This window comes from Variovorax sp. GW821-FHT09B01 (genome assembly GCF_059418345.1).
This window is the reverse complement of record NZ_JBWKPQ010000022.1, coordinates 1-57,671: the sequence shown is the minus strand read 5'-3', so window position 1 is coordinate 57,671 and position 57,671 is coordinate 1. Positions and strand designations below refer to the sequence as shown.

At 71.5% G+C, this 57,671-nt stretch carries 40 protein-coding genes and 1 pseudogene (1 of these 41 running past the window's edge); 33 read left to right on the top strand and 8 right to left on the bottom strand.

The annotated features are described in order from the left end of the window. The 11 genes from AC07RV_RS36590 to AC07RV_RS36540 all read left to right on the top strand — a co-directional run. Positions 1-81: the 3' portion of a succinylglutamate desuccinylase/aspartoacylase family protein gene (locus tag AC07RV_RS36590; protein WP_296781693.1), read on the top strand. 906 nt of this gene lie to the left of the window's left edge; only the last 81 of its 987 coding nucleotides appear in the window; its start codon lies off the left edge, out of view; the stop codon is at positions 79-81. A gap of 85 nt (positions 82-166) precedes the next feature. Further along, positions 167-1,069, top strand: coding sequence for a non-homologous end-joining DNA ligase (gene ligD, locus AC07RV_RS36585; RefSeq protein ID WP_444814312.1), 903 nt, complete (start codon positions 167-169; stop codon positions 1,067-1,069). A 181-nt stretch (positions 1,070-1,250) separates the two neighbouring features. Beyond that, positions 1,251-3,413 (top strand): indolepyruvate ferredoxin oxidoreductase subunit alpha, encoded by a 2,163-nt coding sequence (locus tag AC07RV_RS36580; RefSeq protein WP_296781692.1) that lies wholly within the window; start codon positions 1,251-1,253, stop codon positions 3,411-3,413. Beyond that, positions 3,410-4,972 carry an indolepyruvate oxidoreductase subunit beta family protein gene (locus AC07RV_RS36575; protein ID WP_296781691.1) on the top strand — a complete coding sequence of 521 codons (1,563 nt, stop codon included), beginning with the start codon at positions 3,410-3,412 and terminating at the stop codon, positions 4,970-4,972. Before AC07RV_RS36580 ends, AC07RV_RS36575 begins: the two co-directional genes overlap by 4 nt. Before the next feature lie 45 nt (positions 4,973-5,017). Further along, the gene (locus AC07RV_RS36570) at positions 5,018-6,190 is read left to right on the top strand and encodes an ABC transporter substrate-binding protein (RefSeq protein WP_296781690.1); all 1,173 of its coding nucleotides are present in this window, start codon (positions 5,018-5,020) and stop codon (positions 6,188-6,190) included. A 25-nt stretch (positions 6,191-6,215) separates the two neighbouring features. Further along, positions 6,216-7,418: an alpha-hydroxy acid oxidase gene (locus AC07RV_RS36565; protein WP_209545921.1), complete on the top strand. Its 1,203-nt coding sequence runs from the start codon at positions 6,216-6,218 to the stop codon at positions 7,416-7,418. Continuing rightward, entirely contained in the window at positions 7,411-8,283 is an 873-nt protein-coding gene (locus tag AC07RV_RS36560; protein WP_093350744.1) for a branched-chain amino acid ABC transporter permease, read from the top strand. The genes AC07RV_RS36565 and AC07RV_RS36560 overlap by 8 nt, the downstream gene beginning before the upstream one ends. Beyond that, positions 8,280-9,224, top strand: coding sequence for a branched-chain amino acid ABC transporter permease (locus tag AC07RV_RS36555; RefSeq protein ID WP_057593306.1), 945 nt, complete (start codon positions 8,280-8,282; stop codon positions 9,222-9,224). Before AC07RV_RS36560 ends, AC07RV_RS36555 begins: the two co-directional genes overlap by 4 nt. A 3-nt stretch (positions 9,225-9,227) precedes the next feature. Beyond that, positions 9,228-9,989 (top strand): ABC transporter ATP-binding protein, encoded by a 762-nt coding sequence (locus tag AC07RV_RS36550; protein ID WP_296781689.1) that lies wholly within the window; start codon positions 9,228-9,230, stop codon positions 9,987-9,989. Next, entirely contained in the window at positions 9,986-10,696 is a 711-nt protein-coding gene (locus AC07RV_RS36545; RefSeq protein WP_296781688.1) for an ABC transporter ATP-binding protein, read from the top strand. The genes AC07RV_RS36550 and AC07RV_RS36545 overlap by 4 nt, the downstream gene beginning before the upstream one ends. A gap of 14 nt (positions 10,697-10,710) precedes the next feature. After that, positions 10,711-11,805 carry an enolase C-terminal domain-like protein gene (locus tag AC07RV_RS36540; protein WP_296781687.1) on the top strand — a complete coding sequence of 365 codons (1,095 nt, stop codon included), beginning with the start codon at positions 10,711-10,713 and terminating at the stop codon, positions 11,803-11,805. Here AC07RV_RS36540 and AC07RV_RS36535 read toward each other — a convergent pair. Next, positions 11,802-12,698: a LysR family transcriptional regulator gene (locus AC07RV_RS36535; RefSeq protein ID WP_296781686.1), complete on the bottom strand. Its 897-nt coding sequence runs from the start codon at positions 12,696-12,698 to the stop codon at positions 11,802-11,804. The two genes, AC07RV_RS36540 and AC07RV_RS36535, sit on opposite strands and share 4 nt — an antisense overlap. Positions 12,699-12,766: 68 nt before the next feature. After that, positions 12,767-13,597 (bottom strand): transglutaminase-like domain-containing protein, encoded by an 831-nt coding sequence (locus tag AC07RV_RS36530; protein ID WP_093350757.1) that lies wholly within the window; start codon positions 13,595-13,597, stop codon positions 12,767-12,769. Between the two features lie 296 nt (positions 13,598-13,893). Here AC07RV_RS36530 and AC07RV_RS36525 point away from each other — a divergent pair, with 296 nt between their 5' ends. Further along, positions 13,894-14,043, top strand: coding sequence for a hypothetical protein (locus AC07RV_RS36525; protein WP_177239491.1), 150 nt, complete (start codon positions 13,894-13,896; stop codon positions 14,041-14,043). Positions 14,044-14,074: 31 nt separating this feature from the next. After that, a pseudogene (katE, locus tag AC07RV_RS36520) lies at positions 14,075-16,285 on the top strand (catalase HPII); the annotation flags it as partial. 274 nt (positions 16,286-16,559) lie between these two features. Here katE and AC07RV_RS36515 read toward each other — a convergent pair. Beyond that, positions 16,560-17,450, bottom strand: a complete 891-nt coding sequence (locus AC07RV_RS36515; RefSeq protein ID WP_203204111.1) for a LysR family transcriptional regulator — start codon at positions 17,448-17,450, stop codon at positions 16,560-16,562. Between the two features lie 76 nt (positions 17,451-17,526). On the opposite strand from AC07RV_RS36515, the gene AC07RV_RS36510 reads away from it, so the two are divergent. The 9 genes from AC07RV_RS36510 to AC07RV_RS36470 all read left to right on the top strand — a co-directional run bounded on the left by AC07RV_RS36510 (position 17,527) and on the right by AC07RV_RS36470 (position 33,800). After that, the gene (locus AC07RV_RS36510) at positions 17,527-18,375 is read left to right on the top strand and encodes an HpcH/HpaI aldolase family protein (protein WP_296787484.1); all 849 of its coding nucleotides are present in this window, start codon (positions 17,527-17,529) and stop codon (positions 18,373-18,375) included. 31 nt (positions 18,376-18,406) lie between these two features. Further along, positions 18,407-19,285 carry an amidohydrolase family protein gene (locus AC07RV_RS36505; RefSeq protein WP_093350769.1) on the top strand — a complete coding sequence of 293 codons (879 nt, stop codon included), beginning with the start codon at positions 18,407-18,409 and terminating at the stop codon, positions 19,283-19,285. Positions 19,286-19,319: 34 nt separating this feature from the next. Next, positions 19,320-20,423 carry a hypothetical protein gene (locus tag AC07RV_RS36500; protein ID WP_492715617.1) on the top strand — a complete coding sequence of 368 codons (1,104 nt, stop codon included), beginning with the start codon at positions 19,320-19,322 and terminating at the stop codon, positions 20,421-20,423. A 6-nt stretch (positions 20,424-20,429) separates the two neighbouring features. Continuing rightward, positions 20,430-21,632 carry a DUF5624 domain-containing protein gene (locus AC07RV_RS36495; protein ID WP_296787482.1) on the top strand — a complete coding sequence of 401 codons (1,203 nt, stop codon included), beginning with the start codon at positions 20,430-20,432 and terminating at the stop codon, positions 21,630-21,632. Positions 21,633-21,761: 129 nt separating this feature from the next. Next, a complete protein-coding gene (locus tag AC07RV_RS36490) occupies positions 21,762-22,730 on the top strand; it encodes a Bug family tripartite tricarboxylate transporter substrate binding protein (protein ID WP_093350774.1) in 969 nt (322 codons plus the stop codon). 117 nt (positions 22,731-22,847) lie between these two features. Further along, positions 22,848-23,885 carry a porin gene (locus tag AC07RV_RS36485; protein ID WP_296787480.1) on the top strand — a complete coding sequence of 346 codons (1,038 nt, stop codon included), beginning with the start codon at positions 22,848-22,850 and terminating at the stop codon, positions 23,883-23,885. Between the two features lie 182 nt (positions 23,886-24,067). After that, positions 24,068-26,167 carry a CHAT domain-containing protein gene (locus AC07RV_RS36480; RefSeq protein ID WP_296787478.1) on the top strand — a complete coding sequence of 700 codons (2,100 nt, stop codon included), beginning with the start codon at positions 24,068-24,070 and terminating at the stop codon, positions 26,165-26,167. A 341-nt stretch (positions 26,168-26,508) separates the two neighbouring features. Beyond that, positions 26,509-28,224: a ShlB/FhaC/HecB family hemolysin secretion/activation protein gene (locus tag AC07RV_RS36475; RefSeq protein ID WP_296787476.1), complete on the top strand. Its 1,716-nt coding sequence runs from the start codon at positions 26,509-26,511 to the stop codon at positions 28,222-28,224. A gap of 2 nt (positions 28,225-28,226) precedes the next feature. Beyond that, a complete protein-coding gene (locus AC07RV_RS36470; protein ID WP_296787474.1) occupies positions 28,227-33,800 on the top strand; it encodes a two-partner secretion domain-containing protein in 5,574 nt (1,857 codons plus the stop codon). A 2-nt stretch (positions 33,801-33,802) separates the two neighbouring features. Here AC07RV_RS36470 and AC07RV_RS36465 read toward each other — a convergent pair whose 3' ends face one another. Next, a complete protein-coding gene (locus tag AC07RV_RS36465; protein WP_296787472.1) occupies positions 33,803-34,660 on the bottom strand; it encodes a glycosyltransferase family 25 protein in 858 nt (285 codons plus the stop codon). 77 nt (positions 34,661-34,737) lie between these two features. Between AC07RV_RS36465 and AC07RV_RS36460 the strand changes: the two genes are divergently transcribed. Beyond that, entirely contained in the window at positions 34,738-36,426 is a 1,689-nt protein-coding gene (locus AC07RV_RS36460) for a glycosyltransferase family 2 protein (protein WP_296787471.1), read from the top strand. Here AC07RV_RS36460 and AC07RV_RS36455 read toward each other — a convergent pair. From AC07RV_RS36455 to AC07RV_RS36440, 4 genes are all read right to left on the bottom strand, one after another. Then, the gene (locus tag AC07RV_RS36455; RefSeq protein WP_093350963.1) at positions 36,384-37,181 is read right to left on the bottom strand and encodes a hypothetical protein; all 798 of its coding nucleotides are present in this window, start codon (positions 37,179-37,181) and stop codon (positions 36,384-36,386) included. The genes AC07RV_RS36460 and AC07RV_RS36455 overlap by 43 nt on opposite strands. 22 nt (positions 37,182-37,203) lie before the next feature. Further along, positions 37,204-39,192, bottom strand: coding sequence for a hybrid sensor histidine kinase/response regulator (locus tag AC07RV_RS36450; RefSeq protein WP_093350789.1), 1,989 nt, complete (start codon positions 39,190-39,192; stop codon positions 37,204-37,206). Then, on the bottom strand, positions 39,189-40,253 hold the full coding sequence (locus tag AC07RV_RS36445) for an ABC transporter substrate binding protein (RefSeq protein WP_296787467.1): 1,065 nt from the start codon (positions 40,251-40,253) through the stop codon (positions 39,189-39,191). Before AC07RV_RS36445 ends, AC07RV_RS36450 begins: the two co-directional genes overlap by 4 nt. A 185-nt stretch (positions 40,254-40,438) precedes the next feature. After that, on the bottom strand, positions 40,439-42,328 hold the full coding sequence (locus tag AC07RV_RS36440; protein WP_296787465.1) for an ATP-binding response regulator: 1,890 nt from the start codon (positions 42,326-42,328) through the stop codon (positions 40,439-40,441). Positions 42,329-42,487: 159 nt separating this feature from the next. On the opposite strand from AC07RV_RS36440, the gene phnD reads away from it, so the two are divergent. The 10 genes from phnD to AC07RV_RS36390 form a co-directional block, all read left to right on the top strand. Continuing rightward, a complete protein-coding gene (phnD, locus tag AC07RV_RS36435) occupies positions 42,488-43,651 on the top strand; it encodes a phosphate/phosphite/phosphonate ABC transporter substrate-binding protein (RefSeq protein WP_296787463.1) in 1,164 nt (387 codons plus the stop codon). Continuing rightward, complete coding sequence (locus AC07RV_RS36430; protein ID WP_444814265.1) at positions 43,648-44,667, top strand: phosphate/phosphite/phosphonate ABC transporter substrate-binding protein; 1,020 nt, start codon at positions 43,648-43,650, stop codon at positions 44,665-44,667. Before phnD ends, AC07RV_RS36430 begins: the two co-directional genes overlap by 4 nt. Positions 44,668-44,873: 206 nt before the next feature. Beyond that, positions 44,874-46,205, top strand: coding sequence for a type VI secretion system baseplate subunit TssK (tssK, locus tag AC07RV_RS36425; RefSeq protein WP_296787461.1), 1,332 nt, complete (start codon positions 44,874-44,876; stop codon positions 46,203-46,205). 24 nt (positions 46,206-46,229) lie between these two features. Then, positions 46,230-47,600 (top strand): DotU family type VI secretion system protein, encoded by a 1,371-nt coding sequence (locus AC07RV_RS36420; protein ID WP_296787459.1) that lies wholly within the window; start codon positions 46,230-46,232, stop codon positions 47,598-47,600. Beyond that, complete coding sequence (gene tssM, locus AC07RV_RS36415; protein ID WP_296787457.1) at positions 47,597-51,199, top strand: type VI secretion system membrane subunit TssM; 3,603 nt, start codon at positions 47,597-47,599, stop codon at positions 51,197-51,199. Before AC07RV_RS36420 ends, tssM begins: the two co-directional genes overlap by 4 nt. After that, on the top strand, positions 51,196-51,828 hold the full coding sequence (gene tagF / locus AC07RV_RS36410) for a type VI secretion system-associated protein TagF (protein ID WP_444814266.1): 633 nt from the start codon (positions 51,196-51,198) through the stop codon (positions 51,826-51,828). Before tssM ends, tagF begins: the two co-directional genes overlap by 4 nt. A gap of 656 nt (positions 51,829-52,484) precedes the next feature. After that, a complete protein-coding gene (locus AC07RV_RS36405) occupies positions 52,485-54,413 on the top strand; it encodes a serine/threonine-protein kinase (RefSeq protein WP_296781262.1) in 1,929 nt (642 codons plus the stop codon). A gap of 54 nt (positions 54,414-54,467) precedes the next feature. After that, the gene (gene mltA / locus AC07RV_RS36400; RefSeq protein ID WP_093350812.1) at positions 54,468-56,075 is read left to right on the top strand and encodes a murein transglycosylase A; all 1,608 of its coding nucleotides are present in this window, start codon (positions 54,468-54,470) and stop codon (positions 56,073-56,075) included. A 52-nt stretch (positions 56,076-56,127) separates the two neighbouring features. Then, positions 56,128-56,877, top strand: coding sequence for a hypothetical protein (locus AC07RV_RS36395; protein WP_296781261.1), 750 nt, complete (start codon positions 56,128-56,130; stop codon positions 56,875-56,877). A gap of 27 nt (positions 56,878-56,904) precedes the next feature. Next, positions 56,905-57,671: hypothetical protein (locus AC07RV_RS36390; protein WP_495338103.1), on the top strand; the 767-nt coding region annotated here is incomplete at its 3' end.

The following is a 57,671-nucleotide window of genomic DNA, read 5'->3' as shown; positions in this document are numbered from 1 at the left end:
CCCAACGCGCTCGCGCTGCCGGACACCGAGTGGTTCTATTTCGCGCGGCCCAGCGAACGGCGACTCGACGGCACGGCCTGAGCGCCAGGAATACACGGCGCGCCGTCGCGTTCCTACATCCGCCGCCGCGGGCGCCGGTGACCATGGCAGGCCAAGGAAACGAACCATGGCCGCCGACCGCAAGCAATCCACGCCGCGCATCACCCATGCCGACCGCCTCGTCGAAGCGAAGAGCGGCATCACCAAGGGCGAGCTCGCCGCCTACTACGCGCGCGTCGCGCCGCTGATGCTGCAGCACCTGCGCGGCCGGCCGGTGGCGCTGGTGCGCGCGCCCGACGGCATCGCGGGCGAGCTGTTCTTCCAGAAGCATGCGCAGCACGGCGAGATGGCCGGGGTGGGCCTGCTCGACCCGGCGCTCGATCCCGGCCACGAGCCGCTGCTGCAGATCGACACGGCCGAGGGCCTGCTCGGCGCGGCGCAGTTCAACGTGGTGGAGTTCCACACCTGGAATGCGCTGTCGCGCGCCTTCGGCCAGCCCGACCGCATGACCTTCGACCTCGACCCCGGCGAGGGCGTCGAGTGGCCGCGCATGCAGGAGGCCGCGCTGCTGGTGCGCACGCTGCTCGACGAGCTCGGGCTGCCGTCCTTCCTCAAGACCAGCGGCGGCAAGGGCCTGCACGTGGTGGTGCCGATCCGGCGCGCGCATGGGTGGGACGAGGTCAAGGGCTTCTCGCAGGCCATCGTGCAGCAGCTCGCGCGCAGCGTGCCCGAGCGCATCGTCGCCAAGAGCGGGCCGCGCAACCGCGTCGGCAAGATCTTTGCCGACTACCTGCGCAACGGCTTCGGCGCCACCACCATCAGTGCCTGGTCGGCACGCGCGCGGCCGGGCCTGGGCGTGTCGGTGCCGCTGGACTGGGACGAGCTGTTCGAGGTCGACGGCTCCGACCACTGGACCGTGGCGACCATCGTCGAGCGGCTCGAGATCGGCAACGCGCCCTGGGCCGCGATGGAGCGCAGCCGCAAGGGGCTCGGCGACGCGATGCGCAGGCTCGGCTACCTGGTGAACTGAAAGCTCCCGTCCTCCGCGGACGGCTGGTCGCGATCGCGCGACATCGCATCGAATTCATCGATGTGTAACTCCCATTCCATCGATTGGGTAAATGAACGGGTACTCCTAAAGTCCCCGTCCACGAGCCAACCACGATGAAATGCGGCGCTTCCCGCGGCGCCGGCCGGAGACAAAGAACACCATGGAGCGATCCTTCGCCGAAGAAGTCAAGCGCCTCTCGCTGGGCGCGAACGAGGAATTCCACGGCGAGGGCATCCTGGCCGTCACCAAGGCCCTGCTGCAATCGGGCGTGAGCTACATCGGCGGCTACCAGGGCGCGCCGGTCTCGCACCTGATCGACGTGCTCGGCGATGCGCGCGAGCTGCTCGACGAGCTCGGCATCTATTTCGAGAACAGCGCCTCCGAGGCCGGCGCGGCCGCGATGCTCGGCGCCTCCATCAACTACCCGGTGCGCGGCGCCGTCACGTGGAAGTCCACGGTCGGCACCAACGTCGCGTCCGACGCGCTGTCCAACCTCGCCTCGGCCGGCGTGCAGGGCGGCGCGCTGGTGATCCTCGGCGAGGACTACGGCGAGGGCTCGAGCATCATCCAGGAGCGCACCCACGCCTTCGCGATGAAGTCGCAGATGTGGCTGCTCGATCCGCGGCCCAACCTGGGCTCGATCGTCGACGCGGTGGAGCACGGCTTCGAACTGTCCGAGGCGAGCCAGACGCCCGTCATGCTGCAGCTGCGCATCCGCGCCTGCCACGTGCACGGCAGCTTCGTCTGCAAGGACAACCGCGCGCCGGCCATCTCCACGCGCGAGGCCATTTCGCAGCCGCGCTTCGACTTCGCCAACATCAACCTGCCGCCCTCGATCTACGCGCAGGAGCGCATGAAGATCGAGTCGCGCTGGCCGGCCGCGCTGGCCTACATCCGCGACGCGCGGCTCAACGAGCGCTTCGACGGCGACTGCGCCGATGTCGGCCTGGTGCTGCCGGGCGGCCTCTACAACGGCACCCTGCGCGCGCTGCAGCAGCTGGGCCTGGCCGATGCCTTCGGCAACAGCCGCATTCCGCTGCAGGTGCTCAACGTGGTCTACCCGATGGTGCCCGACGAGCTCATCGATTTCTGCCGCGGCAAGCGCGCGGTGCTGATGGTGGAAGAGGGCCAGCCCAACTACATGGAGGACGCGCTGCACGCGATGCTGCGCAAGGCCGGCTGCGACACGCGGCTGCACGGCAAGGACATCTTCCCGATGGCCGGCGAATACACCGGCGAGGTGCTGGTGCGCGGCCTGGCCGAGTTCATCCGCCAGGCGCGGCCCGAAGCACTCGGCGACCAGGGCGCCGTGCGGGTGGCCGACAGCGCCGCGCCGCTGGCCGCGCTCAAGCCGCGCGCGGTCGAGGCGCTGGGCGTGCCCGTGCCGAGCCGGCCGCCGGGCTTCTGCATCGGCTGTCCCGAGCGCCCGGTGTTCGCCGCCATCAAGCTGATGCAGAAGGAACTCGGCAGCGTGCACGTCAGCGCCGACATCGGCTGCCACACCTTCGGCACCCTGCCGCCGTTCAACACCGGCAGCACGGTGCTCGGCTACGGCCTGGGCCTCGCGAGCTCCTCGGGCATCGCGCCGCTGATGGGCAACCGGGTCGTCAGCATCATGGGCGACGGCGGCTTCTGGCACAACGGCTTCACCAGCGGCGTGGTCAACGCGGTCTACAACGGCCAGGACTCGGTGCTCGTGATCCTGAAGAACGGCTACACCTCGGCCACCGGCACGCAGGCCATTCCCTCCTCGCCCACGCAGCCCGCGGCCAAGCCGCTGACCTTGGACATCGAGGCCGCGCTCAAGGGCGTGGGCGTGGGCTGGGTGCGCAAGGTGCGCAGCTACAGCGTGGCCGAGATGCGCGACACGCTGCAGGAGGCGATGACCACCGAGGAGGGCGGCCTCAAGGTCATCATCGCCGACGGCGAATGCCAGCTCGAGCGCCAGCGCCGCATCAAGCCCGTCACGGCCGCGAAGCTCAAGCGCGGCGAGCGCGCGGTGCGCACGCGCTTCGGCATCGACGACGACGTCTGCACCGGCGACCACTCGTGCATCCGGCTGTCGGGCTGCCCGTCGCTCACCATCAAGCCCAACCCGAGCGCGCTGCGCACCGATCCCGTGGCCACCGTCAACCAGGGCTGCGTGGGCTGCGGCCTGTGCGGCGAGAACGCGCACGCCGCGATCCTCTGCCCCTCGTTCTACAAGGCCGAGATCGTGCAGAACGCCGGCACCTGGGAGCGCCTGCTGCACCGGCTGCGCAGCGGCGTCATCGGCCTCATGGCCGGCAAGGCGCGCGACCGCGCGGAGGCGCTGGCGGCATGAACGACATTGCCTTCGAAGACGCACCGCGCATCGTGACCGTGCTGGTCGCCGCCATGGGCGGCGAGGGCGGCGGCGTGCTGGCCGACTGGCTGATCGCCGCGGCCACGGCCCAGGGCTTCCCGGTGCAGAGCACCTCGGTGCCCGGCGTGGCGCAGCGCACCGGCGCCACCAACTACTACATCGAGATCTACCCGGTCGAGGCCGCGCGGCTCGGCGGCGCGCGCCCAGTGTTCTCGCTCACGCCGAGCCCGGGCGACGTCGACATCGTCGCCGCTTCCGAGCTGATGGAGGCGGGGCGCGTGCTGCAGGGTGGCTTCGTGCATCCGCGGCGCACCACGCTCGTGGCCTCGACGCACCGCGAGTTCGCGGTGGCCGAGAAGTCCGCCATGGGCGATGGTCGCTACGACGGCCGGCGCGTGAGCGAGGCCGCGCGCGAACTCGCGCGGCACAGCTTCCTGTTCGACATGCGCGCGCTGGCCTGGCGCCACGGCACGGTGATCAACACCGTGATGTTCGGCGCCATGGCCGGCAGCGGCGCGCTGCCGTTCTCGCGCGAGGCCTGCGAGCAGGCGATCCGAGCTTCGGGCAAGGCGGTGGAGGCCAGCCTCAAGGGTTTCGCGGCGGGCTTCGAGCAGGTGGCGCATCCCGCGCCGGAGGCCACCGCCAGTGCCGCTGCGGCGTCGCCGCGCACGCCCATCGACCCGCGCATCGCCGCCATGCCCGAGCCGCTGCATGAACTGCTGGGCCATGGCCTGCAGCAGGTGCTCGACTACCAGGACGCGCGCTACGGCGCGCTCTACCTGCGGCGCGTCGACGCGGTGCTCGCGCTCGAGCGGCCCTTCGGCGGCGAACTGCCCGTGACGCGCGAGACCGCGCGCCATCTCGCGCTGTGGATGAGCTACGAGGACGTGATCCGCGTGGCCGACCTCAAGACGCGCGGCGAGCGGCTGCAACGCGTGCGCGAGGAAGTGGGCGCGCGCCAGGGCGAGCCGCTGCGCCTGACCGAATACCTGAAGCCCGGCCTCGACGAGGTCTGTTCGCTGCTGCCGCCGCGCGCCTCGGCATGGCTGCGCCGGCGCCTGGCCCACAAGGCGCACCGGCTCAACGTGGGCCTGCACATGCGCACCGACACCGTGCTGGGCTTCGCCATGCTGTGCGGCCTGCGCTCGCTGCGCGTGCTGCGCCGCGCCGGCGCGCGCTACGCGATCGAGCAGGCCATGATCGAGCGCTGGCTCGACACCGTGCGCGCCGCGCTCGCGCTGAGCCCGCGCCTGGCCTACGAGATCGCGCTGTGCGGCAACCTGGTCAAGGGCTACGGCGAGACCAGCGAGCGCGGCCACCGCAACCTCGGCGCGGTGCTCGACGACATGCAGGCCCAGTTCGCCGCGCCCCCCGGCGATGCTGCCGCGCTCGCGCAGGCGGCCGAGCGCGTGCGCGCCGCGCGCGAAGCCGCGCTGGCCGACCCCGAGGGCCGCACCCTGGCGCGCGCGCTGGGCCTGCCGCCACCCGCGCCGCGCGTCCACCCCATCCACATCGTGCGGCGAAAGCCGGCGCGCTGAGGGACCGCATCCCTTCCCCAGAGAACGACGACAGGAGACAAGACGATGAGAAACAGCAAGACTTCCACCTTCCTCGGCCGCCGCGCCGTCAACGCGCTGCTGGCCGGCGCCCTGCTGCTGCCGCTGGCCGCGCAGGTCCATGCGGCCGGGCCGATCAAGATCGGCGCCGTGGTCTCGGCCACCGGCCCGGCCTCCTTCCTCGGCGATCCGCAGCAGAAGACGCTCGAGATGTACGTGCGCAAGATCAACGCGGCCGGCGGCGTGCTCGGCCGCAAGCTCGAGCTGGTGCTCTACGACGACGCCAGCGACGCGAACAAGGCCAACGCCTTCACGCGCCGCCTCATCATGCAGGACGAGGTCGACGCGATCCTCGGCGCTTCGACCACCGGCTCGACCATGGCGATGGTGCCGCAGGCCGAGGCCGCGAAGATGCCGCTGATCTCGCTGGCCGCCGCCTCGGTCATCGTCGAGCCGGTCAAGCCCTACGTGTTCAAGATGCCGCACTCCGACCGCATGGCGGCCGAGAAGGTGCTCGGCGAGATGAAGAAGCGCGGCTTCACGCAGTTCGCGCTGCTGTCGGACACCGGCGGCTTCGGCAAGTCGGGCCGCACCGAGACGCTCAAGCTCGCCGAGTCGCTGGGCCTGAAGGTGGTGGAGGACCAGACCTACGGCGAGAAGGACACCGACGTCACGCCGCAGCTCACGCGCATCAAGTCCTCGGGCGCGCAGGCCGTGTTCGTGTTCGGCACCGGCCAGGCGCCGGCCATCATCGCGCGCAACCATCAGCAGCTCGCGATGAAGCAGCCGCTGTACACCTCGCATGGCCAGGCCTCGACCGAGTTCATCCGCATCGCGGGCAAGTCCTCCGAGGGCATCCGCATGCCTTCGCCCGCGCTGCTGATCGCCCAGGCGCTGCCCGATGCCGATCCGCAGAAGAAGGTCAGCGTGTCGTACGCGAAGGACTACGAATCGACCGCGAAGATGGACGTGTCGACCTTCGGCGGCTACGCGCACGACGCGCTGTACCTGCTGATCGATGCGATCCAGCGCGCTGGCGGCACCGACAAGCAGAAGCTGCGCGATGCCATCGAGGCGACCAAGGACTTCGTCGGCGTGAGCGGCATCTACCGCATGTCGGCCACCGACCACATGGGCCTGGACGTCTCCGCGTTCCGCATGGTCGAGATCAAGGACGGCAAGTTCGTGGAAGTCCGCTGAGTTCGCGCGCGTCACCGGAGAGCGCATGAAGCTCAATGCGAACGATCACCGCCGGCATGCCCGCAGGCGGCTGCCGCGCTTCGTTTTCGACTATGTCGACGGCGGCGCGGAGACCGAGGACTGCCTGCGGCGCAACGAGGCCGACCTGGCCGCGCTGCACCTGGTGCCGACCGCGCTGCGCGACACCCGCCATGCCGACCCCGGCATCACGGTGTTCGGCCGGCGCTGGGCCGCACCGCTGGGCGTGGCGCCCGTGGGCTTCTCGGGCCTGGTGCGCCCGCATGGCGACACCCTGCTGGCCTGCGCGGCCGCCGCCACCGGCGTGCCGCACGTGCTGTCGACGCCGTCGAACGACCGGCTCGAGGCGGTGCGCGAGGCCGCGCTGCGGCGCGACCCCGAGGCGCTGCAATGGATGCAGCTCTACGTGATGGGCGATCGCGCCATCGCCGAGCAGCTCGTGCGCCGCGCGCGCGCGGCCGGCTATTCGGCGCTGGTGCTGACGGTCGACGCGGCCGTGAGCGGCCTGCGCGAGCGCGATGTGCGCAACGGCTTTCGGCTGCCGTTCCGCTTCACGCCCTCGACCCTGCTCGACCTCGCGTTGCATCCGCGCTGGTCGCTCGCGATGGCGATGCAGGGCCGCTCGCCCTCGTTCGTCAACCTGGCCGAGGCCGACGACGGCGCCACCTCGGCCCAGCTGCAGGCCGCGCTGCTGTCGCGCACCATGGACCGCACGCTGGCCTGGGAGCACCTGGCCTGGCTGCGCCGGCTGTGGGACGGCCCGCTGCTGGTCAAGGGCCTGCTGCATCCGGGCGATGCCGCGCTGGCCGTGCGCCACGGCGCCGACGGCATCGTGGTGTCGAACCACGGCGGGCGCCAGCTCGACGCGGCGCCCTCGACCATCTCGGTGCTGCCGCGCATGGTCGATGCCGTGGCCGGACGCATCCCGGTGTTCGTCGACGGCGGTTTCCGCCGCGGCAGCGACGTGGTCAAGGCGCTGGCCGCCGGCGCCACCGCGGCCTTCGTCGGCCGCGCCGCGGTCTGGGGCATGGCCTGCGACGGCGAGGCGGGCGCGCGCGGCGTGCTGGCCGGCCTGGTCGACGACATCGCCCGCACCCTGGTGCTGCTGGGCGCCGACCGCGTGGACGAGGTCGCGCCCCACCACCTGCTCGCCAACCTTCCCTTCCCCGGCAGCGCCGGGCTTTCCCACGCCGGAGCACGCCATGGCTGACTTCATGCAATTCGTCTTCTCGGGACTCACCACCGGCGCGATCTACGCGCTGGCCGCGCTGGGCTTCTCGCTGATCTACAACGCCAGCGGCGTCATCAACTTCGCGCAGGGCGACTTCCTCATGCTCGGCGCCATGATCACGGCCGCGCTGCTCGGCGCCAGCCTGCCCTATGGCGTGGCGGTGGCCGGCGGCGTGCTGGCCACGGTGGTGGCGGGACTGCTGCTGTACCGGCTCGCGATCAAGCCCGCGGGCGAGGCCAGCGTGGTGTCGCTGATCATCATCACCATCGGCGCCTCGATCTTCATCCAGGGCGTGGTGCAGATCGTGCTCGGCAAGAACCAGCAGACCCTGCCGGCCTTCAGCGGCGACGCGGCGCTGTCGATCCTCGGTGCCTACGTGCTGCCGCAGAGCCTGTGGGTGCTGGGCACGGCCGCGCTGCTGGTGGCGCTGTGCTTCGCCTTCTTCCGCTTCACCATGGTAGGCAAGGCCATGCTCGCGGTGGCGGCCAACGCGCTGGCCGCGCGCGCGGTCGGCATCCCGACCTCGCGCGTGCTGCAGCTCTCGTTCGGCCTGTCGGCGCTGCTGGGCGCCGTGGCCGGCGTGGTGGCCGCGCCGATCACCACCACGGTCTACGACATCGGCCTGATGCTGGGCATGAAGGGCTTCGTCGCGGCCACGCTGGGCGGGCTCGGCAGCGCGGGCGGCGCGGTGGTCGGCGGCCTCATCGTCGGCCTGCTCGAGGCGCTGATGGCGGGCTACGTCTCCTCGGCCTACAAGGACGCCGTGCCCTTCGTGCTGATCGTGTTCATCCTGCTGGTCATGCCGCACGGCCTGTTCGGCAGCAAGGGAGCGGAGCGGGTATGAAGGCGTCCTCGCGGGCGCTGCTGCGTCCCTCCCTGCTGCTGCTGGCCCTGGTGCTGGCGCTGCTGCCGCTGGCCATGCCCAACAACTACGTGATCGACGTCGCGGTGCGCATCGCGCTGGCGGCCATCGCCGCCATCGGGCTCAACCTGCTGATGGGCTTCGCGGGCCAGATCAGCATCGGCCACGCGGCCTTCGTCGCCATCGGCGCCTACGGCAGCGGCATCGTGACGGCGCGCTTCGGCTGGCCCGCGCTGCCGGCCATCTGCGCCGCGGCCGTGGGCGCCGCGCTGGTGGCCTGGCTGATCGCCAAGCCGATCCTGCGCCTCAAGGGCCATTCGCTGACCATGGCCACGCTCGGGCTTGGCGTGATCGTCAACATCGTGCTGATCAACGAGGTCGACTGGACCGGCGGCCCCGACGGCATGCCGGTGCCGCCGCTGGCGGTGGCCGGCTTCGCCTTCGCCAAGGTGCTGCACTGGTATGCGCTGGCGGCGGTGCTGCTGTGGCTCGCGGTGCTGCTGTCGCTCAACCTCTACGAATCGCCGGCCGGGCGCGCGCTGCGCGGGCTCAATGGCTCCGAGGTGGCGGCGCGCGTGATGGGCGTGGACGTGGCGCGCTTCAAGGTGCGCGCCTTCGTGGTGTCGGCCGTGTTCGCCGCGGTCTCGGGCAGCCTCACGGCGCACTACCTGGGCTTCATCAGCCCCTCGCTGGCGGCCTTCACGCATTCGGTGGAGCTCGCGACCATGGTGGTGCTCGGCGGCATGGCCTCGACCTTCGGCGCGCTGCTCGGCGCCGCGCTGCTGACCGCGCTGCCGCAACTGCTGGGCGGTCTGCACGGCTACGAGATGGTGTTCTTCGGCCTGGTGCTGATGCTCACCATGATGTTCCTGCCCAAGGGGCTGGTGCCCACGCTCGCGCTGCGGCTGCGCAGGAAGGGCTGAGCCATGCTCGAAGTGAAGAACCTCAGCAAGTCCTTCGGCGGCGTGCACGCCATGCAGGACGTGAGCTTCAGCGTGCGCGCCGGCTCGGTGCATTCGGTGATCGGGCCCAACGGCGCGGGCAAGACCACGCTGTTCAACCTGATCAGCGGCGTCTACGAGCCCACGCGCGGCGAGATCCTGCTCGACGGCGAGAACGTGGCGGGCATGGCGCCCGACCGGCTCGCGCGGCGCGGCATGAGCCGCACCTTCCAGAACCTGCAGGTGTGCATGAACATGACGGCCTGCGAGAACGTGATGCTCGGCGCGCACCTGCACACGCGCAGCTCGCTGCTGGGCGGCATGACCGGCGCCACGCGCCGTGCCGACGCCGCGCTGCGCGAGGAGGCGCTGCGGCTGATCGACTACGTGGGCGTGGGCCGCCATGCGCATGCCCATGCCACGCAGCTCTCGTTCGGCCTGCTCAAGCGGCTCGAGATCGCGCGCGCCCTCGCGAGCCGGCCGCGCATCCTGCTGCTCGACGAGCCGGCCGCGGGCCTCAACGACACCGAGACCCACGAGATCACCGAACTGATCCGCAGCATCGCCGCCTCGGGCGTGACGGTGCTGCTGGTGGAGCACGACATGAAGCTGGTGATGAACATCTCCGACCACCTGCTGGTGCTCGACTACGGCCGCAAGCTCGCCGAGGGCACCGCCGCCGAGGTGCGTGCCAACCCGCAGGTGATCGCGGCCTACCTCGGCACCGAGGCGGAGGCGTCCGCATGAGCGGCATCGCACTGGAAGTCGGCGGCCTGCGCGCCGGCTACGGCCGCATCGAGGCGCTGCACGGCATCGACCTGCAGGTCGGCGCGGGCGAGCTGGTGGCGCTGGTCGGCGCCAACGGCGCGGGCAAGACCACCTTGCTGCGCGCGGTCTCGGGCCTGATCCGCGGTAGCGCCGGCAGCGTGCGCCTGTTCGGCCGCGAGATCGCGCGCGACAGCGCCGACGCGCGCGTGCGCGCCGGCCTGGCGCAGGTGCTCGAGGGCCGGCAGGTGTTCGGCCCGCTGTCGGTGCAGGACAACCTGCTGCTGGGCGGCTACACGCGCGCCGAGCGCCGCGCGCAGCGGCTGGACGAGATGTACGCGCTGTTCCCGGTGCTCGGCGAGAAGCGCCTGCTGGCGGCCGGCACGCTCTCGGGCGGCCAGCAGCAGATGCTGGCGATCGCGCGCGCGCTGATGTGCGAGCCGCGCATGCTGCTGCTCGACGAGCCCTCGATGGGGCTGGCGCCGCTGCTGGTGAAGGAGATCTTCGGCGTCATCGCGCGGCTGAAGTCGCGCGGCATCCCGATCCTGCTGGTGGAGCAGAACGCGCATGCCGCGCTCTCGGTGGCCGATCGCGGCTACGTGCTCGAGACCGGCGCCATCGCGCTGGGCGGACCGGCCGCGCAGCTGCTCGGCGACGAGCGCGTGAAGGCCGCCTACCTGGGCCTGTGAGGAACGACGCACGCATGAACTCCCTTCCCGACACCGGCCTGCGCGTGGCCGACGTGCAGGCGCGCTGCGTCAACGTGCCGCTCGAGCATCCGGTGCGCACCAGCGTGGGCGTGGTGGCGACCGCGCCGCTGGTGCTGGTCGACCTGCACGCCGACGACGGCACCGTCGGCCATGCCTACCTGTTCACCTACACGCCGCTCGCGCTGCGCGCCACGCGGCGCATGGTGCTGACCCTGGGCAGCGTGCTCAAGGACCAGCCGCTCGCGCCCTTCGACCTCGACCGGCTGCTGGCGCAGCGGCTGCGCCTGCTGGGCCGCACCGGCATCGCGCTGATGGCCGGCGCCGGGCTCGACATGGCGGCCTGGGACGCGCTGGCCAGGGCGCGCGGCGTGCCGCTGGTCGAACTGCTGGGCGGCACGCGCCGCGCCATCGCGGCCTACGACAGCCACAGCATGGACGGCCTCGCGCTCGGCACGAAGCGCGCCGCGCTCGCGGCGGCGCAGGGCTTTCGCGCCATCAAGACCAAGATCGGCCATGCCACGCTGGCCGAGGACCTCGAGGTGGTGCGCGCGCTGCGCGCCGTCGTCGGCGAGCGCGTCGAGCTGCTGGTGGACTACAACCAGGGCCTGAGCGTGCCGGAGGCGGTGCGCCGCATCCGCGCGCTCGAGGACGAGGGCATCGGCTGGGTCGAGGAGCCCACCTTGCAGGAGGACTACGCGGGCCATGCGCGCATCCGCGAGCGCGTGCGCCTGCCGCTGCAGATGGGCGAGAACTGGTGCGGTCCCGAGGAGATGGCCAAGGCGCTGCAGGCCGGCGCCTGCGACCTCGCGATGCCCGATGCGATGAAGATCGGCGGCGTGACCGGCTGGCTGCGCGCCGCCGCGCTGGCGCAGGCGCACGGCGTGCCGATGTCGAGCCACATCTTCCAGGAGGTCAGCGTGCACCTGATGGCGGTGACGCCGACGGCCCACCTGCTCGAGCGCATGGACCTGGCGGCGCCGGTGCTGGCGCGGCCGCTGGCCTTCGAGGACGGCATGGCGACCGCGCCGGCCGAGCCCGGCACCGGCATCGCGTGGGACGAGGAGGCCGTGCGGCGCTATCTGGTCTAGAGCTTGCCGAGCGTGCGCACGATCTCGTCGACCAGCCAGCGGTGCGCCGCGCTGTACTCGTGGCGCGCATGCCAGTGCGCCTGCACCTGGAAGTCGGGCAGCGGCACGGGCAGCGGCAGCGCCTTGAGCCCGCCCTGGCGCACGTAGAGGTCGGCCACGCGCGAGGGCAGCAGCACCAGCAGGTCGCTCTGCGACAGCAGCTGCGGCAGCACGGTGAACTGCGGCACGCGCGCCACGATGTTGCGGTTGATGCCGCGCTCGGCCAGCATGTCCTCGATCAGGAAGTGGCCCGAGCGCGGCGACGACACCATCACGTGGCGCGCCGCCGAGAAGGCTGCCAGGCTCATGCGCTCGCCGATGCTCGGATGGCTGGCCGACATGAGGCACACGTAGTGCTCGCGGAACAGCAGCGCGCCGTGCATCGGCGAACCCAGCGAGGGGATGTTGCCGACCGCCATGTCCAGGCGCCCGGTCGACAGCTCCTCGCCCAGCGTGTCGGAGATCTGCGCGATCTCGATCTCGATGCGCGGCGCCACCTCCTGGAAGCGGCGCAGCAGCGGCGGCACGAAGTACAGCACGCCGATGTCCGACATCGCGAGCCGGAAGCGCCGCGTCGAGCGCAGCGGATCGAAGCTGGCGTTCTGCTCGAGCGTGCCCTCGACCATGGTCAGCGCCTCGCGGAAGCGCTGGAACAGCTGCTCGGCCATGCCCGTGGGCACCAGGCCGTCGCTGCCGCGCGAGAACAGCCGGTCGAGGTAGACCTTGCGCAGCTTGGCCAGCGCGTAGCTCACGGTCGACTGCGTGACGTCGAGCCGCTCGGCCGCATGGGTCACGCTGCGGGTTTCGTAGATCGCGACGAACACGCGAACGAGGTTCAGGTCGAGGTGGCTCATGCGCGGCTGGCGGTTCGTGGGGCGGCGCCTGAATGTGCCACAAGGCCGGCCCCGCGGGCCGCCCGGCGCTAGCGCTCTTCTTCGGTCGTCACGTCGAAGCGCGCCAGCGTGTGCGCGCCGAACATCATCGTGATCGGCACGTCGGCCGCGTCGCGCCCGCGCGCCACCGTCACGCGGCCGATACGGCGCTGGTTGTGGCGCGCGTCGAAGGTGTGCCAGCGGTCGCCGAGGTAGACCTCGAACCAGGCGCTGAAGTCCATCGGCGAGCGCACCGGCGGCACGCCGATGTCGCCGAGGTAGCCGGTCACGTAGCGCGCCGGGATGTTCATGCAGCGGCACAGCGTGATCGCCAGGTGCGCGAAGTCGCGGCACACGCCGGTGCCCTCGCGCAGGCCCTGCGCGGCGGTGCGCGTGGAGCGCGCATTGGCGTAGTCGAAGCGCAGGTGGCCGTGCACGAAATCCGAGATCGCCTGCACGCGCGACCAGCCCGGCGCCACGGTGCCGAAGCGGTCCCAGGCGAACTGCAGCAGCTCGCTGTCGACTTCGCAGTAGCGGCTGGGCAGCAGGAAGGCCAGCGTTTCCACCGGCAGCGCGGCGGGGTCGTGCTCGACGGCGCCGCGGTCCACCGGGTCGGGCGTGCCCGGGTCTGCGATCACGGCCTGGTTGCGCAGCCGCACGTTGGTCACGCCCGCGGGGATCTGCACGCGGGCGCAGGCATTGCCGAAGGCGTCGAAGTAGTGGTCGGTGAACAGCGGCGGCTCGATCGTGAGCTGCTCGCCGCCACCGCGCAGGTCCGCCACGCGCGACGGATGGACCTGCAGCATGTAGACCAGCGCGGTGGGCGCGATGGGGGCCGTGGCGAGCGCGAGCTCGATGTCGTAGCCGATCCGGATGAGCATGGGTTCTTTCGCGGGGGAGATTCCCCAACGCCGATCTTGGGGCCTGCGACCCCCGCGCGCGCGGGGTCAACGCGCGCATCGGTCGTAGGCCGTCGCGCTGTCGGTGCCTTCCTACCGCAGGGGCGCCCGCTCTCCCACAGACGGGGGCGGGGCGCCACTACGGGTTTTGCGCGGTGCCGACCCTACGCTTCGTTTCCGCTCGTATCCGAAGCCAGGCGGGGAGATGTCGCAAGTCCTGGCCAGCGATCTTTCGACAGGTCGTACGGGCGCGTTCAACCGGTCTGCTGGAGGGAATCATGGAGTTTTCGTCGCTGTTCGACTCGTTCGCCACCAACTGGGGCGACGAGATCCTGATCTGGTCCGTTGCCGCCGTCGCCGGCTGCATCTGCCTGGTCGCCGTGGTGAATGTGCTGGACATGCTTCTCGACAACGGCGGCGCCGGATGAGCCTGAGCTCCCTTCACGACACCTTGAAAGCCCCTCGATGACGCCACAGAACAAGGCCGCCGCCCGGCGCGCCAAGCCCGCCAAGACTTCCAAAGCGGGGGACGCCAGCGATGCCAAGCAGCAGCAGCTCGAGGGCTTCACGCTCGACCACGGGGCCGAGCTGACGACCAACCAGGGCCTGCGGATCCCCGACAACCACAACTCGCTGAAGGCCGGGCGGCGCGGACCCACGCTGCTCGAGGACTTCATCCTGCGCGAGAAGATCACGCACTTCGACCACGAGCGCATCCCCGAGCGCGTGGTGCATGCGCGTGGCGAGGCGGCGCACGGCTACTTCCAGGTCTACAAGTCGATGTCGCAGTTCACCAGCGCCGACTTCCTGCAGGACCCCGAGGCGAAGACGCCGGTGTTCGTGCGCTTCTCCACCGTGGCCGGCTCGCGCGGCTCGGCCGACACCGTGCGCGACGTGCGCGGCTTCGCCGTCAAGTTCTACACCCGCGAAGGCAACTACGACCTGGTGGGCAACAACGTGCCGGTGTTCTTCATCCAGGACGCGATGAAGTTCCCCGACCTGATCCACGCCGTGAAGCCCGAGCCGCACCACGAGATGCCGCAGGCCGCGAGCGCGCACGACACCTTCTGGGACTTCGCCTCGCTGATGCCCGAGACCACCCACATGCTGATGTGGGCCATGAGCGACCGCGCGATCCCGCGCAGCCTGCGCATGATGGAAGGCTTCGGCGTCCACACCTTCCGCCTGGTCAACGCGCGCGGCGAGAGCCACTTCGTCAAGTTCCACTGGAAGCCCAAGCTAGGCATCCACGGCCTGGCCTGGGACGAGGCGCAGAAGATCGCGGGCAAGGACCCCGACTTCCATCGCCGCGACCTCTGGGAGGCGATCGAGAACGGCGACTTCCCCGAATGGGAACTCGGCGTGCAGATGATCCCCGAGGGCAAGGAAGGCACGCTGGGCTTCGACCTGCTCGACCCCACCAAGCTGATCCCCGAGGAGATGGTGCCGGTGCAGAAGATCGGCCGCATGGTGCTCAACCGCAACCCCGACAACTTCTTCGCCGAGACCGAGCAGGTGGCGTTCCACCCGGGCCACCTGGTGCCGGGCATCGACTTCACCAACGATCCGCTGCTGCAGGGCCGGCTGTTCTCGTACACCGACACGCAGATCTCGCGGCTGGGCGGCGCCAACTTCCACGAGCTGCCGATCAACAAGGGCGTGTGCCCGTTCCACAACTTCCAGCGCGACGGCATGCACCGCCAGACCATCGCGCGCGGCCAGGTCGCCTACGAGCCCAACACGCTGGGCACGGGCGCCGAGTTCCGCGTCGACGGCGACAGCGCCGGCTTCCAAAGCTATCCCGACACCGACTACGAGGCGCCCAAGCTGCGCCGCCGCAGCCACACCTTCGACGACCACTTCACGCAGGCACGCCTGTTCTTCGAGAGCCAGAGCGCGCCCGAGAAGGAGCACATCGTCGCGGCCTTCCGCTTCGAGCTGTCGAAGGTGGAGGTGCCGGCGATCCGCCAGCGCATGGTCGACAACCTCGCGCACGTCGACGAGAAGCTGGCGCGCCGCGTGGCCGAGCCGCTGGGCATCGGCGAGCCCGATGCGCGCGCCGCCGCCGGGCGCGCGGGCTTCCGCGAGCACCGCATCCACCTGCCGATCGAGGAATCGCCCGCGCTCAGCATGGCGGGCACCGGCGACGGCTCGATCCGCACGCGCAAGATCGCGATCCTGGTGGCCGACGGCATCGACTCGGCCTCGCTCAAGCCGATCCGCGAGGCGCTCGAGCAGGCCGGCGCCCAATGCAAGGTCGTGGGCCCGCGCCTGGGTTCGGTGGTCAGCGGCTCCAAGCGCCAGGTCGACACCGACGCCACCTTCGCCAACATGCCCTCGGTGATGTTCGACGCGGTGCTGGTGCCCGCGGGTGCCGAGGGCGCGCGCGCGCTCGCCGCCAGCGGCGACGCGGTGCACTTCGTGCTCGAGGCCTTCAAGCACTGCAAGGCCGTGTGCACGGTGGGCGAGGGCGTGCAACTGCTTTCCACCCTGGGCATCGCCGCCGACACGCCGGCCGACAGCCTGCCGCCGGGCGTGGTGGTGGCGGCCACGCCGGTCACTAACCTCGGCGATGCCAGCGCCGCGCAGCAGATCGCGCAGGACTTCGTGGCCGCGATCGCGAAGCACCGGCACTGGGACCGGCCGAACATCGACGCCGTGCCGGCCTGAGTCCGCTCAGAACGTGTTTGTGATCTATTCATGGTGCCCGCAAGGCAGCAAAGCGTCGCAATCTAGGCGCGCGCCGCAGTCCAGGCTGATGCCTGGACAAGGTGCGCAACGACGAGTGCGGCGTTTTGCTGCCTTGCCCTTCGGGTTGCCCCGCAAAGCTGGCATCTGCGGCGTTGCAAATGCTCGCCGGGCCACCAGCCCGGCTGCGCTTTGCGCCTTGCACCTGCCAGCTTTGCGGGGCAACGGGCACCATGAATAGATCACAAACACGTTCTCAGACCCGTGCCGAACGCCGCAGCTGCTTGAGCAGCAGGCCCAGGTACGGGTTCGGGTCGGCCTCGCGGTAGCCCAGGTGCAGCGCCGACACGGCGCTCTTCTCGCGCAGCCGCTGATAGACCACGCCCTCGAGCCGGATCGACTCGGTGCCGCTGGGCACGATCGCGAGGCCCACGCCGGCCGACACCAGGCCGACGATGGTCGAGGCGTCGCGCGCCTCCTGCACCATGCGCGGGCGAAAGCCCGCCTTCGAGCACAGCTCCTGCACCTTCCAGTACAGCCCGATGCCCGAATGGCGCGGGTAGAGGATCAACGGCTCGTCGCGCAGGTCGGCGATGCGCACCGGGGCCTGGCTCAGCGGATGGGTGGCCGGCACCGCCACCATCAGCGGCGCCTGGTACCAGGCCTCGATCGCGATGCCCGCGGGGATCGGCACGTTGGGATGGCGCAGGATGCCGAGGTCGAGCCGGTGGCCGTGCACCGCGTCGAGCTGGTCGAGCGAGGTCATCTCGTGCAGCGCCAGCGCGATGCGCGGATGCGCGGCCTGGAACTCGCGGATCGCGGCCGGCAGCGTGGCCGAGAGCATCGACGAGGCGGTGTAGCCCAGCGCGATCTTGCCGATGCCGCCGGTGGCCGCGTCGCGCGCCTCGCCCTTGGCCGATTCCACCGAGGCGAGGATCGCCTGCGCGCGCTCGAGGAAGTGGCGCCCGGCCTGCGTGAGGTGCACGCGGCGCTTGTCGCGGTCGAGCAGGCGCACCTGCAGCTCCTCCTCGAGCAGGCGGATCTGCGTGCTCAGCGGCGGCTGCGCCATGTGCAGCCGCTGCGCCGCGCGCGTGAAGTTCAGCTCCTCCGCCACCGCCACGAAATAGCGCAGATGCCGTAGTTCCATCGATATCTCCTGCGTATGGAAATCTGTGACCAATCAGTATTTCCAAATATAAGGCCGACTGCCTACAGTCGCCGCCATGGAGACAAGAGACACCCCTTCGCCGGCCTCCGCCGGCAGCACCAGCCCCGTGATGCAGCGGCTCGCCCGTCGCCAGTGGGTGGCCGCGCTCGGCGTGCGCCATGCCCGCGGCGCCGAGATCGCGCGGCTGGCCAAGGCCAGCGGCCACCATGCGATCTGGGTCGACCTCGAGCACAGCGCGATGCCGATCGACGCGGCCGGCGCCATCTGCGCCACCGCGCTCGACATCGGCCTGGTGCCCTTCGTGCGCGTGCCCGAACGCGAATACGGCGTGATCGGCCGGCTGCTCGACGCGGGCGCGGCCGGCATCATCGTGCCGCGCGTGGAAACGGCCGAACAGGCGGCCGACGTGGTCGCGGCCTGCCGCTTCCCGCCCGAGGGCCATCGCTCGGCCATCGCCGCGCTGCCCGCCTTCGGCTACCGCCGGCTGCCGGCCGCCGAACTGCGCGAACGCGCCAACCGTTCGACCGTGGTCAAGCTGCTGATCGAGAGCCCGCGCGGCATCGAGAACATCGAGGCCATCGCGCGGGTGCCGGGCGTGGATCTGCTGGCGATCGGCAGCAACGACCTCGGCGCCGAGATGAACCTTGCGGGTGGCTCCGCCGTGCATCCGCTGCTGCGCGAGGCGCACGACGCCGCGCTCGCGGCCTGCGCGCGCGTCGGCAAGCCGCTGGCCATCGGCGGCGTGGCCGACATTGCCTACGTGGCCGACTGCATCCGCCGCGGCGCCGCGCCCTTCCTCATGACCGGCATCGACACCGACCTGCTGCTCGCCGTGCTGCACGAGCGCGTGGCGCAGGCGCTCGATTCGGTGCGGCCGTTCGACGGCGCCGTGCTGCTGGACTGAGCTTCTTCGAATTTCCGATCCGACCTTTTCCATGACCGACCAGATCCTCGTTTCCAAGCCGATGCGCGACGCGCAGACCCTGACCCGCGCCGCCTTCGAGGTGCCCGCAGGAGCCTGCGACGCGCACGTGCACGTGTTCGGCCCCGAGGCGCGCTACCCGCGCGTGCCCGCGCCGCACTACACGCTGCCCGACGGCGACCTGCCGCAACTGCGCGCCGCGCTCGGCGTGCTCGGCCTCGAGCGCTTCGTGATCGTGCAGCCCAGCTTCTACGGCACCGACAACCGCTGCATGCTCGATGCGCTCGACCTCGCGGGCGATGCCGCGCGCGGCGTGGCGATGGTCGAGGACGGCACCTCGGCGGAAGAACTCGCCGCGATGCATGCGCGCGGCGTGCGCGCGCTGCGGCTCGACCTGTTCCTGCGCTCGGGCCTGCCCACGGCCGAGCTGCAGCGCTTCATCGCGCGCAGCGTGGAGCGCACGCGCGCGCTCGGCTGGCATGTCCAGTTCTACACGCCGGGCTGGGTGGTGCGCGACCTGATCCCGTTCCTGCCCGAGATCGAGAGCGACTTCGTGATCGACCACATGGGCTACATGCTCGAGAGCGACGGCCTCACGCGCGCCGACTTCGACCGCCTGCTGCGCGCGGTGCACGACGGCCGCGGCTGGTTCAAGCTCTCGGGCCCGTACCGGCTCGCCAAGGACGGCAACTACGAGCGGCTGCGCCCGCTCGCGCAGGCCATCGTCGAGGCCGTGCCCGAGCGCGTGATCTGGGGCAGCGACTGGCCGCACATTCCCGAGGGCGGGCGCGACACCGGCGAGCTGCTGAACCTGCTGGGCGACTGGATCCCCGACGCCGCCGCGCGCCGGCGCATCCTGGCCGACAACCCGGCGCGGCTGTTCGGGTTCTGAGACCATGGATGCCTCCACGATCGAAAGCCCGGCCATGCAACTGAACTGCATCCAGGAACTCGCCACCACCGGCGCGCGCGCGGTGGCCGGCTTCGTCCACGGCGGCACGCGCTACCTCGCGGTGCCGCAGCTGGCGCGCGATGTCGAGGGCCAGCCCGCGAAGATGACGCTGGGCGACAGCGACCTCGAGATGCCCGTGTACCGCTGGGACGGCGGGCGCTTCGTGCCGCATGCCAGCCTGCCGGTGCCCGGCGGCGAGGACGCCGAGTTCTTCCGCATCGGTGAACGCGCCTTCCTCGCCACCGCGAGCCTGCGCAGCGGGCGCGATCCCTACACGCTGGCCGTGCCGTCGACGATCTTCGAGCTGGTCGACGGCCGCTTCGAGCCCTTCCAGCGCATCGACGGCTTCGCGGCCAAGCAGTGGCACCACTTCGCGATCGGCGAGCGCCACTTCCTCGCGCTCGCACAGGGCGTGACCCTGCCGGGGGAGCAGCCCGCGCGGCCGGTGTCGTCGTGCCTCCTCGAATGGGACGGCACGCGCTTCGTGCCGTTCCAGGACGTGCCCTCGGCCTGGGGCTACAACTGGGCCTTCTTCGAGCTCGGCGGCGAGCGGCTGCTGGCCCATGCCGACCATGCCGTGCCCTCGCTGCTGCTGCGCTGGAACGGCGAGCGCTTCGAGCTGTTCCAGCAGCTCGATGGCCAGAGCGGACGCGCCTTCTGCTTCTTCGAGACCCAGGGCCAGGCCTGGCTGGCCTTCGCCAACCTGCATGGCGACACGCTGCTGTACCGCTGGCAGGACGGTGGCTTCGCGGTGCACCAGGTGCTCGCGGGCCCGGGCGGGCGCGAGTTCGCCTGGCGCGGCGACGCCGAGGGCGGGCACCTGGTGCTCGTCAACTTTCTGCACGGCACGCGCGAGGCGCCGATCCCCGAGCTCGAGTCGGTCGTGTTCCGCATGGACGACGGCCGGCTGGTCGAGGCCGCGCGCTTCGCCACCTCGGGCGGCACCGACGCCGCCTTCTTCGAGGCCGACGGCGCGCTGCATCTGGCGGTGGCCAACAGCCTGAGCGCCGCGGTGCGCTTCGCGACGCCCAGCCGCATCTACCGCGTCGACGGCCTCGGCGCCTCCATCACGGGCTGATCCGCCATGGCCACCTACGCACCTCACGAAAGCCCCGAGCTGGTCCGCCTGTTCGAGACCTACACGGCCGGGCCCACGAGCATCGGCGCCACGCTGAGCGCGCGCACCGCCGCGGCCAGCGCGCACGATCCGCTGATCGTCGCGACCAGCACCGACATCGTGCTGTTCCCCGGCGGCGGCAGGCCGCCCGAGATCGAGGGCTTCCGCATGTCGACGCGCGGCTTCAAGGAGCTCGCGGGCATCTCGCACCACGGGCCCGCGGTGGCCTCGCTGCTGCGGCTGCGCGAGCTCGATCCCGAGGGCGAGCTCTGGCGCACCGAGACCCGGCGCCTGATCGACAGCACGCGCGCCGCGCGCGCCGCCAACTCCGAGGCGCTGTGGCGCGACACCGTCGCGGTGCCGGCCTACCGCGGCCGCGAGGCGCGCATCGCGCAGCTGGTCGACTACTCGTGCGCGCTGACCGAGCGCTACCTCGAGCGCGCGCTGCGCGAGCCCGAGACCTTCACCGCCGCCGACATGCGCGAGCACTACATCGAGGCGCGCGGCGATGCCGTGGGTGCCACGGTGCCGATGAACGCCGTGATGATCGCCACCTTCTTCCTGGTCGGCATGGACACCGGCCACCGCGTGATCGGCTGGTTCGACCGCCATGCGATCGACTGGTCGCGCGCCATGGTGCTGATCGTCGGCCGCCAGGGCCGGCCCACGGCCGGCGTGACCTGGACCACCAACTCGGTCGCCGCGATGATCCTCGCGGCCTCGGGCCAGCGGCTCGCGCTCGACCGGCTCTACATCGCGCCGCACGGCCCGAGCTTCAAGGTGGCCGAGCTGCCCGACCTCGCGGCGGTGCGCGCCTTTGAGGAGCCGCTGCGCCAGATCTGGGCCCACACCCGCACGGTGAGCGAACTCGGGCCGCTGATGTACGAGGGCTATCCGCGCTTCGAGCCCGGCGCCGCGGGGCGGCCTCGCATCGACGCGCGGACGGAATCGGTCGGCGAGATGCCCGCGATCGCGAGTCCCGACGACTGGTTCGCGCTCAACACGCGGCTGCGCGTGGTGCTCGAGGACCCGCGGCAGCTGCTCTCGGGCTGCGTGGTCGACTACGCGGTCGACCAGTTGCGCGCCAACGGCAACCAGCCCGCGCGGCTGGTGGTGCCGGGGCTGGACAACGTGAGCTATCCACCGCTGGCGCCGCACGCCGGCGGTTGAGCGGACGTGGCGGCCGGTGACGGCACGCCGGAGGCGGGACGACAAAAGAAGAAGCGCCAGACAGCAGGCATGCCGGCGGCCGCGCCGCGTGCATTCGATCCATAGAAAAGAGAACGGAGACAAGACACCATGAGAAAGCTCGCAACCCTGTGGGGCGCCGCCCTCGCACTGACGCTGGCCAGCGCCGGCGCGCAGGCGCAGTCCGGCGCCTGGCCCCAGCGCCCCATCAGGATCATCACGCCCACGCCGGCCGGCGTGGGCTCGGACGTGTTCGCGCGCGCCTACGCCGAGCGGCTCGGCCAGATGCTCAAGACACCGGTGGTGGTCGAGAACCGCCCCGGCGCGCTCGCGGCCATCGGCACCGACGCGGTCGCCAAGGCCGCGCCCGACGGCTACACCATCCTGTTCTCGACCAGCAACCCGTTCACCATGACGCCGTTCCTGCTGTCGAAGCTGCCCTACAACCCACAGACCGACCTGGTGCCGGTCACGCAGGCGCTCAAGGGCGGCTCGTTCATCGTCGCCAACCCCTCGGTGCCGGCGAAGAACCTGGTGGAGCTGGTGGCGCTCGCGAAGAAGGACCCGGGCCGCGTGAGCTTCGCCTCCTACGGTTCGGGCAGCACCGCGCACCTGGGCTTCGAGCTGTTGCAGGACGCCGCGGGCATCGAGCTGCTGCACGTGCCCTACAAGCAGAGCGCCATGCCCGACGTGATCGCGGGCCAGGTGATGCTGGGCTTCGAGCCGCCGATCTCGGCGCTGCCCAACATCCGCGCGGGCCGCGTCAAGCCCATCGCCTACACCGGCAGCCAGCGCAGCGCCGCGCTGCCCGACGTGCCCACCCTGGCCGAGCGCTATCCGGGGCTGGAGGTGTTCACCTGGCTGGGCTTCTGGCTGCCCGCGAAGACGCCGCCCGAGATCGTCGACCGCTTCAACCGCGAGATCCGCGCGGCCACGCAGTCGCCCGAGCTGCAGCGGCTGATCGCCGAGGCCGGGCTCGAGCCGATGGGCACCACGCCCGAGGAGACGCGCGCCATCGTGCGGCGCGAGGCCGAGGCGATGGGCAAGCTCATCAAGGCCAAGAACATCCGCATCGACTGAGCGCCGGGGCCGGGCTTCGCCCCGCGCCACCTCGCACCCTTTTCCATTTCGACCGCGCCGCGCCGGCCCGAGGGCCGCAGCGCCGGCTTTCGCTCGCCCATTTTTTCGGAGACACCCATGCGCAACATCCTCTTCGCGTTCCGCGCCGTCCTGGCCGCCCTGTTTCTTTCGTCCCTGCCGCTGCTCTCGCAGGCCCAGTCGAGCGTGCAGGTCTTCGGCACCGTCGACCTCAACTTCACCTACAGCAAGGCCGGCGGCAAGAGCGTGCGCGCCATGGACCAGGGCGGCAACATCTTCCCGAGCCGGCTGGGCTTTCGCGGCAGCGAGGACCTGGGCGGAGGGCTGGTCGCGAGCTTCTGGCTCGAGTCGGCGCTGCTGCCCGACACCGGCGAGTACCAGGGCGTCTACTGGCACCGGCGTTCCACGCTGAGCCTGTCGAGCCGCACCTGGGGCGAGCTGCGGCTGGGCCGCGACTACGTGCCCACCTTCTGGAACGTCTCGCAGTTCTCGCCCTTCGGCACGGTGGGCGTGGGTGGCTCGGCCGCGATGGTCGAGGGCTGGCCCATGGGCCTGGGCGGCGCGCGCACGCTGGTGCGGGTCGACAACTCGGTCGGTTACTTCCTGCCGCGCGACCTCGGCGGCTTCTACGGCCAGGCGATGTACGCGATGCCAGAGGGCGCGGAAGGCATGCGCTATGCGGGCGCTCGCCTGGGCTATGCCGGCGGCCCGCTCGACATCGCGGCCGCCTACGGCCGCACGCCGGTGGCCAACGGGCAGGTCTACCGCACCGCGACCGTGGGCGGCACCTACGACTTCGGGCCGGTGAAGCTCTACGCCAACTACCACCGCCACCAGGCCTTCAACGACCGCCAGGTGCACGTGATGGTGGGCGCGAGCATGCCGGTGGGCCCGGGTGTCATCAAGCTGTCGGCCGCGCGTGCCAACCGCAGCGGCCCCGGCCTCGATGCCGACGACGCGACCCAGTTCGCGGTCGGCTACGTGCACTGGCTCAGCAAGCGCACGGCGGTCTACACGGCCTATTCGCGCATCCGCAACCGCGGCAACGCGGCCTACGTGGTGGCCGATTCCTCGCCGGCCGGCTCGCCGGGCATGCCCTCGAGCGGGCTGCAGTTCGGCATCTCGCACAATTTCTGAGACCCTTGCGTGACGCCTCCCATAGTCCATTTGCGCTAGACCGTATTGCGAATAGGCGGGGGTAGGGGGCGTCCCTAGACTTTCCCCACGAGGCCAGAACGGCGCGCACTTCCGCGGCGTCGATGCCCGCCAAGGCGGGCATGCCGGCCGCGCGCGGGGGTCCAATGGCGAGGTTTTCGAGAATGGGATGGGCGCTGGGATGGGCCGGCGTGGTGCTGCTGACGCAGCTGTCGCCGGCGCAGGCGCAGGAAGGCCCGAGCGCCGAGGCCGCGGCCAGCAAGATGGAGCAGGCCCGGCTCGCCGACACCGACACGCTGCTGGCGCTGACCAGCGAAGGCGCGGTGCTCTATGGCCAGGACAACGTCAAGCTCTCGGGCTACCAGTACTGCAGCCAGGCGGTGGCGCTGGCCGAGTCGGGCGAGTTCCGCCAGAGCGTGCGCGCCGCGAGCAAGGCGCTGCACCTGGCCAACACCACCAACGACCCGAACCTGCGCGCGATGGCCAACCGCGACCTGGCCATCGTCTACAGCTACTCGGGCCAGCTCGAGAAGGCCGAGCAGTTCGCCCGCGAGGCGCTCAAGAGCGAGGCGCGCGATCCCAAGCTGGTGGTGGGGCCGGTGCAGAAGGTGATCGGCGACGTGCGCACGCGCCGCGGCGACTACGAGGGCGCGATCCTCAGCTACGACGAGGCGCTGGCCAACAGTTCGCCGCGCTATGCGCCGCTGGTGCAGGCCTCGCTGGTCAATGCGCTGATCGAATCGGGCACGCCGGCCAACACGCAGCGCGCCCGCGAGCTGTTTGGCACGCTGCCGCAACCGAAGGACGCACCGCTGGCCGCGCAGCTCGACCGCACGCGCGCCCGGCTGCTGCTGGCCGAGAACAAGCCCGCCGAGGCGCGCGACCTCTACCGCGCGCTGGCCGCGCGCCAGGTCGGCGCCGACAGCGGCTACTACCAGCTCTGGGCCTGGGACGGCGTGGCGCGCAGCGAGGTGGCGCTGGGCCAGAAGCAGGCCGCGGCCGAGGCCGTGGGCCGCGCGCTCGAGGGCGTGGACAAGGTGCGCGCGAAGTTCCGCAGCGAAGAATTCAAGATGGGCCTGTTCTCCGACCTGCAGTCGGTGTTCGAGCGCGGCGTGTCCATCTACAGCGACGCGGGCGACAGCGCCCGCGCCTTCGAGGTCAGCGAGCACAGCCGCTCGCGCGCGCTGCTCGACGCGGTGCGCGGGCGCGCCAAGCTCAGCGAGCAGGCCTCGGCCACGGTGGACCTCGCGACGCTGCAGCGCACGCTGGCGCCCGACGAGCGCGTGGTGCAGTTCCATTCGCTGCCCGACCGGCTGATGGTGTGGGTGGTGAGCCCCGCGGGCATCGAGAGCAAGACGATCCCGGTCAAGCGCGAGGAGCTGACCGAGCTGGTCGAGACCTTCCGCAACACCATCGTGCGCGGCCGCCGCACCGCGATCACCAACGCCGACAAGCTCGGCGCCGCGCTGCTCGGCCCGCTGAACCTGCAGGCCGGCCAGCGGCTGGTGATCGTGCCGCACGGCCCGCTGCACTACCTGCCGTTCCAGGCATTGCGGCTGAACGGCCGCTACGTGATCGAAACGCACCCGGTGGCGGTGGCGCCCTCGATCAGCATCGCGGTGCAGCTCGCGCAGCGCACGCCGCGCGTGAACGCCACGCTCACGGCCTTCGGCAATCCGCGCATCGAGGACAAGTACGACCTGCCGGGTGCCGAGAGCGAGGTCAAGCAGCTCGCGCAGTACTTCCCGAGCAACAGCGTCTACATGGGCGCGGCCGCGACCAAGACGCAGTTCCGCGACGTGGCGGCGCGCTCGCCGCTGATGCACGTGGCGGCGCATGCGGAGGCCGACGAGGTCGATCCGCTGTACTCGCGCATCCTGCTGGCCAACGAGGGCGGCAAGCAGAATTTCCTCGAGGCGCACGAGATCCTCGAGATGCCGATGCAGGGCACGGCCCTGGTGACGCTGTCGGCCTGCGAGTCGGGCCTGGGCCGCATCGCGCAGGGCGACGAGGTGCTGGGTTTCACGCGCTCCTTCCTCTCGGCCGGCAGCTCGAGCCTGATCGCCTCGCTGTGGCCGGTGTCGGATGACGCGACGGCGGTGCTGATGAGCACGCTCTACGGCGAACTCGCCAAGGGCCGCGACCTGCAGAAAGCGATGCAGGCGGGGCAGCTCGCGGTGCTCAAGGATCCCAAGATGTCGCATCCCTTCTTCTGGGCGCCGTTCAATCTGATCGGCAACTGGCGTCTGACCGTTGGGAGTTGAGATGTCTCGTGTTGTTCTCTTGCATTGCTGTTCGGGGCGGGCTCACGCCGACGGGGTACTCCCCTCCGCGAATGTCCCCCGGCCTGCGGCCTCCTCCTTTATTTCGCTGCGGGGAGTACCCCATCGACGTGAGCCTGGACGCGGCCGTAGAACCGGCTGCACAACCACTGCGCCCACGTGCACAGGGCAGTGGGTGCTTCCCGCAGCGAAATCAAGGAGGAGCCCGAAGGGCGGGGGACATTCGCGGAGGGAAGTACCCGCTGTCCTGTGCACGCGCCCCGAACGAACCGACCCCCAAAAACACCAGCAACCCGCAAGAAACAACGCGGTGGAGCCCTGAAATGCGCGCCCTTCAACGCTCTACACCGATCGCCCTCGCCGTCTCCGCCCTGTTCGGCGCCGCCTTGCTCATGGCCGCCCAGCGTGCCCATGCCAACGAGGCCGAGGAGACCGCGCTGCTGCCCACGCAGGACCCTTGCGGCAGTTGCAACCGACCCATGGCCCAGGCCACCGGCGGTGTCGCGCCGCAGACTTTGCCCGCGCCGTCGCGCAACACCTCCGCCACCGGTGCCTTCAAGCTCAACGACCTGCGCCTCAATGGCGTGAAGGCGCTGAGCAACGAGGAACTGCAGTCGATCACCACGCCCTACATCGGCCGCGACGTCACGCTGGCCGACCTCGAGGAACTCGCGAAGGCGATCACCGCGCGCTACAAGGAGCGCGGCTACTTTCTCGCGCAGGCCGTGGTGCCCGTGCAGACCGTGCGCGACGGCATCGTCGAGATCAGCGTGATCGAGGGCCGGCTGGGCCGCGTCGACGTGCTGGTGGCGCCCGAGGCCCCGATCGCCGAAGCGCGCGTGCGCGGCTTCCTCGCGCCGCTGCAGCCGGGCGAGGCCGTCAACGCGCCCGCCTACGAGCGCGCCATGCTGCTGCTGTCGGACCAGCCCGGCGTGAAGGTCTCGTCGGCCTTGCAGGAAGGCACGCAGCCCGGCACCACCGATCTGTCGGTCGAGGTCGCGGCCGCGCCGCGCTGGGCCTTCACCGCCGAGGGCGACAACCACGGCACCAAGGAATCGGGCCGCTACCGGCTCGGCGGCACCGTGCGCTGGCTCAGCCCCTTCGGCATCGGCGACAACCTCGATGCGCGCGTCATGGTGTCCGACAGCAATGCGCTGCAGTATGGCCGCATCGCCTACGAGGCGCCGATCGGCACCAGCGGCCTGCGCGCCGGCATGGGCCTGGCGCGCGTGAGCTACGACCTCGGCGGCCAGTTCTCCGACCTCGACGCGCAGGGCCGCGCCGACGTGCTCGATTTTTCGCTCAACTATCCGCTGATCCGCCAGCGCCAGCAGAACCTGTTCCTGCGGCTGACCGCCGACCTCAAGGACCTCAAGGACGAGATCCGCGTCGTCGACTACGACGTCAAGAAGCGCGTGCGCGGCATCGGCCTGGGCTGGGCCTGGGAGCGGCGCGACGACGTCTTCGGCGGCGGCTACTGGGCCAGCACCGGCACGCTCTACCACGGCTCGCTGTCGATCCGCGATCCGCAGACCCTCGCGGCCGACCAGGCCTTCGGCGGCCGCCACACCGAGGGCGGCTTCACCAAGATGAGCTTCCAGCTCTCGCGGCTGCAGTCGATCGTACCGCGCCATTCGCTCTACCTCGCGATCGGCGGCCAATGGGCCAGCAAGAACCTCGATGCCTCCGAGAAGCTCGCGCTCGGCGGCGCGCGCGCCGTGCGTGCCTACCCCTCGGGCGAACTGCTGGCCGACCAGGGCGTGATCGGCACCGTCGAATGGCGCTGGTCGGTCAACGAGGAGTTCACGCCCTTCGTGTTCTACGACGCGGCGCGCGGCAAGCTCGCACGCCATCCCTCGCCCTTCGACGGCGAGAACTCGCACAGCCTGCGCGGCTACGGCATCGGCATGAGCTGGTCGCGCCCCGGCAATTTCTCGATCAATGCGACGCTGGCCTGGCGTGACGGCACACCTCGGGCACAGACCGACGGCGGCGGCCACAACCCGCGGCTGTACGTCCAGGTTCAAAAGGCGTTCTGACCATGAAGCAACGCACGTCTCCTCTTCTTCGCGCCACCGCGCGCCGCCTGCGGCTGCGGCCGGTCGCGTTCTCGCTGATCTGCGCGGGCGCCGTGCCCGCGATGGCGCAGGTGCTGCCCACGGGCTTCCTGCCCTCGGCGCTGCCGGGCAACATGGTCTCGATGACCCAGGCCGGCAACATCATGAGCATCGTGCAGGGCAGCCAGCGCGGCATCGTCAACTGGACCACGTTCTCGATCGGCGCCAAGAACATCGTCAACATCCAGCAGCCGAACGCCTCGGCGATCCTGCTCAACCGCGTCACCGGCAACGAGCTCTCGACCATCGCGGGCCAGCTCAACGCCAACGGCCGCGTGTTCCTGATCAACCCCAACGGCGTGATGTTCGGTTCCGGTGCCAGCGTCAACGTGGGCGGGCTCGTGGCCTCGACACTGGGCCTGACCACCAGCGACGCGAACTTCCTCGGTGGCACGACCAACTTCAGCTTCGAGCGGCTGAACGCCAACGCCAAGACGGTGGTGAACGAAGGCGGCATCACGGCCACCGGCGGCCCCGTGGTGCTGATGGGCGCGGGCGTGAGCAACTCCGGCACCATCACGGCCGACAGCCAGACCGTGGCGCTGGTCTCGGGCCGCAAGATCACCTTCGACCTCGCGGGCGACGGCCTCACCAACATCGCGATCGCGTCCGACTCGATGGCGACCAATGCCTCGGTCGGCAACACGGGCACCGTGCAGGCCGACGGCGGCAAGGTCGTGATGGTGGGCCAGTCGACCACCCTCGGCGAGCTGGTGGTGAACCAGGCCGGCGTGGTGCGCGCGCGTTCGCTCGGCACGAAGAACGGCGAGATCGTGCTCGGCGGCGGTGCCGACAACGAGGTGCGCGTGGGCGGCACGCTCGACGCGACCTCCACCGGCACGGCGGTCGGCGGCCGCATCTCGGTGGCCGCGGGCAATGTGCGCGTGATGGATGGCGCGCTGGTCGACGCGAGCGGCGATGCAGGCGGGGGTTCGGTGCAGCTCAAGGCGCTGAGCGGGCTGTCGATCGCATCGGCACCGCCCGCCGCGCTGCTGGGATCGGGTGCCGTGGTGCGTGCCGATGGCCGCACCGGCAATGCCGCGGGTGGCGAGATCCGCATCGAGCAAGTCAGCTACGCCTCGCTGCCGGGCACCGGCAGCGAGGCACCGCCGGCTACCCGGCTCGGCCTGCACCTGTCGGGCACGCTGTCGGCCAAGGGAGCGGGCTCGGGCGCGGGCGGCAACATCAGCACCAGCGCCGATGCGGTCCAGGTCGGCAACGACCTCGCGCTGTCGGCCGCGGGCGGCGCGAACGGTGGCGCCAACGGCAAGTGGACGCTGAATTCCAACAAACAGATCGTGGTGACGCCCGAGGCGCCGAACTACGACCCCGGCAGCTTTCCCAGCGCCGGCGGCATGGCCTCGAGCCCGATCAGCTCGCAGGCGCTGGGCCGCGCGCTCGGCCAGGGCACCGACGTCACGCTCGCGAGCAACGCGGCCAATGCCGAGGGCGGGCAGGAGCGCTTCGGCGTGCTGTTCGACACCGCGGCCCAGGTGGTCAAGAGCGAGGGCGGCACCGCCTCGCTGCGCGTGGATTCGGCCACCGGCATCGCGATGCTCGACCGTTCCACCCTCCAGTCGACGAGCGGCGCGTTGAACGTGGACTTCAATGTCGATGCCAACGGCACGGTGCCGGGCGCCGGCAACACCCCGATCGTGACCTCCGAAGGCGAGGGGGCGGCCCAGATCCAGATGACGAACGCGCGCATCGAGACCAACGGCGGCAACGTGCGCTTCTACGGGCAGGGCGATGCTGCCAACGGCCGCGCCATCGGCTATGCCTCCGAGTTCGGCGATTCGGGCGTGGGCGCCGGCATCGAGTTGCGCAACAGCCGCATCTCGACCTGCGGCGTCGATGCCGCGAGTTGCGCCCAGGGTGGCGTCATCAACCTGCGCGGCGAGGGCCGCACGCTGTTTTCGAGCTCCACGCTCAACGGCAGCTCGGGCGTGCTGATCTCCAGCTCCGAGCTCATCACCGGCAGCGGCGCCATCACCGTCGACGGCGTCGGCGGGCTGGCCGCCAAGGGCGTGGAGATCGGGCGCGAGGCCGGCAGCGTCCCGGGCCCTCGCAGCCGCATCGCCTCCACCGGCGGGGACATCGTGCTGCGCGGCAGCACGCGCGGATGGACCACCGGCGATGCCGTGGGGCGGCTGCGCTTCAACGTCGCGGGCGCGGGCGTGCAGGCCAATGGCGTCGACATCGCCACCGGCGGCAACGTGCGCGTGGAAGGCCAGGGCGCCGACCTCGGAACGCTGCTGGGCACCGACGAATTCGCCAAGCTCTCGGCCTCGGCCACCATCAATGCCTCGCACGGCGTGCTGATCGGCGATACCGGCATCACGGCCGGCCAGGGGCGGCGCATCGACATCGTCGGCACCGCCGGCAGCGCGGGCGTGACCTACGACTTCAACGGCGTGCCGACCCCGCCACCGGCCGGCATCGACGAAGGCGTCACGCCCGCGGCGGTGTGGATCCGTGCCAGCGGCGCCGGCCAGGGCCTGCGTGCCGAGGGCGGCCAGATCAACATCGTCGGCGGCAACGGCGACGTGCTGCTGCAGCGCGGCGCCCAGCCCGATGCGCTGCTGAGCACCGCGAGCGGCACGGTGGCCGGCGGCTCCATTGCCGTCACCGGCCGCAACATCTACGGCGGTGGCCTCGCGGGCGCCACCGGCACGCTGGCAGACGCGAGCGGCGCGGGCACCGGCGGCGACATCCGCTTCGAATCGACGGTGAGCGACAAGACCGGCGGCATGCTCGCGCTGGCCACGGGCATGGGCTTGCGCGCGGACAGCGCCTCGGCCAGCGGCAACGGCGGCAACATCCGGCTGCTCGCGGGCAACGGCCTGCGCGCCCACGGCACGCTGTCGGCGCGCGGCGGCAGCACGGGCGGCAACGGCGGCTTCATCGAGACCTCGGGCACGCAGCTCGACCTGACCGGCATCCGCGTCAACGCGGGCGCGCCGGCGGGCACCGCGGGGCAGTGGCTGATCGATCCCTATGCGGTCTCGATCGTCAATGGCGCGGCGGCCGGCACGCTGCCGACCAATCCCTTCGACGCGGTCGCCACCTCGACCATCCAGGATGGCGACATCAATGCCGCGCTCAACGGCGGCGCGAGCGTGAAGATCACCACCGGCACCGGCGGGCCGGGCGCCGGCAGCATCTCGCTCGCGAACAACGTGCTGATCGACTACACCGCCGCCTTCGGTCCGCTGAGCTTCGAGCTGGCCTCGGGCAACAGCATCCAGGGCGGCCTGGGCACGGTGATCCGTTCGTCGGGCAAGGGCGGTCCGCTCACCGTGCTGTTCAACGCGGGCGTCAATCCCGACGGCACGCCTTCCGGCAGCAACGGCTCGATCAACTACAACGGCACCATCGCCACGCGCGGCGGCAGCGTCACGATGAACGCGCGCGGCGACGGCAGCCCCACCAGCGGCTTCATCCAGATGAATGGCGCCTCGGTGCAGACCGATGGCGGCGCGGTCACGCTCTACAGCGGCCAGCCCGGCGCGCCCACCGGCTACGTCACGCTGGTCGACAGCCAGATCGACACCCGCGTGGGCCAGGCCGATGCCGGCGCAGGCGGCGCGGTGCAGATCGCCGGCGGCAACGTGACGCTGGCGGGCGCGCAGATCGCGACGTCGACCGGCAACGTCGACATCCGCGGCAGCTCGGCCGACTGGAACAGCGGCGTGGTCATCACCGACGGCCGCACGCCCTCGACCATCTCGACCACCAGCGGCAACGTGACGGTGCAGGGCGTGGCGCGGCGCCAGGCCTCGTCGACCTTCGCGGCGGCGCACGGCGTGCTGGTCAACGGCGGCAGCAGCATCACCACCGGCAGCGGCAGCATCGCGCTGCGCGGCTACAACTTCAACAACGACACCACGGTGCCCGCGGCCACGCCCGATTCGGGCGTGCGGCTGGAGAACGGCGCGCGCATCGTCACCACCGGCGGCGGCGACATCGAGATCACGGGCCGTTCGCAGAACGGCGGCACCGGCGTCTCGATCGAGGCCGGCGGCTCGCCGAGCCTGCCCGGCACGGCGCCCGTGGTGCAGGGCAGCCGCAACGTAGTGCTGCGCGCGGTCAACGACGGCAGCGCCGACGCGATCGTGATCGGCACGCCGGTCAGCGCGGCCAACGCCATCAACCTGCGGCCCGGCGGCATGGACGCCAACTTCGCGGTGTCGGACAGCACCAATGCGCCGATCGTGCTCGGCGGCGCGGGCACCGGCGGCTACTCGGTCTCGAGCGCCGAGTTCGCGCGCCTGAGCGCGCCCACCATCGTGGCGGGCAGCGCCACCCATGCGGCCGACATCACGGTGGCCGGCGCCATCGCCACGCCGGGCGCGCTCACCCTGCAGAACGATGCGGGCGGCAACATCGCGGTCAACGGCACGGTCAGCGCCTCGCAGCTGGGCCTGCTGTCCGACGGCCGCATCACGCAGTCGGCCGCGGGCGCGATCACCGCCACCGGGCTGCTCGCGCGCTCGAGCGGCGCGAGCGTCGACCTGCAGAACCCCGCGAACAACGTCGCCACCGTGAGCGGCGGCGCCGAGGGCGGCTTCGCCTACGTCGATGCGAATGCCGTGACCATCGGGACGCTGAGCGTCAACGGCTTCAACGCGGCGACCAACCAGCTCGCGCCCGCGGCGACCCCATCGATGTCGGCCGGCACCGTGTTCGTGCGCACGCTCGCGGGCGACCTCACGCTGGGCACCAACGTCAATGCGAGCACCAGCGCCGACCTGGTGGCGGCGGCGCGCTTCCAGAACCCCGGCGCCTTCACCATCGGCGCCGGCACCTGGCGCGTCTGGGCCGACACCTGGATCGGCGAGACGCGCGGCGGCCTCGCGGGCTCGGGCCCGCTGCCCAACCTCTACCACTGCGCCTACCTGGGCCTGTGCACGGTGACGGTGCCGGCCACCGACAACCACTTCATCTACGCGCAGCAGCCGACCGCGATCGTGACCGTGGGCAATGCCGCGCGCCAGGAGGGCGCGCCCAACCCGACCTTCACCTACAGCGTCAGCGGGCTGATCCTCGGCGACAACGCCTCGAGCTTCAGCGGCACGCCGGGCACCAGCGCGAACACCGCGAGCCCGCCGGGCAACTACCCGATCGATGGCGCCTTCGCCTCGGCGGCCGGCTATGCGGTGCAGGTGGTGCCGGGCAACCTGCGCGTCGATCCGGGACCGCCGCCGCCGCCCGCGCCCCCACCGCCGCCGGTGGCGCCGCCGCCACCGCCGCCCTTCGTGTTCTTCGAGCGGCCCGAGCTGCCCTCGGTGGACGTGGTGCGCGACCAGCCCTCGACCTACCTCTACGACCGCAACATCGGCCAGGCGCCGATCTGCGTGGCGACCGGGCCGCTGGACGGCGACCGCGCGGCGCAGGGCGGCGACGTGCTGGCGCGCGAATGGTCGCGCGTGCGTTCGCGGCCGAACCTGCTGAGCTGCGTGAACACCGAGCGGCGCAACGGCTGCGCCGACTTCTAGGGTCAGCGCGTCGGGCGCGCCGTGATGACGAACAGCTGCGCCATCAGGTCGGCCAGCAGCCGCAGCTGCGGATCGTCAGTCAGCGCCGCGTGGCGGTAGCCGGCCACATGGGCCTCGAGGCCCTCGATCGGGCCGGCGAAGAACAGCCGCCGCAGCGCGCCGCCGAGCGCGTCGTTCTCCGCCGCGCGCGGCCGGTCGTCGATGGTGCTGTGCGCATGGCTCTCGAGCCGCGGCGTGGCGAGGAAGGGCGCGAGCACCGCGGCGCGCAGGCGGCCCTCGGCCACCCAGCGGTTCAAGGCCATGTCGAAGGCCTGCACCGGTCCCTCGGCCAGCGCCTCGCGCAGCAGCGGCGACAAGGCGCGCAAGCCCTTCGGCGTGGCGAGGTAGGCGACCGCGCCCCAGTTGTAGAGGCCACGCGCATCGAGCACCTCGATGCCGGCGATCGCATCGCGTGGCGCGGCGGGATCGGCGGGCAGCTGCTTCTTCAGCGCCTGCCACAGCGCGAGCAGGCCGGGGGCCGAGGTGTAGGGCAGGCATTCGAGGAACACCAGGTCCCAGTCGGCCAGTTGCGCGAGCGCCTCGGGCCGCAGCAGCGGCGGCAGCGCGCGGCTCAGCAATGCGTCATCTTCCAGCACCAGGAAGAAGCCGTCGGGCGGCGCGCCCTCGAGCGCGCGTGCGTGCGAGAGAAAGCAGGCGCGCTCGCCGGCGCTGGTGGCGGCATCGGCGGGCGCCGCGGGCAGGGTGGCCGCGTCGATCGCCTCGAAGCGCGCCACGCCCTCGATGCCGAGCGCGCGCAGCTGCGCTTCCATGGCCGTGCGGCGATCGCCACTGCGTTGCAGATTGATGAAGCAACCGTTCATGATGCGGGGATGAAGCAGGTCCTGCCATTGTCTCCCTTGTCTTTCGCCATCGCGCCGATCGCCGGAGGGCGGACCGCATGATGCTCAGCGTGGTGCTGCCGTTCTACCGCAAGCGCGCGGAGTTCGAGCGCGTGGCCGCGCTCAACGCGCCGTACTGGTCGCGCCCCGGCATCGAGGTGGTGATCGCGCTCGACGAACCGGCCGAGGAACAGGACCTGCTGCAACTGCTCGCGCGCTTCGACACGGTGTGCTGGCGCGTGGTCGTCAACGACCGGCCGCACGGCTGGCGCCCGCCCTGCCGCGCCATCAACGTCGGCGTGCGCCATGCGCGCGGCCGCTTCGTGCTCGTGCATTCGCCCGAGTCGGCCTATGTGGACGACGGGCCCGCGCTGGCCTTGCAGGCGGCGCTGTCGGTCGAGCGCGGCGTGGTGCTGGGCCGCGTGGGCTTCGCGCGCTTCGACGCGATCGACGGGCCGCTGGCTGCGCTGTTCGCGCGCCAGGTGCCCGAGGCGCTGTTCCTGCGCACCTTCTACGGCTCGCTGTGCGGCCCGCGCGAGGCCTTCGAGGCGGTCGGCGGTTATGACGAATCCTTCACCGGCTGGGGTGGCGACGACGACGATTTCCGCGTGCGGCTCGAGATGGCGGGCTGGCGGCTTTCGGCCTGTGCCGAACTGAAGCTGCTGCACCTGTCGTTCGAGACGCGCGACGGCGCCGAGCAGTTCGATCCCGACAACGACTGGCGCAAGTGCACGCCCGCGAAGGCGCGCGCGAACGGCGAGGACTGGGGGCGCGACTTCGCGCGCATCGCCCGCGACGATCCGGCACCGGCCGATGCCGGGGCCGTGCCCGCGTGGGGGCAAGCCGCGCCCGTGTTCGCGATGGGCTCGCGCCGCCAGTGCGAGCTCTGCGCGCGCATGCTTCATCACGAGCCGGCGCCGCACTACTTCTGTCCGCGTTGCAGCGCCGCGCCGCCGCAGCCGCTGGCCTCGAGGCTGCGCATCGTCTGCCTGCTGCAGCTGCGCAACGAGGCGCGGCTGCTCGAGGGCTGCCTCGACCACCTGCGTGACCATGTCGACGGCTTCATCGCGCTCGACGACGGCTCGACCGACGACACCGCGCGGATCCTGCGGCGCGAGCCCAAGCTGCTCGAGCTGCTGTCGAACCCGCCGGGCGGCGACTGGAACGAAACCCAGAACAGGCGCCGGCTGCTCGAATGCGCGCAGTGCCATGGCGCGGGCTGGGTGCTGGTCTGCGATGCCGACGAGCGCTACGAGAGCCTGTTCCTCCGGCACCTCGGCGCCATCGTCGATTCGCTGTCCGACACGCCACTGAGCTGCCTCTCGCTCGCCGTGCGCGAACTCTGGGACGCGCCCGACCGCTTCCGCGACGACGGCCCCTGGGGCGCCAAGTCGCGCGTGTGCCTGTTCCGGCTGCCGCGCGAGATCGCCTTCGACGCGGCGCCCGCGCTGCACGGGCCCTGGTATCCCGATGCGGTCGCGCAGCATGGCCGGATGTTCCGCAGCTACTTCCGGCTCTACCACCTGCGCATGATCCGGCGCGAGGACCGCATCGCGCGGCGCGACCGCTACCGGCGCCTCGATCCCGGGCATCGCTGGCAGGCCATCGGCTACGACTACCTGGCCGAGGAAGGGCCGGGACTGCGGCTCGAGAAGATCGCGCCCGATCGCGGCTACGACCTGGGGACCTTGCCGGCCGATCTGCGTCAGGCCGACGGCCCGGCGCTGGCCGCGAGCGAGCGCGCGTAGTCGCCGCGGTAGGTGCGCGTGCCGGTGTGCGTGAGGCGCGAGCGCGTGTCGACGAAGACCTGGCCGCCGATCGATTGCCAGCGGCGGCAGAAGGCGAAGTCCTCGCTGAGGTAGCGGCCGTTGCCGGGCTCGGCCCAGACATCGAAGAAGCGGTGGTGCGGCCAGGCCGCGGCCGTCTCGTCCTCCATGCGGTCGGGCGTGTAGCGCAGCTCGGGCAGGGCCTGCGCGAGCCGCTCGAACACGGCGCGCTCGATCAGCATGAAGCCGGTGGGCGCATCGAGCACCTCGACGAAGCCGTCGGCATCGATGCGGCCGGCGACCTCGGGCCCCGTGAGGTTGACCGGGAACACCGCGTGCTTCGCCTCGAAGTCCTCGCGCGTGCTGCCCGCGGGCAGCGGCTGCGCGAGGCCGGCGCGCGGCCAGCCGTCGTTCTTCTGCGGATAGGCGCCGGCCACCACCGCGCGGCCGGCCAGCAGCAGGCGCAGCGCGGCCTCGGGCTCGAAGCCGATGTCGGCATCGATCCAGAACAGGTGGGTCCAGCGGCTGTCGGCCATGAACTCGGCCACCAGCCGGTTGCGCGCGCGCGGGATCAGGCTGTCGCCGTCGAGGAAGCGCGTCTGCATCGGGAAGCCGTGGCGCCACGCGAGATTGACCAGCCCGAGCAGGCTGCGCACGTAGTCGCTGGTCATCGCGCCGCTGTAGCTGGGCGTGGCGATGAAGGGGCGGATGTCTTTCAGGGCGTCGATGGGCAGCATCGTGGTGGAGCAATGGGCGTGTTCATGCGGGCTGCGCATGCCGCCGCGTCGACAGCAGCGCCCGAAGCTTCGCCGGTGCCACCGGCTTCGTCAACAGCGTCGCGCCGCTGTGGCGCAGCCGTTGCAGCGCATCGGGCCCGGTGGCGCCCGAGACCAGCACCGCGAGCGCCTCGGGCTGCAACCGCTTGGCGGCGTCGATCACGTCCATGCCGTCGGTGTCGCCGGGCAGCTGCAGGTCGCACAGCACGGCGTCGTAGGGGATGTCGCCGGTGCCCAGCCGCGCGATCGCCTCGGCGCCGGTGGCCACGCATTCGACCTGGCAGCCCCACTGCTCGAGCAGCGCGCGGCTGCCGTCGAGGATGGCCGGGTCGTCGTCCACCACCAGGCAGCGCAGGCCCGCGAGCGGCGCGGGCGCGGGCGGTGCCGGTTGCGGCGGCGCGATGTCGGCCGCATTGGCCGCGGGCAGGGTCAGCGCGAAGGTGCTGCCGGCGCCGAGCGCCGAGCGCAGCGCGATGCGCGTGCCCAGCAGGGTGGCGATGCGCGCGCAGATCGCGAGGCCAAGGCCGAAGCCGCGGCGCCGGTCGCGCTCGGTGTTCGCCACCTGGTAGAACTCCTCGAAGATGCGCTGCTGGTGGATCGGCGCGATGCCCACGCCGTCGTCGCGCACCTCGATGCGCACGCCGCGCCCGCCGTCGGGGCCGTTGCGCGCGCGGCGCGCGGCCACCAGCACGGTGCCGCCCGCGGGCGCGTGGCGCAGCGCATTGGTCACGAGGTTGCCGACGATGCGCTTGAGCAGCGCCGCGTCGCTGCGCACCGCGAGGCCGCGGTCGCTCCAGCGCAGCCGCACGCGCAGCTCGGTGGCGGTGGCCGCGTGCTGGGCATCGAGCTGGTCGAACAGCGCGGCCAGCGAGACCTTGGCGATGGCCGGCGTGAGCACCTGCGCATCGAGCCGCGAGATCTCGAGCAGGTCGTCGAGCAGCACGCCCATGAACTCGGTGCTCTCCTGCAGCCGCAGCACCGCCGGGCGCTGCGCCTCGCTCGCGCCGGGCAGCAGGCCGTCGATGAACAGGCCCATGGCATGCAGCGGCTGGCGCAGGTCGTGGCTGGCCGCGGCCAGGAAGCGCGCGCGCGACAGCGCGGCCTGCTCGGCCTCGGCCATGCGCTGCAGCGCGACCGCGGTGGCCTCGCGCACGCGCTCCTCGCTGACCTGGCGGTTGTGCTGCAGCCGCTCGGCCAGGCGGTCGATGTCGTGCGCGAGCATGGCCAGTTCGTGCGTGCCGCGCGAGCCGCCCTCGACCACGCCGCAGCGCATCTCGAAATGGCCGGCCTCGAGCGCCGCCACGGTGCGCGACACGCGGCGCAGCGGCCGCGCCACCGTGCGCGCCATGTGGCGCACCGAGGCCCAGGCCGCGAGCAGCGCCACCATCGCGATGCCGATGCCCGCGAGCAGCGAGCGCGTGCGTTCGCGCGAATAGGCGGTGGTGTCGCGGAAGGTCTGGACCAGGCCGACCGGCGTCTCGCCCGCGGCGGTCGAGCCCGCGGGCGCGAAGGCGCTGGCGCGCGAGGCCTCGCGCAGCGTGACCGGCGCGGTGAACATGCGCAGCTGCGCGAGCGAGCCGGCCTTGGGCCCGGCCGTCACGTAGACGCCGGCGCTGTTGCTGATCTCCACGCGCATCACCTGGCCGCCGCGCAGCGCGGCGTTGGCCACGTTCTGCAGCGCGGGCAGGTCGCCGGCATAGAGGCTCAGGTCGGACATCGCCGCCACCTGGCGCGCCACCGCCTGGCCTTCGGCGTCGAAGGCGGCCTCCAGCGTCTGCAGCCGGTTGTGGGTGAACCAGGCGGTGAGCGCGAGCGCCACCGCCACGCAGGGCACCACGCCGAGGCGGAACAGGTCGCGCTGCAGGTTGCCGCGCACCACCAGCGCGCCGGCGGCCAGGCCCGGCGTGGGTGCTTCGGCCGGCGCCGTGGCCGGGCTGGGGTCCGCGCCCTCGGGCGGCCGGGTGGCGCTCATCGCGTGACGGTGAGGCGCTCCGTCAGTTCGCGTTCCTCGGGCAGCCGCAGCCCGAGCCCGCGCGCGACGGTGGGGTTGATGCGCACGGTGGCGGGCGTCGCGGCCTCCACCAGCGGATTGCCTCCGCCGCCCGCGCTGCCGCTGCTCGCGACCTTCTGCGCCAGCAGCCGCGCCTGCTGCGCGAGCTGCGCGGGCGTGGAGACCGCGGCCGCGAGGCCGCCCGAACGCACCAGGCCTTCGCTGGCGCCGAACACCGGCAGGCCGGCGCCGGCACCGGCGCGCAGCACCGACAGCGTGGCGGCCTGGTTGTCGCCGATCAGGTCGGGCAGCACCATCAGCGCATCGCTGCGCGGCACCACGGCACGCAATGCGGTGGCGAGCGAGCGCGCGTCGGGCGCGTATTCCACCTGCAGGTCCCAGCCGCCGCCGGGCTGGACCTGCGCGGCGCGCTGCAGGTCGCGCACCAGCGGTTCGGACTCGGGCGTGGCGACCACGCCGATGCGGTGGCGCTGCGCCGGCAGCACCGCGCCCACCAGCGCGAGCTGGTCGGCCATGGCCGGGTCGCGCAGCAGCACGCCGACGCGGCGGTCGGTGCGGCGCAGCGCGGGGCTGGTGCGCAGGCCTTCGTAGTCGAGCCGGCTCAGCATCGCGAGCACCAGCGGTTCCTGGCCCGGGCGCTCGATGGCGGCGCGCGCGGCCACCGCGCCCACCGCCATGGTCAGCGAGCCGCCCTCGGCGCTCGAGATCGAGGACCGCATGCTGCGCGTGCGCACGCCGACGTTGACGTCGCCGGGCTCGGCCGCTGCGTTGTCGGGCACGCCGGACGAACCGGGCGCGAGCCGCACCAGCTCGAAGCGGCTCGCGGGGTCCAGCCCCTGGCGCAGCTGCTGCACGAACTCGGCATGCGCGGCGAGGTCGTCGCCCATCAGCACCGTGAAACCGGCGGCCGGGCACAGCGCGGCGCCCAGCAGCGCGGCGCAGGCCAGCCACGCGCGGGCGGCACCGCGCAGCAACCGGGTCGTGCAGTGGATCGGGGGAGAGGTTTTCGCGGCGACGGACATGAAGGCTTCTGCCACAAGGGGCGATGGCTCAATGTACGGAAGGGCCCTGCTTCGCGCGATAAGGCAGAGGGCTTATGCCCGCGGCGCGCACCCTGCGGGGCTGTGAGGAAGTTCACGCGCCGACGGCCGCTTGGCCTATCTCCGATGGCGTATCGCCACCGAAGACCGTTGCCAGGAACGCGTTCTCAGGCCTGCACGGCCTGCATCGCGGCCGTGCGTTGCGCCAGGATCGCCTGGCGCAGCACGCGCGGCGACACCGGCTTGTAGAGCACGGTGATGCCCGCGCTCTGCACCTCGCGCAGGCGGTCGGGCTTGGTCTCGCCGGTGACCAGCAGGCGCGCGGTGCCGGTGCCGATGCCGCGCGGATGGTGCTCGAGCGCGGCGATCACGTCGAGGCCGTTGTCGCCGCCCTGCAGCAGCAGGTCGCTGACCACCACGTCGGGCGGCACGGGCCAGGTGTCGGCCATGGCGAGTGCCTCGGCGCGGGTCTGCGCGGCCAGCACCGAGGCACCCCAGTTCGACAGCACCACGGTCAGGCCTTCGAGGATGGTGCGCTCGTCGTCGATCACCAGGATGCGCAGGCCCTCGAGGCAGCGCTCGTCGTTCTCGGGCACGTGCGGCGCGGTCACGGCCGGCGCGGGCAAGGCGGCCGGCGCCGAGCGCACCAGCACCCGCACGCAGGTGCCCTTGTTGAGGCGCGAACTCAGTTCCACGCGCGTGTTGAGCAGCTCGGCCAGCCGCTGCACCGTGGCCAGGCCCAGGCCCATGCCGCGCGTGCCGCGCGAGGCCTGGCGGCCCGAGGGCTCGACCTGGTAGAACTCCTCGAACACCCGCGCCTGGTGCTGCTGCGCGATGCCCACGCCGGTGTCGACCACGTCGATGCGCACGCCGCGGCCGCGCTTGCGCGCGCCGATCAGCACGCCGCCCTCGAGCGTGTGGCGCAGCGAGTTCGACACCAGGTTGTTGAGGATGCGCGACAGCATCACGTAGTCGCAGCGCACCCACAGGTCGGTCTTGCGCGCCACCAGCCGCAGGCCCTGCTGCTCGGCCACCGGGCGGAAGTTGCGGCTGATCTCGTCGAACAGCCGGTCGAGCGGGAAGTCGACCCACTGCGGCTGCAGCACGCCGGCGTCGAGCTGCGAGAGGTTCAGCAGCTCGGAGAACAGCCGGTCGAGCGAGTCCACGCATTCGCGGATGTGGCCGATGCGCTGCAGCCGCAGCGGATCGGTCTCGCCGTTGGCCAGGCCGTCGGAGAACAGCGTGAGCGCATGCAGCGGCTGGCGCAGGTCGTGGCTGGCGGCGGCGAGCAGGCGGGTCTTGGCCTGGCTCGCGACCTCGAGCTGCTGGTTCTTGCGCGCCAGCTCGGCCGTGGCCTCGGTGATGCGGCTCTGCAGCAGCCGGTGGCTCTCGGCGAGCGCGCGCGCGGCCTCGTTGAAGCCGCGCTGCAGATGCTGCACTTCGGAGGTGCCCTCGATCGTCACGCTCGCGGCCTCGCCGGCGCCGAGCCGGTCGACCGCCTTGCCGAGCGCGCGGATCGGCTCGCTGATGCGGCGTGCCGCCCACCAGCCGGCCAGGCCCACGCCCACCAGGCTGGCGCCGAGCACCAGCACCACGTTGAGCCAGACCGAGCGGCGCGCGTTCTGCACCGCGCCGAGGCTGATCTCGACCATCACCTTGCCGCTGGTGCGGCCGTCGTCGCCCACGATCGGCACCACCACCTGCAGGCCCTCGCCGCGCGCGCGGTCCATGGTCTCGGAGTTGGCCACGATCTCGCCGTCGTCCGACCAGATCTGCACCTGCTGCACGTGCGGCTGGTAGGTGCCCGACTGCGCGGTGCGCTGCAGCGCGCGCCGGTCCATGCGCACGATCGGCGCCTGCGCCACCGTGGCCACCTGCAGCGCCACCGTCTGCGCATTGGCACGCATCAGCTCGGTGAGGTTGTCCAGGTGCTGGCGCGTGAGCACCGTGATCGCCACCAGCGTCGCCGCCATGGCCGGCAGCATCGCCAGCAGGATCAGCTGCTGCGCGAAGGTGAGCCGCGCCAGGCCGCGGACGACGGCGAAGTTCCAGTTCATGGACGCGGGAAATGCATGGCGGCCGAGCCTACGGAGGCCTTGCAGGGCAGGGAAGACGGGAAAAACATCACGAAAACTGCTTCTGGTTGATATCTAATGGCGTCCGCTTCGCCATGTTAGACCGGCCGGTTCGTCACGGCCTCTCTCGTCCGTCCAAATATGCCGGCTTTCCTGCGCTGTTCCCAAGGCCTCTGCGAGCCCACCGGTATCCGTCGGCCCACTTGGTCGCGCTGGCTGGCGGCGGCGCTGTTCGGTGCGTTGCTGCCGCTGACGGCCGCGGCCCAGGTGCAGGCCCCGCCTTCGCTGCCCTCGGTCTCGACCATTCCCCCCTCGACCCAGTCCACGCCGGCCCAGACCGTCAAGGGCGGCTTCACGGCCGCCGGCGGCCATGGCGCCGAGGCCGCGCCGATGCGCTTCGGCATCCTGCCGCTGGGCGGCGCCTTCGAATCGCGCAGCGACTGGGATCCGCTTTTGGCCGAACTCAGCCGCGCGCTCGGCCGGCCGGTGGCGGTGCTCTCGGTCAATTCGTACGAGGCGCTCGAGCAGGCGATCCAGCGCGACGACGTCGACATGGCCTTCCTGTCGGGCAAGATGGCGCTCGACGCCGTGAGCCAGCGCCGCATGAAGGTGGTGGCGCAGGTGGTGCGGCACGACGGCCTGCCCGGCTACCGCGCGCTGCTGCTGGCGCGCAAGGCGCCGCCGTTCAATACGCTGGCGGGCCTCTTGGCCGACCCCGAGCGCTGGCGCCTCGCGCGCGGCGAGAAGCAGTCGGTGTCGGGCTTCATCGTGCCGCAGCTGCAATTCTTCCTGCCCAACCACATCGCCATGGAGACCCGCTTCGCGAGCGAGGTGGTGGGCACGCACCAGGTCACGGCGCTGGCGGTGGCCAACAACGAGGCCGACATCGCCACCAACAACACGGCCGACTTCGAGCGCTTCAAGCTGCGCTTCCCGGCCGAGGCCGGCCGGCTGCAGGTGCTGTGGGAGTCGGAGCTGATCCCGCATGCGCAGATCGTGATGCGGCGCGACTATCCACCCGAGCTGCGCCAGCGCGTGCAGGCCTTCCTTGTGGCCTACGGTCGCGCCAAGGGGCCGCGCGGCGATGCCGAGCGCGTGGTGCTGAAGTCGCTGCACGACCTCGCGGGCTTCGTGCCGGCCGACAACAGCTCGCTGCTGCCCGCGGCCAAGCTGGCCTACCAGCTCGCGACGCAGAACGCCAAGACCGCGCAATGGGTCAACGACGCCGCGCGCCAGGCCCGCCTGCAGCGGCTGGACAGCGGCTATGCCGAGCAGGTCGGCGTGCTGAAGGACGTCTCGCCTTGATCGCCTGGCTGCGCGCCGCGTGGCTGGCGGTGCTGGCCGTGGCGGCCTGCGCCGCGGTGCCGGCCGCGCAGGCCACGCAGCCGGAGCCCGTCAAGGCGATCCGCTTCGGCGTGCTGCCGCTGGGCGGCGCGGTTGAGTCGCGCGCGCTGTGGACGCCGCTGCTGGCCGACCTCGGCCGCGCCATCGGCGTGCCGGTGAGCGCCTACTCGGTCTCGTCGTACGAGGAGCTCGACCGCGCCATCGGCCGCGACGAGATCGACATGGCCTTCCTGTCGGCCAAGATGGCGCTCGATGCCGTGACCCAGGGCCGCATGAAGGTGATCGCGCAGATCGCGCGCCGCCCTGGCATGCCCGAGCACCGTGCCGTGCTGCTGATGCGCAAGGCGCCGCCCTTCAACAGCCTCGAGGCGCTGCTCGCCCGGCCCGAGTCATGGCGGCTCGCGCGCGGCGACAGCCGCTCGGTGACCGGCTTCCAGGTGCCGCAGAGCGAGCTGTTCCTGCCCCACCACATCGCGATGGAGACGCGCTTTCGCAGCGAGATCGTCGACACCCACCAGGCCACCGCGCTGGCCGTGGCCAATGGCGATGCCGACGTCGCCACCAACAACAGCACCGACTTCGAGCGCTTCCGCGAGCAGTTCCCGGTCGAGGCCGAACGGCTGCAGGTGGTGTGGGAATCGCAGCCGCCGCCGGGCGCGCCGATGGTGGTGCGGCGCGGCTGGCCGCCCGAGTTCCAGGCCCGGCTGCAGTCCTTCCTGACCAACTACGGCCAGGGCAAGGGGCCGCGCGCCGATGCCGAGCGCGAGGTGCTCAAGACCTTGCGCGCCGGCTTCGGCTACGCGGCGGCCGACGACAGCGCGCTGCTGCCGCAGGCCCGGCTCGACCGCCAGCTCGGCCGCCAGCGCGCGATGGCCGCGCAGTGGGTCAACGATGCCGCGCGCGAGCAGCGGCTGCAGCGCATCGAGAAGGTCTACGCCGACCAGGTGCGCATGCTCGGCGGCACGCCCGCGCGCTGACGCGCCGAGGCCGCGCGTCCGTTTCGCGGCGCCGTCCCCATCGCTTTCGAGCCCGCATCGGGCCCGCGTCTACTCCCTTCGCCGTACGTCCTCGCGCGCCGCCTATGCCGTTAGCTAGGCCTTAAGGCGGATTTGCCCACGACTTCGCGCGCCGGAAACTCACCGCTTCTTACAGGCAGCCCTTGCCGTTGACGGAGTGCGAGCGGATGAGTTGGCGAACAAAAGTGGTCTGGAGCGAGGGGATGCTGCTGCAGCCCCAGCACCTGCAGCAGAGCGAACGACATGCCGATCACGCGCGGCACGTGCTGCTGCGCTCCACCACGCCCTATGCCTGGGGCTTCGCCGAACTGGAGATCGACCAGGCCGCGCTGACGCTGGGCAAGCTGGCGCTGGTGCGCGCGGTGGGCGTGTTCGGCGACGGCACGGTGTTCGACATGCCGGCGGTCGATCCGCTGCCCGAACCGATCGATATCCCCCCGACCATGCGCGACGAGGTCGTGGTGCTCGCGCTGCCGCTGCGCCGCGCCGGGGCGCGCGAGGCCGATGCCGAGGAGTACGAGGAACTGGTGCGCCACCGCGTGCTCGAGTCCGACGTGCCCGATTCCAACACCGCGGGCGAGCGCACCGCGATGCTGCAGCTGGGCCAGCTCCACACGCGGCTGATGCGCGCCAGCGAGGCCACCGATGCCTGGACCACGCTGGGCGTGGCGCGCGTGGTCGAGCGCCGCGTCGACAACCAGGTGCAGCTCGAGCGCGCGATGCTGCCGCCGCTGCTCGACGTGGCGGGCCACGCGGTGATCCGTGCCTGGCTCGACGAGCTGCTCGGCCTGCTGCGCCAGCGCGGCGAGGCGCTGGCCGGGCGCATGACGCAGGGCGGCACCGGCGGCGTGGCCGAGATCGCCGACTTCATGCTGCTGCAGACCGTGAACCGCAACGAGGCGGTGTTCGCCCACCTCGCCAAGAGCGCGATGCTGCATCCGCAGCGCTTCTTCGAGCAGGCGCTGGGCCTGGCCGGCGACCTCGCGAGCTTCCGCGACTCGCGCCGCGTGGCGCGCTTCGGCCCCTACATCCACGACGACCTCGCGCTGAGCTTCCGGCCGCTCATGGACGACCTGCGCCGCAGCCTGTCGATGGTGCTCGAGCAGTCGGCGATCCGCATCGACCTGCACGACCGCAAGCATGGCGTGCGCGTGGCGGTGATCAGCGACGTCGAGCTGCAGCGCAACGCGGTCTTCGTGCTCGCGGTCAACGCCCACATGCCCAGTGAGGCGCTGCGCGCGCGCTTCCCGACGCAGGTCAAGATCGGCCCGGTCGAGCGCATCCGCGACCTCGTCAACCTCGCGCTGCCGGGCGTCACGCTGACGCCGATGCCGGTGGCGCCGCGCCAGATCCCGTTCCATGCGGGCGCGAACTACTTCGAGCTCGAGACCCGCAACAGCGACCTCTGGCGCCAGCTCGAGCAGTCGGGCGGCGTCGCGATGCATATCGCGGGCGACTTCCCGGGCCTCGACCTCGCGTTCTGGGCGATCCGTGGCTAGCCATCGGCACAGGACGGAAAAACCATGACCACACCCGACCCCTTCGCCGCCTTCGAGTCCGAGCGCACGGTCATCAAGCCCAAGCCGCGCACGCCGGCCAATGCGCCGGCGGCCTCGGCCGCGCCCGCGCCTTTCTTTCCCGCCACCGATCCCACGCCGGTGGCCGACCTCGGCGAACTCGGCCTGCTCAATCCGCTGGTGTCGGCGGCCGGCAAGCTGCTGGTGCTGATCGGCAAGCTGCGCAACCTGGTGCAGCCGCCCAACGTGCCGGCGCTGCGCGCCTCGACCGCCGAGGCCGTCAACCAGTTCGACCAGAACGCGCGCCGCGCGGGCGTGAGCAACGAATCGGTGCTGGCCGCGCGCTACGTGCTGTGCACCGCGCTCGACGAGGCGGTGGCCAACACGCCCTGGGGCGTGCAGGCCGGCTGGAACAAGCAGAGCCTGCTGGTGCAGTTCCACAACGAAACCTGGGGCGGCGAGAAAGTGTTCCAGCTGCTGGCCAAGCTCGCGCAGGACGTGCCCACGCACCGCCAGCTGCTCGAGCTGATCTACAGCGTGCTGGCGCTCGGCTTCGAGGGCCGCTACCGCGTGGTCGACAACGGCCGCGCGCAGCTCGACTCGGTGCGCCAGCGGCTGGCCGACCTGATCGCCAAGGACCGCCCCGCGGTCGAGCCCGAGCTCTCGCCGCACTGGCGCGGGCAGGGCGCGGGCACGGTGCGGCTGCGCGAGTCGCTGCCGCTGTGGGTGTTCGCGGCCGGCTTCGCGCTGCTGCTCGCGCTGGCCTGGTTCGGCCTGCGGCTCACGCTCAACTACCGCTCCGACACCACCTACTCGGCGCTGTCGAGCCTGCGCGTGCCCAACATCCAGATCGCGCCGCCGGCCGCGCCGGCCAAGACGCCGCGGCTCGCGCGCTTCCTCGAGCCCGAGATCAAGCAGGGCCTGGTCACCGTGACCGACGAGGCCGACCGCAGCGTGGTGCGGCTGCGCGGCGACTCCTTCTTCAGCTCGGGCAGCGCCGACCCGATGGCGCAGTCGCTGCCGGTGCTGCGCCGCATCGGCCAGGCGCTGGCCGAGGTCAAGGGCGAGGTGCTGATCACCGGCCACTCCGACAACCAGCCGATCCGCTCGCTGCGCTATCCGTCGAACTGGCACCTGTCGGCCGCGCGCGCCGACGCCGTCAAGGGCGCGCTGTCGACGCTGGTCGATCCGGCGCGCATGCGTTCCGACGGCAAGGCCGATGCCGAGCCGGTCGCGCCCAACGACTCGCCCGCCAACCGCGCGCGCAACCGCCGCGTCGAGGTGGTGCTGCTGACCGAGCCCGAGCGCCTGGCGTCGTCGGCGCCCGCCGCCGCCGCGCCGCCTGCGCCGTCGCCCGCCACGGGAGCGACCAAATGATCAAGAAAATCTTCGGCTTCCTGTTCAGCCCGCTGCTGCTGACGCTGCTCGCGCTGATCGTCGTCGCGCTGCTGATCTGGTGGATCGGCCCGCTGGTGAAGATCGGCGCGCTGGCGCCGCTCGAGAGCGAGACCACCCGCGCCATCGTCATCGGCGTGATCGTGCTGCTGGTGCTGCTGCGCGCCATCTACCGCCGCTGGCGCGCGCGCCGCGCCAGCCAGCACCTGACCGACGGCCTGATGAAGGCGCCCGCGGCCAAGGCCGGCACGCCGGTGGCCGGCGAGCAGCAGATCCTCGACACGCGCTTCAACGAGGCCGTGGCCACGCTCAAGCAGATGAAGCTGCACGCGGCCGGCAAGAAGCCCGGCTGGCGCGACTGGCTCTCGATCTCGGGCGGCAGCTACCTCTACGACCTGCCCTGGTACGTGTTCATCGGCGCGCCGGGCGCGGGCAAGACCACCGCGCTGGTCAACTCGGGCCTGTCGTTCCCGCTGGCCGAGAAGTTCGGCCCCGGCGCCATCCGCGGCGTGGGCGGCACGCGCAACTGCGACTGGTGGTTCACCGACGAGGCGGTGCTGATCGACACCGCGGGCCGCTACACCACGCAGGACAGCCACCAGTCGGAGGACAAGAACGCCTGGGAAGGCTTCCTCGGCCTGCTCAAGAAGGTGCGCCCGCGCCGGCCGCTCAACGGCGTGTTCCTCACCGTCAGCGTCGGCGACCTGCTGAGCCAGGGCCCCGAGGCGCGCTCGCAGCTCGCGGCCTCGATCCGCGCGCGCCTGCTCGAGCTCGACGGCAAGCTCACGACGCGGCTGCCGGTCTACGTGCTGGTCACCAAGAGCGACCTGCTGTACGGCTTCACCGACTACTTCGACGACCTCGGCAAGGAGCAGCGCGCGCAGGTGTTCGGCTTCACGCTGCCGCCCGAGGAGAACCAGCAGGTCGACGAGAAGGGCCTGTCGACCGCGTTCCAGCGCGAGTTCGCGCTGCTGCACCACCGCGTCAACGACGGCCTGATCGCGCGCATGCAGCGCGAGACCGATGGCACGCGGCGTGCCGCGATCTTCGGCTTCCCGGCGCAGTTTGGCTCCATCGGCCCGCTGCTGTCGGACCTGCTCGACCAGGTCTTCACCGGCTCGCGCTTCACCCAGCCGCCGTGGGTGCGCGGCGTGTACTTCACCAGCGGCACGCAGGAGGGCAGCCCGATCGACCGCGTGATGGGCAGCCTGTCGCGCAGCTTCGGCATCGAGCGCGCGATGCTCGCGCCGCAGAAGTCGAGCGGGCGCAGCTACTTCCTCACCACGCTGCTGCGCGAGGTGGTGTTCCCCGAGCAGCGCCTGGCCGGCGCCGACGTCAAGCTCGAGCGCCGCCGCCACACGCTGCGCTTCGCGGCCGTGGCCGCGATGACGCTGCTCACGGTGGGCCTGCTCGCGGCCTGGGGCTACAGCACGCTGCGCAACATGGACTACCTGAAGTCGGTCGAGGCGCGCGTCGAGCCGGCCAAGCAGAACCTGGCTGCGCTGCCGGCGCGGGTGCAGAACCTGGTCGAGGTGGCGCCGGTGCTGCAGAACCTGCGCGACATCTGGCGCACGCCCGAGAACCGCCTGGGCGACGAGCCGCTGGCCATGACCCTGGGCCTCTACCAGGGCGACAAGCTCGATGCCGCCGCCATGCTGGTGCACCAGCGCGCGCTCAACGAGGCCTTCCTGCCGCAGATCGCCAAGCGGCTCGAGGACCAGCTGCGCACCGCGCAGAAGGACAACCTCGAGTACACCTACGAGGCGCTCAAGAGCTACCTGATGCTCTACCAGCCCGAGCACTTCGATCCCGAGGCGCTCAAGGCCTGGATCACGCTCGACTGGTCGCGCAGCCTCGACCGCGGCATTCCCGAGGACCAACGCAAGCAACTCGAGGACCAACTCGACGTGCTGATCGCGCAGGGCCCGCCGCGCTCGCCGCTCAAGGTGGACGAGAACCTGGTGCGCAGCGTGCGCGCCGTGCTCGCGAGCTATCCGCTCGAGCAGCGCGTGTTCAGCCGCCTGAAGCGCCAGCGCGCCTCGCGCGACATCCCGGCCTTCAGCGTCGCGCAGGCCACCGGTCCCTCGGGCCCGCTGGTGTTCGAGCGCATCAGCGGCAAGCCGCTGACCGAGGGCGTGCCCGGCATGTTCACCTACGACGGCTACCACAAGCGCTTCCAGAACGAGGTGGTGGTGCTGACCGGCCTGCTCGCGCAGGAGGACCCGTGGGTGCTGGGCCAGGACCGCAGCACCGCCGACCGGCTGCGCGACGCGGCCGCGCTCGGCGAGCTCACCGACCGCGTGCGCCGGCTCTACCTGGCCGAGTACGTCAAGCAGTGGGAAGCGCTGCTGGCCGACGTGCGGCTGATCCGCGTCACCGGCCTCGACAAGAACATCGAGACCGCGCGCATCCTCTCGGGCGTGGATTCGCCGCTCGCGAACTTCCTGCGCGCCGTGGTCAAGCAGACCACGCTGATTCCCGCCGCCGACGCCAACAAGGACGTGGTGAGCAAGGCCTCGGAGACCGTGCGCAACACGCGCAAGGGCCTGGAGGACCTGTTCGGCGGCGACCCCGGCCGCCAGGTCGCGCCCGGCAAGCGCATCGAGAGCATCGTCGACGACCGCTTCGAATCGCTGCGCCGCCTCGTCACCGCCGGCGGCCCGAACCAGCCGGCGCCGATCGACGACGCGCTCAAGCTGTTCAACGAGGTCTACGTCTACCTCAACGCCGTCGACACCGCGGTCAAGGGCCGCACCTCGCCGCCGCCCGGCGACGTGGCCGGCAAGCTCAAGTCCGACGCCGGCCGCCTGCCCGAGCCGGTGCGCAGCATGATCGAGAACCTGAGCCAGACCGGCGCCACGCAGGCCCAGGTGGCCGAGCGCGGCAACCTGAGCCAGGACCTGCGCCCCGTGGCCGAGTTCTGCGCGCGCGCCATCGCGGGCCGCTATCCCTTCGTGCAGAGCAGCAAGCGCGACGTGCTGCCCGAGGACTTCGGCCAGATGTTCGGCGCCGGCGGCCTGATGGACGACTTCTTCCAGAAGCGGCTGGCCGCCCTGGTCGACACCAGCACGCGGCCGTGGCGCTACAAGCCCGTGGCCGAGCGCGGCGCCATCACCACGCAGGCGCTGGCGCAGTTCGAACGCGCGGCGCGCATCAAGGAGATCTTCTTCCGCGGCGGCGGGCGCGGTCCGTCGATGCGGCTCGACTTCAAGCCGGTGGAGATGGACGCGAGCATCACGCAGTTCATCCTCGACGTCGACGGCCAGCTCGTGAAGTACGCGCATGGCCCCGTGGTGCCGATGGCCGTGCAGTGGCCCGGCCCGAAGGGCAGCAACCAGGTGCGCGTGCAGGTGAGCCCGCCCTCGGCCACGGGCAGCTCGGGCTCGGCGGTCGATGGGCCGTGGGCACTGTTCCGCACGCTCGACGACGGCCAGCTCGAGGCCGGCGACGCACCCGAGAAGTTCTTCATCACCTTCCAGGTCGGCAACCGGCGCACCCGCTTCGAGGTGACGACCAACAGCGTGCAGCACCCGATCCGGTTGAAGGAACTGCGCGAGTTCTCGTGCCCGGAGGGCTTGTGAACCTCGCCTCGTCCCCGTTGTTCGCTTCCACGCAATTGCCGGGATGGTTCGGCAAGTTGCCGGGGATGGGGGACTTCGCGCATCGCCGCTTGCCCGAATCGTTTCGGGAGGTGTGGGATGCGTGGCTGCAGCGCGGGCTCGCCCGGTTGCGGGATCGGCATGCGGACTGGACTTCGCACTACCTCGAGGCGCCGGTGTGGTGCTTCGTGCTCGGGCCTCGGGTGGCGGGGGAGCGGGGGTGGATCGGGGTGTTGATGCCATCGGTCGATGGGGTGGGGCGGTACTTTCCTTTCACCGTGGCGGTGGAGTTGGAAGACCCGCTGCTCTCTGAGCTCGAGGGGGCTGCGTTGGTGGCTGCCTTGCGGTGGTGGGGGGTGGCTACGCAGGCTGCTCTGGAAGGGTTGGAGCTGGATCTGGATGCGGCGCGGTTTGATGCTGCTTTGGCTCGGTTGTTTGTTGGTACTGCTGGTTCGGATGCTTCGTCTTCTGGAGGTGCGTTGGCTTTGCCGTTGGAAGGGGCCTCTTTGTGGATTGGGGATCCTTCCGTTGAAAGCGGGCTGCGGATGGTTTGCGTGGGGTTGCCTCTGGATCTGCAGTTCGAGGCGCTGTTTCTTGGGGGAGGGGAGTGAGCTTTGTCTTCCTCTGATTGTTTTTTTGAGGGTGTCGGCCGGGATTTCGCCCCGGCGGGCGAGTCACTTTCTTTTGCTTCGCCAAAAGAAAGTAACCAAAGAAAAGGCGACCCCACTGTCTGTGTCCCTCCGCTTCGCTACGGGCAACCTGCGGTGCTCGGGGAAAGCGGGGGTCCGCAGAACTCGCTGCGCTGCGCTCCGCTCAGACAGCTGCGGCCCTTATCCCGCTTTCCCCTGCGCTCCTCGGCACAGCCAGAGGGGAGCGATCCGGGCCATCGCTGCGCTCGGCCGCAGATACCCAACGGGCCTTCGCTTCGCTCGGCCTCGGCTATCGGGCGTAACGGTCGTGCTCGCCCCCCCCACACAAGGACGCGCCATGGCGCGTTGACCCTGATCCCCTCTGGCTGCGCCGAGGAGCGCAGCGTTTCGCGGACAAGGGCTCGCAGCTGTTTGAGCGAAGCGAGTTCTGCGAGACCCCGCGAAACGCGAGCACCGCAGGTTGCCCGTAGCGAAGCGGAGGGTCGCAGACAGTGGGGTCGCCTTTTCTTTGCCTACTTTCTTTTGGCGAAGCAAAAGAAAGTAGGTCGCCCGCCGGGGCGAGACCCGGCCAACAGCCTCCCGCAGGGAGCAGGTCTTCTAGAGGCCCGGAGGACCCGATGACCGAAGAAATCAAGCCCGAAGGCAACGACGACCGCACAAGAGTCGTCCCCCGAACCACCCCCCTGGACGACAGCGCCACAGTCATCACGTCCGGCCAGCCCACGCGCACCAGCAGCCCGCTGTTCGCCCCAACGAACCCACCGACGAACCCCACCACAGGCCCGTCACAAGCTGGAACGCACGAAGCCGGCCTCCTCCCCGTAGGCAGCCGCCTCGCAGAATTCGAAATCACCCGAGTCATAGGCCAAGGCGGCTTCGGCGTCGTCTACGAAGCCTGGGACCACACCCTCGAACGCGTCGTAGCGATCAAGGAATACCTCCCGTCCTCCCTCTCCACCCGCCAGGGCGACGGCAGCGTAGTCCCCTTGTCGGAACGGCATCGCGAAACCTTCGACCTCGGCATGCGCAGCTTCATCAACGAAGCCCGCCTGCTCGCCCAGTTCGACCACCCCTCGCTGCTCAAGGTCTACCGCTTCTGGCAGGAGCGCGGCACCACCTACATGGTGATGCCCTTCTACCGCGGCGACACCCTGCGCCAGGCGCTGGTGTCGATCCCCGCGGGCGTCGACGAGGCCTGGCTGGTGCGCATCATGGACGGCGTCACGCAGGCGCTCGGCGTGATGCATGGCGCCAACTGCTACCACCGCGACATCGCGCCCGACAACATCATCCTGCTCGAAGGCTCGGGCCGGCCGGTGGTGCTCGACTTCGGCGCGGCGCGGCGCGTGATCACCGACAAGACGCAGGCGATCACGGTGATCCTCAAGCCGGGCTATGCGCCGATCGAGCAGTACGCCGAGATGCCCGACATGTCGCAGGGCGCATGGACCGACGTCTATGCGCTCGCGGCCGTGATGCACGTGGCCGTGTGCGGCCGCGCACCGCCGCCGTCGGTGGCGCGCCTCCTGTCCGACAGCTACGTGCCGCTCGCGGGCAACGAGATCCTGCGCCAGCGCTACAGCCCGCAGCTGCTCGCGGCGATCGACGCCGGGCTCGGCGTGCGGCCCGAGGCGCGGCCGCAGTCGATGGCCGAGCTGCGCGCGGCGCTCGGGCTCGAGACCAGCCAGAGCATCGCGCCGCCCGCGCATTCCTCGCAGCATTCGCGCGGCACATCGGCGGCACCGGGGCCGAACAGCCGCAGCGGCGGTGGCGGCAAGACCGTGGTGCTGCCGCCCGCGCCGGCACCGTCGGCCGGTGCGCGCCCGGGCGGCAACAAGACGGCCGCGGCGCTGGTCTCGGTGGCGCTGCTCGCGGCCGCGGCCGGCGGTGGCTGGTGGTGGTTCCAGGGCCGCGGCCATGGCGACACGCCGCCGCCGATCGCAAGCGCGCCGCCGCCGCCCGGCGGCGACACGCAGCAGGTCGCGCAGACACCGCCGCCCCCGCCACCGCCGCCGCCCGCGCCGGCGCCATCGCCGCGCACGCCGCTCGAATCGCTGCAGTCGCTGGCCGGCGGTGCCGCGGCCGGCTTCGAGGTCACGGCCTCGGCCAAGAAGCCCGAGGTGGCGATCGGCAAGGACAAGCTGGCCTTCGAGGTGCGCAGCAAGCGCGACGGCTTCGTCTACGTGTTCCTGCTGTCCAGCGGCGGCGAGATGTTCCTGCTGTTCCCGAACCTGCTCGACAAGTACAACAAGATCACCGCCGGCAGCCCCCTCGCGCTGCCGCGTGCCTCGTGGCCGATGGAGGCCGGTGGGCCCGCCGGGACCAACCAGTTCGCGGTGCTCGTCAGCGAGCACGAGCGCGACTTCGGTGCCTCCGGCGTGCAGAACGAGGGCGTGTTCCCGCAGTTTCCGCTGCCGGTGCTCGCGGCCCTCGAGACCACCCGCGGCAGCGGACCTTCCCCCCTGCTGGGCAAGCCGGTATGCGCGCCCAACACCCCCTGCAACGACGTCTATGGCGTCGCCAATTTCAAAATCGTCGAGAAGTAATCGTCTGTAGAGCGTGACCCGACGGGCCACCTTTCCACGAAGGAGATCTTCACCATGAACAAGCACCTGCCGGCCCTCGCGCCGACGCCCGCGCCGGCCCTGCACCGGGCCGCCGTGGCAGCCGCGACCGCCGCCGCCGCCTTCCTCGCGGGCTGCGCCGTGCCGCCGCCCGCCGCGACCGAGACGCCCGCCGCCAGCACCGACACGGCCGCGGCGGCGCCCGCGCCCGCCCCGGCGCCGCGCCCGCCCTCGAGCGGCAGCGTGGCCGGCCAGGCGCGCACCTTCTCGACCCAGCTCGCGACCTACACCGCGGTCGGCTTCGATGCCGTGCCGGGCTGGACGCGCGACGACTTCGCCGAGAGCTGGCCCGCCTTCCTCGGCAGCTGCAAGGTGCTCAACGGCCGCGGCACCGAATGGAAGTCGGTCTGCGATCGCGCGGTCAAGGTCGACGGCAAGAGCAATCCCTCGATCCGCAACTTCTTCGAGACCGAGTTCTCGGTCTACCAGATCCGCGACGACGACCGCCGCCCCGACGGCGTGGTCACGGGCTACTTCGAGCCCGAGATCCAGGGCAGCCGCAGCTACGCGCCGCCGTTCATCTACCCGGTGTACGGCCAGCCCGAGGACATGCTGTTCGCCGACGCGCGCAAGCTGCCCGCGGGCGACGGCACCGTGGCCGCGCGCGTGCAGGGCCGCAACGTGGTGGTGCAGACCGGCCTGAGCACGCGCGACATGGGCGCGCCGGGCCTCTATGCGCTCGACCTCTCGGGCATCGTGCGCGACACGCTCGACCGCAAGGTGCGCCTGCGCGTCGAGGGCAAGCAGCTCTTGCCGTACTACACGCGCGAGGAGATCGAGACCAAGGGCGCGCCCAACGCCAAGGTGCTGGCCTTCGTCTCGAGCGCCACCGCGCTCTACGAGATGCAGATCCAGGGCTCGGGCCGCATCCGCCTGGCCAGCGGCGAGATGATCCGCGTCGCCTACGCCGAGCAGAACGGCCAGCCGTTCCGGCCCACGCTGGCGCAGGCCGCCAACGGCAAGCCGCGCAGCCCGGTCAAGGTGCGCGGCTCGTCGATCGAGCTCGACCTCGACGACGGCGACGACGACGATGCCGGCAACGTCTCGACCACCATCCGCACGCGCGGCTTCACGCTGGCGCGGCCCGCCACCAGCGGCGCGGTGATGGTGCCCGGCCGGCGCGCGGCCGGCCCGGTGGCCGGCACCGGCATCAAGGACCCGAGCTACGTGTTCTTCAAGGAGGCGACCACGCCCGGCGGCCCGGTGGGCGCCTTCGGCGTGCCGCTGTCGGCCGGCCGCTCGATCGCGGTCGATCCGCGCAGCACGCCGCTCGGCTACCCGGTGTTCGTCTCGACGCGCACGCCCGGCAGCGGCGCGCCGATGCAGCGCCTGACCATCGCGCAGGACACCGGCGGCGCGATCCGCGGCGCGGTGCGGGCCGACTATTTCTTCGGCAACGGCCAGCAGGCCGCGACCAACGCGCGCCGCATGAAGGAACGCGGCCAGCTCTGGATCCTGCTGCCGCGCGGCCTGGCCGTGGCGAGCGCCGCCGTGTCCTCGGCGATCCGCACGCGCGGCGCGCCGGTCGGCGCCGGCCTCGCGCAATGCCTGGTGCCCACCGAGGGCGTCTGCGAGGACGATTGAGGAGATGACAGCGTGAATGCCGCCACGAGGCCCGGCCCCGGCCGTTGAATCCATGCAGGAAACGCTGTCGTCCGAGGAAAGCGGAGAACTCGTGCGCCTGTGGCGCCGGCGCCAGACGCTGACGTCGAACGACATGGGCCGCATGTACCGCATCGTGGGCGACGCGCTGGTGGCCTGCAATCCGCCCGAGCTGCAGGTGCTCGGCGAAGGGCGCCAGGAGCTGGTGGCGCAGTTCATCTACGTCAAGGTGCTGCGGCTCGATGCCGATCCCGACGAGGCCGAGGAGCGCGCGGGCCACAGCGCGCCCTCGACCGCCTTCGCGCTGTGCGCGTACTTCCGCCGCTACCTGATCGACTGCACGCGCTCGGCCGCCTTCAAGCGCAAGCTGTCGATCGGCGACCAGATCACCGAGGCCCAGCTCGAGGACGAACTGGGCGCCGATGAGGACCTCGAGGGCTGCCTGGCCGAGCACGGCCTCAGCAGCCTCGCGGTGCAGCAGGCGGCGCGCGCCTTCATCGCCGAGCTGCCCGAGCCCGAGCGCATCCTGCTGTGCGAGGGCTTCGGCAGGGAGGCCGAGGGCGGCCTGTCGGGCATCGCCTCGCGCCATGCCATCGCCTCCTACCACTACCGCGCGGGCCGGCTCGGCCTGGTGCACAAGCGCGAGGGCCTGACCGCCGACTACGCCAAGACCCGGCTCGGCGGCTGGCTCCAGGGCACCCTGGGCATCGCCATCGAGGCCGACAACATGGCGGCGATCCTGCAGGTTTTCAAAATCCTGGGCGCTGAAGCGTCTTATGCCTGAAGACATAGCCATTCAGGAACAGACGCCATGACCACCCATCTCTGGCCACCGCTCAGCGCGATCCGCAGCGCCTTCGAAACCGGACCGGGCGCCGCTTCGGCGTTCGCGCCCGAGACGCCCGGGCTCGCGACCGTCGCCATGCCCGGCGCGCGCGGCGAAGCGCCCGGAGCGCCCGAGGCGGCCGCGCCGCCGCCGGTCGACCTGCTGCTGCCGCTGGCCGAGCTCGCGCGCCGCCGCGAGGCCGTGGCGCAGCGCAGCTTCGGCGCGCGCTGGGCGCCGGGCCGGCTGGTCAGCGTGGTGCACGAGGGCCGGCTGCTCGGCGTGCTGCTCGACCGCTGCATCCACGGCGAACTCTGGCAGGGCTGGATGGCGGCCGGCGAGGCCGACTGGGCCTCGGCCTTCGACGTGCTGCTCGAGCCCGACGACGAACCCTTCGAGCCGGCCTTCGGACTGATCCAGGCCTGGAACGTGTTGACGCTCGAGCCGAGCCCGCAATTGGCGGCGCGCGTGCTCGGCGAGGTCTCGGCCACGCGGCTCGCCGCGATCCGCGCGGTGCACGACGAGTGGGCCGCGCAGGCCGCGCCCGCCATCGCGCCCGAGCCCGGCCGCATCGCGCTGCGCACCGTGGGCGGCGTGTTCGCCGTGCTGTCGGGCACGCCGCTGGGCCCGCGCGATCCGCGCGTCGAATACCAGTCGCTGTACCGCGACGCGGCGTCGCAGCTCGGCGCGGCCTGGCTGCCGGCCGCGCGCAGCGCGCCCGGCCCGGCCGCCGCGCCGCGCGCGCGGCCCCAGCC

What these genes read in the sequence shown, in the direction of transcription:
- ligD (WP_444814312.1), top strand. Translation starts at nt 167, where the DNA reads ATGGCCGCCGACCGCAAGCAATCCACGCCGCGCATCACCCATGCCGAC.
- AC07RV_RS36580 (WP_296781692.1), top strand. Translation starts at nt 1,251, where the DNA reads ATGGAGCGATCCTTCGCCGAAGAAGTCAAGCGCCTCTCGCTGGGCGCG.
- AC07RV_RS36575 (WP_296781691.1), top strand. Translation starts at nt 3,410, where the DNA reads ATGAACGACATTGCCTTCGAAGACGCACCGCGCATCGTGACCGTGCTG.
- AC07RV_RS36570 (WP_296781690.1), top strand. Translation starts at nt 5,018, where the DNA reads ATGAGAAACAGCAAGACTTCCACCTTCCTCGGCCGCCGCGCCGTCAAC.
- AC07RV_RS36565 (WP_209545921.1), top strand. Translation starts at nt 6,216, where the DNA reads ATGAAGCTCAATGCGAACGATCACCGCCGGCATGCCCGCAGGCGGCTG.
- AC07RV_RS36560 (WP_093350744.1), top strand. Translation starts at nt 7,411, where the DNA reads ATGGCTGACTTCATGCAATTCGTCTTCTCGGGACTCACCACCGGCGCG.
- AC07RV_RS36555 (WP_057593306.1), top strand. Translation starts at nt 8,280, where the DNA reads ATGAAGGCGTCCTCGCGGGCGCTGCTGCGTCCCTCCCTGCTGCTGCTG.
- AC07RV_RS36550 (WP_296781689.1), top strand. Translation starts at nt 9,228, where the DNA reads ATGCTCGAAGTGAAGAACCTCAGCAAGTCCTTCGGCGGCGTGCACGCC.
- AC07RV_RS36545 (WP_296781688.1), top strand. Translation starts at nt 9,986, where the DNA reads ATGAGCGGCATCGCACTGGAAGTCGGCGGCCTGCGCGCCGGCTACGGC.
- AC07RV_RS36540 (WP_296781687.1), top strand. Translation starts at nt 10,711, where the DNA reads ATGAACTCCCTTCCCGACACCGGCCTGCGCGTGGCCGACGTGCAGGCG.
- AC07RV_RS36535 (WP_296781686.1), bottom strand. Translation starts at nt 12,698, where the DNA reads ATGAGCCACCTCGACCTGAACCTCGTTCGCGTGTTCGTCGCGATCTAC.
- AC07RV_RS36530 (WP_093350757.1), bottom strand. Translation starts at nt 13,597, where the DNA reads ATGCTCATCCGGATCGGCTACGACATCGAGCTCGCGCTCGCCACGGCC.
- AC07RV_RS36525 (WP_177239491.1), top strand. Translation starts at nt 13,894, where the DNA reads ATGGAGTTTTCGTCGCTGTTCGACTCGTTCGCCACCAACTGGGGCGAC.
- AC07RV_RS36515 (WP_203204111.1), bottom strand. Translation starts at nt 17,450, where the DNA reads ATGGAACTACGGCATCTGCGCTATTTCGTGGCGGTGGCGGAGGAGCTG.
- AC07RV_RS36510 (WP_296787484.1), top strand. Translation starts at nt 17,527, where the DNA reads ATGGAGACAAGAGACACCCCTTCGCCGGCCTCCGCCGGCAGCACCAGC.
- AC07RV_RS36505 (WP_093350769.1), top strand. Translation starts at nt 18,407, where the DNA reads ATGACCGACCAGATCCTCGTTTCCAAGCCGATGCGCGACGCGCAGACC.
- AC07RV_RS36500 (WP_492715617.1), top strand. Translation starts at nt 19,320, where the DNA reads ATGCAACTGAACTGCATCCAGGAACTCGCCACCACCGGCGCGCGCGCG.
- AC07RV_RS36495 (WP_296787482.1), top strand. Translation starts at nt 20,430, where the DNA reads ATGGCCACCTACGCACCTCACGAAAGCCCCGAGCTGGTCCGCCTGTTC.
- AC07RV_RS36490 (WP_093350774.1), top strand. Translation starts at nt 21,762, where the DNA reads ATGAGAAAGCTCGCAACCCTGTGGGGCGCCGCCCTCGCACTGACGCTG.
- AC07RV_RS36485 (WP_296787480.1), top strand. Translation starts at nt 22,848, where the DNA reads ATGCGCAACATCCTCTTCGCGTTCCGCGCCGTCCTGGCCGCCCTGTTT.
- AC07RV_RS36480 (WP_296787478.1), top strand. Translation starts at nt 24,068, where the DNA reads ATGGGATGGGCGCTGGGATGGGCCGGCGTGGTGCTGCTGACGCAGCTG.
- AC07RV_RS36475 (WP_296787476.1), top strand. Translation starts at nt 26,509, where the DNA reads ATGCGCGCCCTTCAACGCTCTACACCGATCGCCCTCGCCGTCTCCGCC.
- AC07RV_RS36470 (WP_296787474.1), top strand. Translation starts at nt 28,227, where the DNA reads ATGAAGCAACGCACGTCTCCTCTTCTTCGCGCCACCGCGCGCCGCCTG.
- AC07RV_RS36465 (WP_296787472.1), bottom strand. Translation starts at nt 34,660, where the DNA reads ATGAACGGTTGCTTCATCAATCTGCAACGCAGTGGCGATCGCCGCACG.
- AC07RV_RS36460 (WP_296787471.1), top strand. Translation starts at nt 34,738, where the DNA reads ATGATGCTCAGCGTGGTGCTGCCGTTCTACCGCAAGCGCGCGGAGTTC.
- AC07RV_RS36455 (WP_093350963.1), bottom strand. Translation starts at nt 37,181, where the DNA reads ATGCTGCCCATCGACGCCCTGAAAGACATCCGCCCCTTCATCGCCACG.
- AC07RV_RS36450 (WP_093350789.1), bottom strand. Translation starts at nt 39,192, where the DNA reads ATGAGCGCCACCCGGCCGCCCGAGGGCGCGGACCCCAGCCCGGCCACG.
- AC07RV_RS36445 (WP_296787467.1), bottom strand. Translation starts at nt 40,253, where the DNA reads ATGTCCGTCGCCGCGAAAACCTCTCCCCCGATCCACTGCACGACCCGG.
- AC07RV_RS36440 (WP_296787465.1), bottom strand. Translation starts at nt 42,328, where the DNA reads ATGAACTGGAACTTCGCCGTCGTCCGCGGCCTGGCGCGGCTCACCTTC.
- phnD (WP_296787463.1), top strand. Translation starts at nt 42,488, where the DNA reads ATGCCGGCTTTCCTGCGCTGTTCCCAAGGCCTCTGCGAGCCCACCGGT.
- tssK (WP_296787461.1), top strand. Translation starts at nt 44,874, where the DNA reads ATGAGTTGGCGAACAAAAGTGGTCTGGAGCGAGGGGATGCTGCTGCAG.
- AC07RV_RS36420 (WP_296787459.1), top strand. Translation starts at nt 46,230, where the DNA reads ATGACCACACCCGACCCCTTCGCCGCCTTCGAGTCCGAGCGCACGGTC.
- tssM (WP_296787457.1), top strand. Translation starts at nt 47,597, where the DNA reads ATGATCAAGAAAATCTTCGGCTTCCTGTTCAGCCCGCTGCTGCTGACG.
- AC07RV_RS36405 (WP_296781262.1), top strand. Translation starts at nt 52,485, where the DNA reads ATGACCGAAGAAATCAAGCCCGAAGGCAACGACGACCGCACAAGAGTC.
- mltA (WP_093350812.1), top strand. Translation starts at nt 54,468, where the DNA reads ATGAACAAGCACCTGCCGGCCCTCGCGCCGACGCCCGCGCCGGCCCTG.
- AC07RV_RS36395 (WP_296781261.1), top strand. Translation starts at nt 56,128, where the DNA reads ATGCAGGAAACGCTGTCGTCCGAGGAAAGCGGAGAACTCGTGCGCCTG.